General features: G+C 53.5%; 55 protein-coding genes, 1 pseudogene and 1 other annotated feature (1 of these 57 running past the window's edge). Of the genes and pseudogenes, 21 read left to right on the top strand and 35 right to left on the bottom strand.

Features of this window, described 5'->3' with window-relative positions; all coding sequences use genetic code 11:
- The 3 genes from V6E55_RS14920 to ibpA form a co-directional block, all read right to left on the bottom strand.
- On the bottom strand, positions 1-726 hold the beginning of the coding sequence (locus V6E55_RS14920) for a putative transporter (protein ID WP_129997023.1). 936 nt of this gene lie to the left of the window's left edge; 726 of the gene's 1,662 nt are visible here — the first part of the coding sequence; it begins with the start codon at positions 724-726; the stop codon falls past the left edge of the window.
- Between the two features lie 172 nt (positions 727-898).
- On the bottom strand, positions 899-1,327 hold the full coding sequence (gene ibpB / locus V6E55_RS14915; RefSeq protein WP_049007071.1) for a small heat shock chaperone IbpB: 429 nt from the start codon (positions 1,325-1,327) through the stop codon (positions 899-901).
- 136 nt (positions 1,328-1,463) lie between these two features.
- Positions 1,464-1,874 (bottom strand): small heat shock chaperone IbpA, encoded by a 411-nt coding sequence (gene ibpA, locus V6E55_RS14910; protein ID WP_008500162.1) that lies wholly within the window; start codon positions 1,872-1,874, stop codon positions 1,464-1,466.
- Positions 1,868-1,940 (bottom strand) — a sequence feature (ROSE (Repression Of Heat Shock gene Expression) occurs in the 5'-region of heat shock genes and acts as an RNA thermometer to modulate expression.). Its footprint overlaps the gene before it by 7 nt.
- A 247-nt stretch (positions 1,941-2,187) precedes the next feature.
- On the opposite strand from ibpA, the gene V6E55_RS14905 reads away from it, so the two are divergent.
- Complete coding sequence (locus V6E55_RS14905; RefSeq protein ID WP_114979032.1) at positions 2,188-2,520, top strand: YceK/YidQ family lipoprotein; 333 nt, start codon at positions 2,188-2,190, stop codon at positions 2,518-2,520.
- On the opposite strand, the gene V6E55_RS14900 is transcribed toward V6E55_RS14905, so the two are convergent.
- The 3 genes from V6E55_RS14900 to V6E55_RS14890 all read right to left on the bottom strand — a co-directional run bounded on the left by V6E55_RS14900 (position 2,517) and on the right by V6E55_RS14890 (position 5,750).
- Positions 2,517-3,746, bottom strand: a complete 1,230-nt coding sequence (locus V6E55_RS14900) for a DUF3748 domain-containing protein (protein ID WP_316943202.1) — start codon at positions 3,744-3,746, stop codon at positions 2,517-2,519. The two genes, V6E55_RS14905 and V6E55_RS14900, sit on opposite strands and share 4 nt — an antisense overlap.
- A 50-nt stretch (positions 3,747-3,796) precedes the next feature.
- Positions 3,797-4,609, bottom strand: coding sequence for a sugar-phosphatase (gene yidA, locus V6E55_RS14895; RefSeq protein ID WP_114979034.1), 813 nt, complete (start codon positions 4,607-4,609; stop codon positions 3,797-3,799).
- Between the two features lie 115 nt (positions 4,610-4,724).
- Entirely contained in the window at positions 4,725-5,750 is a 1,026-nt protein-coding gene (locus tag V6E55_RS14890; RefSeq protein WP_114979035.1) for a zinc-dependent alcohol dehydrogenase family protein, read from the bottom strand.
- A 110-nt stretch (positions 5,751-5,860) separates the two neighbouring features.
- Between V6E55_RS14890 and V6E55_RS14885 the strand changes: the two genes are divergently transcribed.
- Positions 5,861-6,796, top strand: a complete 936-nt coding sequence (locus V6E55_RS14885) for a LysR family transcriptional regulator (protein WP_316943200.1) — start codon at positions 5,861-5,863, stop codon at positions 6,794-6,796.
- Positions 6,797-6,828: 32 nt separating this feature from the next.
- Here V6E55_RS14885 and gyrB read toward each other — a convergent pair whose 3' ends face one another.
- The 4 genes from gyrB to dnaA are packed head-to-tail and all read right to left on the bottom strand — an operon-like array spanning position 6,829 to position 12,841.
- Positions 6,829-9,240: a DNA topoisomerase (ATP-hydrolyzing) subunit B gene (gyrB, locus tag V6E55_RS14880; RefSeq protein ID WP_114979037.1), complete on the bottom strand. Its 2,412-nt coding sequence runs from the start codon at positions 9,238-9,240 to the stop codon at positions 6,829-6,831.
- 28 nt (positions 9,241-9,268) lie between these two features.
- Positions 9,269-10,342 (bottom strand): DNA replication/repair protein RecF, encoded by a 1,074-nt coding sequence (gene recF, locus V6E55_RS14875; RefSeq protein WP_013094779.1) that lies wholly within the window; start codon positions 10,340-10,342, stop codon positions 9,269-9,271.
- Complete coding sequence (gene dnaN / locus V6E55_RS14870) at positions 10,342-11,442, bottom strand: DNA polymerase III subunit beta (RefSeq protein WP_008500170.1); 1,101 nt, start codon at positions 11,440-11,442, stop codon at positions 10,342-10,344. Before dnaN ends, recF begins: the two co-directional genes overlap by 1 nt.
- Positions 11,443-11,446: 4 nt before the next feature.
- Positions 11,447-12,841 carry a chromosomal replication initiator protein DnaA gene (gene dnaA, locus V6E55_RS14865; RefSeq protein ID WP_010426558.1) on the bottom strand — a complete coding sequence of 465 codons (1,395 nt, stop codon included), beginning with the start codon at positions 12,839-12,841 and terminating at the stop codon, positions 11,447-11,449.
- 321 nt (positions 12,842-13,162) lie between these two features.
- On the opposite strand from dnaA, the pseudogene V6E55_RS25850 reads away from it, so the two are divergent.
- From V6E55_RS25850 to V6E55_RS14820, 10 genes and pseudogenes are all read left to right on the top strand, one after another.
- Positions 13,163-13,213 (top strand): annotated as a pseudogene (locus tag V6E55_RS25850) (hypothetical protein); the annotation flags it as partial.
- 228 nt (positions 13,214-13,441) lie between these two features.
- Positions 13,442-13,582: a 50S ribosomal protein L34 gene (gene rpmH, locus V6E55_RS14860; protein ID WP_000831330.1), complete on the top strand. Its 141-nt coding sequence runs from the start codon at positions 13,442-13,444 to the stop codon at positions 13,580-13,582.
- Positions 13,583-13,598: 16 nt separating this feature from the next.
- Positions 13,599-13,958, top strand: coding sequence for a ribonuclease P protein component (gene rnpA / locus V6E55_RS14855; RefSeq protein WP_024907873.1), 360 nt, complete (start codon positions 13,599-13,601; stop codon positions 13,956-13,958).
- Positions 13,922-14,179, top strand: coding sequence for a membrane protein insertion efficiency factor YidD (gene yidD, locus V6E55_RS14850; protein WP_001307474.1), 258 nt, complete (start codon positions 13,922-13,924; stop codon positions 14,177-14,179). The genes rnpA and yidD overlap by 37 nt, the downstream gene beginning before the upstream one ends.
- 2 nt (positions 14,180-14,181) lie before the next feature.
- Entirely contained in the window at positions 14,182-15,825 is a 1,644-nt protein-coding gene (gene yidC / locus V6E55_RS14845; protein ID WP_114979038.1) for a membrane protein insertase YidC, read from the top strand.
- A 72-nt stretch (positions 15,826-15,897) separates the two neighbouring features.
- Positions 15,898-17,262 carry a tRNA uridine-5-carboxymethylaminomethyl(34) synthesis GTPase MnmE gene (gene mnmE, locus V6E55_RS14840; RefSeq protein ID WP_316943197.1) on the top strand — a complete coding sequence of 455 codons (1,365 nt, stop codon included), beginning with the start codon at positions 15,898-15,900 and terminating at the stop codon, positions 17,260-17,262.
- 111 nt (positions 17,263-17,373) lie between these two features.
- Positions 17,374-18,549 (top strand): MFS transporter, encoded by a 1,176-nt coding sequence (locus V6E55_RS14835; RefSeq protein WP_316943196.1) that lies wholly within the window; start codon positions 17,374-17,376, stop codon positions 18,547-18,549.
- Positions 18,518-19,489 (top strand): HTH-type transcriptional regulator YidZ, encoded by a 972-nt coding sequence (gene yidZ / locus V6E55_RS14830; protein ID WP_028017775.1) that lies wholly within the window; start codon positions 18,518-18,520, stop codon positions 19,487-19,489. Before V6E55_RS14835 ends, yidZ begins: the two co-directional genes overlap by 32 nt.
- Before the next feature lie 122 nt (positions 19,490-19,611).
- Positions 19,612-20,358 (top strand): 4'-phosphopantetheinyl transferase family protein, encoded by a 747-nt coding sequence (locus V6E55_RS14825; protein ID WP_114979041.1) that lies wholly within the window; start codon positions 19,612-19,614, stop codon positions 20,356-20,358.
- 36 nt (positions 20,359-20,394) lie between these two features.
- Positions 20,395-20,961, top strand: coding sequence for an NADPH-dependent FMN reductase (locus V6E55_RS14820; RefSeq protein ID WP_114979042.1), 567 nt, complete (start codon positions 20,395-20,397; stop codon positions 20,959-20,961).
- A gap of 61 nt (positions 20,962-21,022) precedes the next feature.
- On the opposite strand, the gene adeP is transcribed toward V6E55_RS14820, so the two are convergent.
- The gene (gene adeP / locus V6E55_RS14815) at positions 21,023-22,360 is read right to left on the bottom strand and encodes an adenine permease AdeP (protein WP_028017772.1); all 1,338 of its coding nucleotides are present in this window, start codon (positions 22,358-22,360) and stop codon (positions 21,023-21,025) included.
- A 166-nt stretch (positions 22,361-22,526) separates the two neighbouring features.
- Between adeP and yieH the strand changes: the two genes are divergently transcribed.
- The gene (gene yieH, locus V6E55_RS14810) at positions 22,527-23,192 is read left to right on the top strand and encodes a 6-phosphogluconate phosphatase (RefSeq protein WP_129994685.1); all 666 of its coding nucleotides are present in this window, start codon (positions 22,527-22,529) and stop codon (positions 23,190-23,192) included.
- Between the two features lie 44 nt (positions 23,193-23,236).
- Here yieH and phoU read toward each other — a convergent pair whose 3' ends face one another.
- The 20 genes from phoU to asnC all read right to left on the bottom strand — a co-directional run bounded on the left by phoU (position 23,237) and on the right by asnC (position 43,100).
- The gene (phoU, locus tag V6E55_RS14805; protein WP_008500182.1) at positions 23,237-23,962 is read right to left on the bottom strand and encodes a phosphate signaling complex protein PhoU; all 726 of its coding nucleotides are present in this window, start codon (positions 23,960-23,962) and stop codon (positions 23,237-23,239) included.
- Between the two features lie 13 nt (positions 23,963-23,975).
- Positions 23,976-24,749, bottom strand: coding sequence for a phosphate ABC transporter ATP-binding protein PstB (pstB, locus tag V6E55_RS14800; protein ID WP_049007093.1), 774 nt, complete (start codon positions 24,747-24,749; stop codon positions 23,976-23,978).
- A 47-nt stretch (positions 24,750-24,796) separates the two neighbouring features.
- Positions 24,797-25,687: a phosphate ABC transporter permease PstA gene (gene pstA, locus V6E55_RS14795; RefSeq protein WP_028017769.1), complete on the bottom strand. Its 891-nt coding sequence runs from the start codon at positions 25,685-25,687 to the stop codon at positions 24,797-24,799.
- Entirely contained in the window at positions 25,687-26,646 is a 960-nt protein-coding gene (pstC, locus tag V6E55_RS14790) for a phosphate ABC transporter permease PstC (protein WP_028017768.1), read from the bottom strand. The genes pstA and pstC overlap by 1 nt, the downstream gene beginning before the upstream one ends.
- A gap of 81 nt (positions 26,647-26,727) precedes the next feature.
- Positions 26,728-27,768, bottom strand: coding sequence for a phosphate ABC transporter substrate-binding protein PstS (pstS, locus tag V6E55_RS14785; protein WP_028017767.1), 1,041 nt, complete (start codon positions 27,766-27,768; stop codon positions 26,728-26,730).
- 321 nt (positions 27,769-28,089) lie between these two features.
- Positions 28,090-29,919 carry a glutamine--fructose-6-phosphate transaminase (isomerizing) gene (glmS, locus tag V6E55_RS14780; RefSeq protein ID WP_048990817.1) on the bottom strand — a complete coding sequence of 610 codons (1,830 nt, stop codon included), beginning with the start codon at positions 29,917-29,919 and terminating at the stop codon, positions 28,090-28,092.
- A gap of 178 nt (positions 29,920-30,097) precedes the next feature.
- Complete coding sequence (glmU, locus tag V6E55_RS14775; RefSeq protein ID WP_316943194.1) at positions 30,098-31,468, bottom strand: bifunctional UDP-N-acetylglucosamine diphosphorylase/glucosamine-1-phosphate N-acetyltransferase GlmU; 1,371 nt, start codon at positions 31,466-31,468, stop codon at positions 30,098-30,100.
- Positions 31,469-31,606: 138 nt separating this feature from the next.
- Complete coding sequence (locus V6E55_RS14770; protein ID WP_006177560.1) at positions 31,607-32,026, bottom strand: F0F1 ATP synthase subunit epsilon; 420 nt, start codon at positions 32,024-32,026, stop codon at positions 31,607-31,609.
- Positions 32,027-32,046: 20 nt separating this feature from the next.
- A complete protein-coding gene (gene atpD, locus V6E55_RS14765; RefSeq protein ID WP_003862362.1) occupies positions 32,047-33,429 on the bottom strand; it encodes a F0F1 ATP synthase subunit beta in 1,383 nt (460 codons plus the stop codon).
- 31 nt (positions 33,430-33,460) lie between these two features.
- Positions 33,461-34,324 carry a F0F1 ATP synthase subunit gamma gene (gene atpG / locus V6E55_RS14760; RefSeq protein ID WP_023333921.1) on the bottom strand — a complete coding sequence of 288 codons (864 nt, stop codon included), beginning with the start codon at positions 34,322-34,324 and terminating at the stop codon, positions 33,461-33,463.
- A 51-nt stretch (positions 34,325-34,375) separates the two neighbouring features.
- Positions 34,376-35,917, bottom strand: a complete 1,542-nt coding sequence (atpA, locus tag V6E55_RS14755) for a F0F1 ATP synthase subunit alpha (protein WP_028017764.1) — start codon at positions 35,915-35,917, stop codon at positions 34,376-34,378.
- 12 nt (positions 35,918-35,929) lie between these two features.
- On the bottom strand, positions 35,930-36,463 hold the full coding sequence (gene atpH, locus V6E55_RS14750) for a F0F1 ATP synthase subunit delta (protein ID WP_028017763.1): 534 nt from the start codon (positions 36,461-36,463) through the stop codon (positions 35,930-35,932).
- A gap of 14 nt (positions 36,464-36,477) precedes the next feature.
- Complete coding sequence (gene atpF / locus V6E55_RS14745; RefSeq protein WP_003862370.1) at positions 36,478-36,948, bottom strand: F0F1 ATP synthase subunit B; 471 nt, start codon at positions 36,946-36,948, stop codon at positions 36,478-36,480.
- A 48-nt stretch (positions 36,949-36,996) separates the two neighbouring features.
- Positions 36,997-37,236 (bottom strand): F0F1 ATP synthase subunit C, encoded by a 240-nt coding sequence (atpE, locus tag V6E55_RS14740; RefSeq protein ID WP_000429386.1) that lies wholly within the window; start codon positions 37,234-37,236, stop codon positions 36,997-36,999.
- Positions 37,237-37,285: 49 nt separating this feature from the next.
- A complete protein-coding gene (gene atpB, locus V6E55_RS14735; protein ID WP_129994687.1) occupies positions 37,286-38,101 on the bottom strand; it encodes a F0F1 ATP synthase subunit A in 816 nt (271 codons plus the stop codon).
- 8 nt (positions 38,102-38,109) lie between these two features.
- Positions 38,110-38,490 carry a F0F1 ATP synthase subunit I gene (atpI, locus tag V6E55_RS14730; protein ID WP_023333920.1) on the bottom strand — a complete coding sequence of 127 codons (381 nt, stop codon included), beginning with the start codon at positions 38,488-38,490 and terminating at the stop codon, positions 38,110-38,112.
- A 616-nt stretch (positions 38,491-39,106) separates the two neighbouring features.
- Entirely contained in the window at positions 39,107-39,730 is a 624-nt protein-coding gene (gene rsmG, locus V6E55_RS14725; protein ID WP_316943192.1) for a 16S rRNA (guanine(527)-N(7))-methyltransferase RsmG, read from the bottom strand.
- A 107-nt stretch (positions 39,731-39,837) separates the two neighbouring features.
- Entirely contained in the window at positions 39,838-41,727 is a 1,890-nt protein-coding gene (gene mnmG / locus V6E55_RS14720) for a tRNA uridine-5-carboxymethylaminomethyl(34) synthesis enzyme MnmG (protein ID WP_014072433.1), read from the bottom strand.
- A 383-nt stretch (positions 41,728-42,110) separates the two neighbouring features.
- On the bottom strand, positions 42,111-42,551 hold the full coding sequence (gene mioC, locus V6E55_RS14715) for an FMN-binding protein MioC (protein WP_114979047.1): 441 nt from the start codon (positions 42,549-42,551) through the stop codon (positions 42,111-42,113).
- Positions 42,552-42,641: 90 nt separating this feature from the next.
- Positions 42,642-43,100 carry a transcriptional regulator AsnC gene (gene asnC / locus V6E55_RS14710; protein ID WP_008500198.1) on the bottom strand — a complete coding sequence of 153 codons (459 nt, stop codon included), beginning with the start codon at positions 43,098-43,100 and terminating at the stop codon, positions 42,642-42,644.
- A 151-nt stretch (positions 43,101-43,251) separates the two neighbouring features.
- Here asnC and asnA point away from each other — a divergent pair, with 151 nt between their 5' ends.
- Entirely contained in the window at positions 43,252-44,244 is a 993-nt protein-coding gene (gene asnA, locus V6E55_RS14705) for an aspartate--ammonia ligase (RefSeq protein WP_129994690.1), read from the top strand.
- Here asnA and viaA read toward each other — a convergent pair whose 3' ends face one another.
- Together viaA and ravA are read right to left on the bottom strand one after the other, a co-directional pair.
- Positions 44,245-45,696 (bottom strand): ATPase RavA stimulator ViaA, encoded by a 1,452-nt coding sequence (viaA, locus tag V6E55_RS14700; protein WP_114979048.1) that lies wholly within the window; start codon positions 45,694-45,696, stop codon positions 44,245-44,247.
- Positions 45,690-47,186, bottom strand: a complete 1,497-nt coding sequence (gene ravA / locus V6E55_RS14695; protein WP_316943190.1) for an ATPase RavA — start codon at positions 47,184-47,186, stop codon at positions 45,690-45,692. Before ravA ends, viaA begins: the two co-directional genes overlap by 7 nt.
- 223 nt (positions 47,187-47,409) lie before the next feature.
- Here ravA and kup point away from each other — a divergent pair, with 223 nt between their 5' ends.
- From kup to rbsR, 7 genes are all read left to right on the top strand, one after another.
- Complete coding sequence (gene kup / locus V6E55_RS14690; protein ID WP_114979050.1) at positions 47,410-49,278, top strand: low affinity potassium transporter Kup; 1,869 nt, start codon at positions 47,410-47,412, stop codon at positions 49,276-49,278.
- Positions 49,279-49,474: 196 nt separating this feature from the next.
- A complete protein-coding gene (rbsD, locus tag V6E55_RS14685; RefSeq protein WP_114979051.1) occupies positions 49,475-49,894 on the top strand; it encodes a D-ribose pyranase in 420 nt (139 codons plus the stop codon).
- A gap of 7 nt (positions 49,895-49,901) precedes the next feature.
- Complete coding sequence (gene rbsA / locus V6E55_RS14680) at positions 49,902-51,407, top strand: ribose ABC transporter ATP-binding protein RbsA (protein WP_114979052.1); 1,506 nt, start codon at positions 49,902-49,904, stop codon at positions 51,405-51,407.
- Between the two features lie 4 nt (positions 51,408-51,411).
- Positions 51,412-52,377: a ribose ABC transporter permease gene (rbsC, locus tag V6E55_RS14675; protein WP_028017754.1), complete on the top strand. Its 966-nt coding sequence runs from the start codon at positions 51,412-51,414 to the stop codon at positions 52,375-52,377.
- A 27-nt stretch (positions 52,378-52,404) separates the two neighbouring features.
- The gene (rbsB, locus tag V6E55_RS14670; RefSeq protein WP_028017753.1) at positions 52,405-53,295 is read left to right on the top strand and encodes a ribose ABC transporter substrate-binding protein RbsB; all 891 of its coding nucleotides are present in this window, start codon (positions 52,405-52,407) and stop codon (positions 53,293-53,295) included.
- A 106-nt stretch (positions 53,296-53,401) separates the two neighbouring features.
- Complete coding sequence (gene rbsK / locus V6E55_RS14665; RefSeq protein WP_028017752.1) at positions 53,402-54,331, top strand: ribokinase; 930 nt, start codon at positions 53,402-53,404, stop codon at positions 54,329-54,331.
- Between the two features lie 3 nt (positions 54,332-54,334).
- A complete protein-coding gene (gene rbsR, locus V6E55_RS14660) occupies positions 54,335-55,327 on the top strand; it encodes a ribose operon transcriptional repressor RbsR (protein WP_114979053.1) in 993 nt (330 codons plus the stop codon).
- Here rbsR and mdtD read toward each other — a convergent pair.
- Positions 55,293-56,726, bottom strand: coding sequence for a multidrug transporter subunit MdtD (gene mdtD, locus V6E55_RS14655; protein ID WP_316943188.1), 1,434 nt, complete (start codon positions 56,724-56,726; stop codon positions 55,293-55,295). The two genes, rbsR and mdtD, sit on opposite strands and share 35 nt — an antisense overlap.
- Entirely contained in the window at positions 56,723-57,430 is a 708-nt protein-coding gene (locus V6E55_RS14650) for a FadR/GntR family transcriptional regulator (RefSeq protein ID WP_028017749.1), read from the bottom strand. The genes mdtD and V6E55_RS14650 overlap by 4 nt, the downstream gene beginning before the upstream one ends.
- Between the last annotated feature and the right edge of the window lie 241 nt (positions 57,431-57,671).

The raw sequence follows: 57,671 nt of genomic DNA, 5'->3' as shown, positions 1-57,671 counted from the left end.
CATATCGTCACGCTTAAGGCGGGAGCAGATAATATTGGCGCTATTCAGGATCGGTACATCCTGAATCGCCATATTGTTCAGATTGGGGTTATCAACCCGAATATTGATGGTTTTGATCGGCATATGGCCGTTAGTGAGGGTGGTTTCGTGGTCCTTCGCCTCTTTGTCGACATTAATCCGGAACAGGACGCGTACCAGCCACATGGAGAGCAGAATGCCGCAAATCCCAAACGGATAGGCCATGGCATAGCTCATCCCCATCTGGTCGACAATGCCGGGTTCGATACCCAAATCGCGCAGAATTTGCTGCCCCGCACCGAGTGCCGGTGTGTTGGTCACCGCCCCGGAGAAAATACCCAACACCACAGGCAGCGGGATATCAAAGACTTTATGCAGAATAGCGGTGACCAGCCCACCCATCACCACAATGCCAAGAGCAAACAGGTTGAGCCGTAATCCGGAGACCCGAAGAGAGGCGAAAAAGCCCGGCCCCACCTGAATACCGATGGTATAAACGAAGAGGATCAGACCGAATTCCTGAATAAAGTGGAGCATTTCGGCACTGAGGACCAGCCCGAGTTTGTCGGCAAAGTGCCCGACAAAAATTCCGCCAAACAGAACCCCGCCAATCCCAAACCCGACGCCACGGATTTTGATATTACCTATCCACAGTCCAACTACAGCGACCAGGGCCAACACGCTAACCGTTAACGCGATATCACTCATGATCCACTTCCTGTGCATAACCTTAGTTATGACGAGGATTCTCTCAGAGCCAAAGGCGGTTGTATGGGCGATGGCGCACAAAAAAGCCCTGCCGTGGCAGGGCTTTGTGCTGTCTGTGAGTATTGTCGGGTGGCGGCTACGCCTTACCCGACCTACAGGATCGGCGGGATTGTTAACTGTTTAACGCAGGCCGCTCGCTAATGGCGATACGCTGTGGCGCAATGGATTCCGGCACATTACGGGTCAGGTCGATATGCAACAGCCCGTTGGTAAACGTGGCGCCAGAAACTTCCATATGATCGGCCAGGGTAAAGCTCAGGCTAAACGGCTGAGTGACCAACCCCTGATGTAACCATTTGGTCTCGGTTTCTGGTTTTTCCGGCGTACCCTTCACGGTCAGACGCGTGCCTTCAAGCTGGATATCCAGATCGTCCTGACGGAAACCGGCCAGCGCCAGGGTGATGCGATAGTGGTTATCATCGCTTTTTTCGATGTTGTACGGCGGAAATGTCTGTTGCTCGGTGGTGCTTTGCAGGGCGTTAGCCAGTTTGTCAAAACCAATCCACTGACGCAGCAGGGGGGATAAATCGTAGTTACGCATACTAAATCTCCTTCTGAGAAGCGAGTTCGGCACAGTTTAATTTTGTGCGCAGTTATTCCTGCAAATCCCGATGGATTCGCATATGCTCCCATTACGGCAAGCAATTCTGGATGGGCCGCTTAGGCGACCCGCATAATTAGTTAATTTCGATACGACGCGGCTTTTTCTCTTCCGGGATCACGCGTTCCAGTTCGATAAACAGCAGGCCGTTAACCAGGTTCGCGCCTTTAACGTGAATGTTCTCAGCTAACTGGAACTTACGTTCAAAGTTGCGCTCGGCAATGCCCTGGTAAAGGTAGGTACGTTCTTTCTGCTCGGCCGTATGGGAACCTTTCACCACCAGCAGGTTGTCCTGGGCGGTGATCTCCAGTTCGTTTTCTGCAAAACCTGCGACGGCAATCGCGATGCGGTAGTGGTTTTCATCAACCAGCTCAACATTGTATGGAGGGTAGCCGTTGCTCTGGCTTTGGTTATTTTCTAAATGGTTAAACAGGCGGTCAAAACCAATTGCAGAACGGTATAGCGGAGAAAGATCGAAGTTACGCATAAATAAAACTCCTGAAATCAGCGAGAAAATGTAGCCTTCCACCATGGACAGGCCTTAGTACCCCGAACACCCATCAGGCGTGTTCGTTTTCGTGGTTACATTCTTAAAATGGGTCTGGAACCGGGCTTTTCAAGCACGACAGCTGCACTTTTTTTTGCACTTTCGTGCATCTCGCTTAGACTGGGACAACAGCACAAAGGGTTAAATTGCGATGGCTGCCACAGTGCGGGGTTATCGGGCTATCCATTTTGGTTAAGGCTCGCTATAAACCTGAGTTGCAGGTCTTTGCAGTGCCATTAATGATGACTGAGTGATGATGAAAAATGTTCTGATAAAGCTGACGACGTTCAGCGGGGTAGTTTTACTTTGCGGGTGTTCGAGCGTGATGTCTCACACCGGCGGTAAAGAAGGAACATATCCGGGGACGCGTGCCAGCGCGGCGATGATCTCCGATGACGATACAAACTGGGGCACCAAATCCCTGGTTATCCTGGATATGCCGTTTACGGCTGTGGCGGATACGCTTTTGCTGCCGTGGGATATGTTTCGTAAGGACAATTCCGTGCGCTCACGGGTAGAAAAAAGCGAGCAGGAGAATCTGGCGACAAACTCCGTCATTCCGCCCGCTGAATTGCCTCCACGCTAGTGTTGCGCGGTTTCTGTTAACCAAAGCTGACGGAAACCGCCTGTCTCTTCCATCCACGCAATAAAACGTCCGTCCGGGGAAAATACGACAGCATCTGCTGAAGGTGGGTTGCCGTGATCGGACGTCAAAAACGTCACCGCACCAGTCTGCGCATCGCAACAGGCGATCCGATTTTCAAGCACGAATCCCAGCATGTTCCCGGAAGGGTGCCAGTTAAACGCTGACTGGATACCACTCGCCGAATGGGTTAACTGGCGCGTCTCGCCACCCTCAGGTGAGATCAGCCACAACTGCACAATACCGTTATCATCGCGCATCAGAAACGCGACCTGCGTCCCTTGCGGATTACAGCGCACCCAGTGACGCGGCACGTTCACAAGCCCCGGATACGCCCTTTGATGCGTAAAGGTCAGACGACGCTGCTTAACCCCTGCTGGCGGGGCAGGCAGGGTTTCAGTCGTACCCTGCAGAGGCTCATCGCCCGAACGCTTCCAGCCCTGTTCGTCTTCAGGCAACTCAACAATAAACAGTTCTGGCACTTTCTCGCCCTGCACTGACAGGGTATCGCCAATAAACGCCAGTCGGTCATTACCCACCCAGCCCTCTTCATAGGCGCGGTTGATGTCATCGCTGCCAGGCTGAGGTGTTGGCGTCGTGCGGCTCACCAGCACGCTCCAGTATGCACCGGCATATTCTCGCGGATGGTTCCCCTGTGGGTTCACCGGGCCAAATGGTGCAGCAACCCCCACGTTACGTAAATCGAGTTTCGGATCGCGCTCGTGCAGGACGTGGTCGTTATAGGTAAAGCTAACGAGCTGCCCGTTCGGGCTGAAGACGTGTACGTGGCTGCCGCCGCGCAACGCGCCTGCGGTGTAAGGCGCGGTGATATCCATCGCATCCAGGTTGCTCGCCTGACCATGATGCGCAATCACTCCCTGGCGATGGTGAAAATCATAGTGCCAGTCTGCATCCGGGTTTTTCGGGCCATGGATAAACACATACTTATCTTCAGCGGGATGAACGGTCACCACGCCGACATGCGCGCCGTCAGTAGCACGATAAATCACCTCAACCTCGCCCGTACTGACATTGACTCGCTCAATGGTTTCACCAGTGAACGATGCGCCCGACGGGCGTACATCAAAGACGAGCCACTGACTGTCCGGCGTCCAGGTATTGGTATTGGTTAGCTGGTGATGGCGGGAAGCGAAGGTGATTTGTTTCATGAGGATACCCTGATGCGCAGTTGTCGCATCAGGGTATCGCAAGCAGGTTTTTAGTTCAGCACAAACTTCTCAATGGCATACGCCACGCCGTCTTCCAGGTTGGATTTAGTGACAAAATTGGCCACTTCTTTTACCGATGGGATCGCGTTGTCCATTGCCACCCCCATACCTGCGTATTCAAGCATCGCGATGTCGTTTTCCTGATCGCCCAGGGCCATAATCTCCTCAGGTTTGATTCCCAGTGCATCGGCCAGTGATTTAACACCGGTACCTTTATTCACGCGTTTATCGAGAATTTCGAGGAAGTACGGCGCACTTTTTAGCACGGTGTATTTCTCTTTCACTTCCGCCGGGATGCGCGCAATCGCTTTGTCCAGGATCTCAGGCTCGTCAATCATCATCACTTTCAGGAATTGTGTCGCCGGGTCCATTTTCTCGGCTTCACAGAACACCAGCGGAATGGTCGCAACGAAGGACTCATGTACGGTGTAGTAGCTGATATCGCGGTTGGCGGTATAGAGCGTATTGCGATCGAGCGCGTGGAAGTGAGAACCCACTTCACGGGACAGTTTTTCCAGGAACAGGTAATCATCATAGCTCAGCGCGGTTTGCGCAACCGCGCTGCCATCCGCAGCTTTTTGCACCAGCGCACCGTTATAAGTAATGCAGTAATCACCCGGCTGATTCATGTGCAGCTCTTTCAGGTAGCTGTGCACACCGGCATACGGACGACCTGTGGTCAGTACCACATTCACGCCCTTTGCGCGTGCCGCGGCAATTGCGTTTTTAACGGCTGGAGAGATGGTGTGGTCTGGCAGCAGCAGTGTGCCGTCCATATCGATTGCAATGAGTTTGATAGCCATGAGGTCCCCGGAATAAATGAGTGCAACCCATGCTAACGCGATTAAGCACACAAAAATAGAGCTAGATTGCGCAACCAGATCACCCCTTTTCAGGCTTATCCCGGGGAACGACAATTTACTCGCGGGTGAGGACTATTTTGCCAAACGCACCGCGATCGAGGTGTTCAAGTGCCTGTTCAAGCTCATCAAAACGGTAGCGATGCTCAATTACAGGTTTTAATCCGGTTACATCGACAGCATGAACAAAATCCTCCAGCGCCCGACGGTGCCCAACGCCAATCCCCTGAATAACCGGAGATTTCAGCAACAGCTCGCCAGCTGGGAGTGAAATTTCGGTCCCGGCCAGAACACCGATAACCGAGATACGTCCATGAACGGCAACGGCGCGCATGGAATGCTTCAGGTTTTCACCCCCTACGGTTTCGATAATATGGTCGATACCGCGATCCTGAGTCAGCGCCAGAATGGCTTCAGCCCAGTCACCTTTCAGCCTGTTGATCCCCTGGTCAGCCCCGAGTTTTTTGGCCAGTGTCAGTTTTTCATCACTACCGGAGGTGACAAAAACCTCTGCTCCGTGTGCTTTTGCAATTTGCAGGGCGAATATCGCTACGCCGCCCGTCCCCTGTACCAGCACCGATTGCCCGGCGCGTAACAGGCCGCGCTCCACCAGCGCAAACCATGCGGTAAGCCCTGCGCAGGGTAAGGTGCTGGCCTCTGCGTCATCCAGTGTTTCCGGAGCGGCCACCAGCCAGTCTGCATTCACAATCACATATTCAGCCAGCATCCCCTGGAAGTATCCACCGGACGTTTTATAGGGCAAATTGCGCGCATCCGCCTGCGGCTTGCCGTCGATCCACTCAGGGAAGAAGGTTGAGATGACACGAGCGCCGGGTTTGAAACGTGTTACCCCTTCACCAATGCTGTCCACCACACCCGCCATGTCAGACGCCGGCGTAAACGGGAAGGAACGTGAAATCGGCATGTTGCCTTCAATCACCATTTTATCGCGGTAGTTGAGCGCAACGGCATTCACCCGCACACGCACTTCACCCGGACCAGGCTGTGGAACAGGTTCCTGAATGAGTCTGAGGTTCTCGCGCCCGAGGGCGTTCATCGACCAGCGTTGCATTGTCTCTGTCATTGTATTTCTCCAGCCATCAAATGAGTTTCAGGACTCACAGTCTAGCGTTGACTCATCATCACCAGTGGCGATAAGTTTTCTCTTTATTGTCGCCATAATGGATACAATCCATGACCGATACACTGAAGGATATTCCTGTTTTTGTGGCCGCCGTTGAGGCGGGGAGTTTTGCTCAGGCCGCAACTCGCCTGCATTTATCGCGCTCGGCAGTTGGGAAAAGCATCGCTCGCCTCGAAGAGCGACTGGGCGTTCGTCTTTTCCAGCGCACCACCCGTAGCCAGAGCCTGACCGATAACGGCGCGCTTTTTTATGAGCGCTGTCTGCGCGCTCTGGAGGAAATTCGTGGTGCAGAATCACTGCTTGAAACAGGGAAACAGCAGGTCAGTGGCCGCCTGCGTGTTGCCATGCCGGTGCTGTTTGGTCGCCAGTGCGTCGCCCCGCTGTTGATTGAACTGGCGCAAGAACACCCCGGACTTGAACTGGAAATGTCATTCAGTGACCGCGTGGTGGATCTTGTCGAGGAAGGGTTTGATATGGCGGTGCGTAACGGCGTGCTTCAGGACAGTAGCGTTCTGGTTGCCAGAAGGCTGGGGGAACATCGCATGGTGCTGTGCGCCGCGCCGGATTATCTGCGGAAGAAAAACATGCCAGAAACCGTGGATGATTTACACCAGCATACGGCCATTAACTATCTGCGGACAGGCAGAGTGCTCCCCTGGCAACTCATGGACAACGACGGAACGCCGCGCACATTTATTCCCCGGTCATCACTCAATATGGATGATTTGCAGGCGATCTGCGACGCTGCGCTGGCCGGACACGGCATTGCATGGCTGCCCTGCTGGATGGTCGTCAAAGATATTCACCAGGGTAAGCTCGTCCCGCTCCTGAAGCAGGCACCGGATGTGCATTTCGACGTTCATGCGGTCTGGCAGCAGACACCGCATCTGCCGTTGAGGGTAAGAATTGCCATCGACATGCTGGTCAGTCGTTTACCGTCAGTGATGTCGCTGGATATGCCCACACCTACAAAAAAGCCGCGCTAAAAGCGCGGCCTGTGTTTTGCAGTGTTACGGCATTAAATATCGATATTAGCCGCTTTCAGGGCGTTCTCTTCGATGAAGGCACGACGTGGTTCAACCGCATCGCCCATCAGGGTAGTGAACAGCTGGTCAGCAGCAATCGCGTCTTTAACGGTCACGCGCAGCATGCGGCGGCTTTCCGGATCCATAGTGGTTTCCCACAGCTGATCCGGGTTCATTTCACCCAGACCTTTATAACGCTGGATAGACAGACCACGACGGGACTCTTTCACCAGCCAATCCAGCGCCTGTTCGAAGCTGGCTACCGGCTGACGACGGTCGCCACGTTCGATAAACGCATCGTCCTCGATCAGACCGCGCAGCTTCTCGCCGAGCGTGCAGATGCGGCGGTATTCCGGGCCGGTAACAAATTCGTGCTCCAGCGGATAGTCGGTGTCGACACCATGGGTACGCACGCGAACAATCGGCTCGAATTGCTGAGCAGCGTTCTGCTGAACATCGAATTTCCACTGGCTACCGTGCTGCTCTTTCTCATTCAGCTCGCTCACCAGAGCGTTCACCCAGCGGGTCACTGTTTGTTCATCGCTCAGGTCAGCTTCGGTCAGCGTTGGCTGATAAACCAGCTCCTTCAGCAGCGCTTTCGGATAACGACGCTCCATACGCCCGATCATTTTCTGCGTGGCGTTGAACTCGGACACCAGGCGTTCCAGCGGCTCACCTGCCAGTGCTGGGGCGCTGGAGTTCGCGTGCAGAGTCGCGCCATCAAGGGCGATGGCGATTTGATACTGATCCATCGCGTCATCATCTTTGATGTACTGTTCCTGTTTGCCTTTCTTCACTTTGTACAGCGGTGGCTGTGCAATGTAGACGTGGCCACGTTCAACAATTTCCGGCATCTGACGATAGAAGAAGGTCAACAGCAGCGTACGGATGTGCGAGCCGTCGACGTCCGCATCGGTCATGATGATAATGCTGTGATAGCGCAGTTTATCCGGGTTGTACTCGTCACGACCGATACCGCAGCCCAGCGCGGTGATAAGCGTCGCCACTTCCTGAGAAGAGAGCATCTTGTCGAAACGCGCTTTCTCAACGTTGAGGATTTTACCCTTCAACGGCAGAATAGCCTGGTTCTTACGGTTACGGCCCTGCTTCGCAGAACCGCCCGCGGAGTCCCCTTCCACAAGGTACAGTTCAGACAGCGCCGGGTCACGTTCCTGACAGTCAGCCAGTTTGCCTGGCAGGCCTGCTAAGTCCAGCGCGCCTTTACGACGGGTCATTTCACGGGCTTTACGCGCCGCTTCACGGGCACGCGCCGCATCAATAATTTTGCCGACAACGATTTTCGCGTCAGACGGGTTTTCCTGCAGATAGTCGCTCAGCAGTTCGTTCATCTGCTGTTCAACCGCCGATTTCACCTCAGAAGAGACCAGTTTGTCTTTGGTCTGTGAGGAGAACTTCGGATCCGGCACCTTCACGGAAACCACAGCAATCAGGCCTTCACGGGCATCGTCACCGGTGGCGCTGACTTTCGCTTTTTTGCTGTAGCCTTCTTTGTCCATGTAGGCGTTCAGGGTACGGGTCATCGCCGCACGGAAGCCTGCGAGGTGAGTACCACCGTCACGCTGTGGAATGTTGTTGGTGAAGCAGTAGATGTTTTCCTGGAAACCATCGTTCCACTGCAACGCCACTTCTACGCCGATACCGTCTTTTTCGGTGGAGAAATAGAAGATATTCGGGTGAATTGGCGTTTTGTTCTTGTTCAGGTACTCAACGAATGCCTTGATACCACCTTCGTAATGGAAGTGGTCTTCTTTGTTGTCGCGTTTATCACGCAGACGAATAGAGACGCCAGAGTTCAGGAACGACAGTTCACGCAGGCGTTTCGCCAGGATGTCGTACTCGAATTCGGTGACGTTAGTGAAGGTTTCCAGGCTCGGCCAGAAACGCACCATGGTACCGGTTTTGTCGGTATCGCCAGTGACAGCCAGCGGTGCCTGCGGCACGCCGTGGGTATACAGCTGGCGGTGAATTTTACCTTCACGCTGAATAACCAGTTCCAGTTTCTGTGACAGGGCGTTAACCACGGAGACACCTACGCCGTGCAGACCGCCGGAAACTTTATAGGAGTTATCATCGAACTTACCGCCTGCGTGCAGCACAGTCATGATAACTTCCGCAGCGGACACGCCTTCCTCCGGGTGGATACCGGTTGGGATGCCACGACCATCATCGGTGACGGATACGGAGTTATCCGCATGGATGGTGACCACGATGTCTTTACAGTGACCCGCGAGCGCTTCGTCGATAGCGTTATCTACCACCTCGAATACCATGTGGTGCAGACCGGTGCCGTCATCCGTGTCGCCGATATACATACCCGGGCGCTTACGCACCGCATCCAGCCCTTTCAGGACTTTGATACTGGAGGAGTCATAAGAATTCGACATCAACGTTTCTCGCTCATTTCAACTTGGGTTAATCCGTTATTTTACCCTTTTCCACGGTAAACATCTTCGAATTTTCGTCCGACATGTCCATAACGTGTTCAGCGCTAATGGCGCTGACGAAAACCTGCGACTGCGTGGCTTTTAAGCGGCTGGCAAGCAGCCCACGCCGCGCATCGTCAAGTTCCGAGGCAAAATCATCTATCAGGTACAGGCAGCGTCGCCCGCTTTCGCGGGTGAGGAACTCCCCCTGCGCCAGGCGTAGCGCGCACATCAGGAGCTTGAGCTGCCCGCGCGACAGCGTGTCTTCCACCGGCGCACCGTCGGCACGAATGCGGAAATCCGCCTTGTGCGGGCCGTGTGCGGTGTAGGTCAACATGCGGTCACGCTCGAAGTTTCTCTCTAACACCTCGGCATAATCCGTCTCTTTCTCCCAGCCGCGCTGGAAGGAGAAGGTGAGAGAGAACTCAGGTAAAAACTGTTTGCAGGTATCCGCCATGTCTTCGGCGATACCTGCGCTGTATTCGGCACGCCAGCGGCTGATTTGTTCCGCGAGAGGGATGAGTTCCATGTCCCACGGACGCAGCTGGGCGTAACGGGTGACCTGGCGCAGTGCAGCGTTACGCTGCTTTAGCAGGCGCTTCAGGTTGCTCCAGGCGTTAAAGAAACCGGCTTCGTTGTGAAAGCATCCCCAGTCGAGGAACGCTCTTCTGTATTTGGGGCCGCCGTTGAGTAAAGTAAACCCCTCAGGCGTAATCAGCTGCATTGGCATCAGCAGCGCCAGCTCCGCCACCTTGTGGCCGTCGGTACCGTCGATGCGCACCTTGCTGTCGCCCTGCTTGTCTTTGGTCAGGCCGATGGCGGTTTCCCGCTCTTCACCCTGTAAACGTCCGTGCAGAACAAAGGACTCCTGCTCGTGACGAATAACGCGACCTATCTGTAAACTGCGAAACGCCCGGCCATGGCCGAGCGTATAGATGGCTTCCAGCACGCTGGTTTTGCCGCTGCCATTCGCGCCAACCAGGAAGTTAAAGCCAGGGGATAAAGCGAGATCCGCGCTTTCAATATTGCGAAAGTCGCGGATCAACAGACGGGTGAGCGACATTACAGTCTCATTGGCATGACAACATAGGCAGCCGACTGTGATGCGGCATCTTCAATCTGTACGCTTGAAACGGAGTCGGTCAGCAGAATGCGCACGTTCTCGCATTTCAGCGCATTCAGCACATCCAGCACGTAGCTGACGTTAAAGCCGATTTCCATCTCAGCCCCGGCGTAGGTGACGTCCAGAATCTCTTCTGCTTCTTCCTGTTCCGGGTTGTTAGCGGTGATTTTGATCTGGTTTTCGCTCACATACAGGCGCACACCGCGGAATTTCTCGTTGGAGAGAATGGCGGCACGGGCAAACGCCTGCTTGAGGCTATCGCAACCCGCTTCCAGCGTTTTGTCCGGGTTCTTCGGCAATACGCGGCGATAATCCGGGAAACGACCGTCAACCAGCTTCGAGGTGAAGACAAAATCGCCTACATGAGCGCGAATGTTATTGCTGCCGATCTGCACGCGCAGCGGAGTATCGCCGCCGTCGAGCATACGCATCAGCTCAATCACGCCTTTACGCGGCACGATCACCGAATGGTTTGGCAGCGAGTCGCCAATTGGCATGGAACAGACCGCCAGACGGTGGCCGTCGGTGGCTACGGTACGCAGCTCTTCACCTTCGGTTTCGAACAGCATGCCGTTTAAGTAGTAACGAACGTCCTGATGCGCCATGGAGAACTGAGTGGCTTCAATCAGACGCTTCATCGTCGCCTGTGGCAGCGTAAATTCAACTTCGCTCTGCCAGTCGTCCAGGTTCGGGAAGTCCGCAGCAGGCAGCGTGGAAAGCGAGAAACGGCTGCGGCCAGAACGCACCAGCATGCGGTCGCCCTCCAGCTGTACGGCGATTTCAGCCCCTTCCGGCAGCCCGCGGCAGATATCAAAGAATTTACGTGCCGGAACCGTGGTCGCGCCCGCGTCGTGCGGCTGAGTCAGCGTAACGCGCGCGATCATTTCCATTTCCAGGTCTGTGCCGGTCAGCGACAGCGTACCGTCCGCGACCTGAAGCAGCAGGTTTCCGAGAATAGGCAGCGTTGGGCGGCCACCTAATGGGCCACTCACCTGTTGCAGCGGTTTTAATAAATGTTCACGTTCAACAGTAAATTTCATAGCGTCACGATGATAATGTTCTGATTAAATTGGAAAAATCTTCTTTTATGTCGTGGCTTTCTTCACGTAACTGCTCAATCTTGCGACAAGCGTGCAGCACGGTCGTATGGTCACGGCCACCAAACGCATCCCCGATTTCCGGCAGACTGTGGTTGGTTAACTCCTTTGCCAGCGCCATCGCCATCTGACGCGGACGCGCCACCGAGCGGGAACGACGTTTAGACAGTAAATCTGCCACTTTGATCTTGTAGTACTCAGCCACCGTCTTTTGAATATTGTCGATGGTGACTAATTTTTCCTGCAATGCCAGCAAATCGCGCAGCGCTTCACGCACAAAATCGATCGTGATCGCACGGCCGGTAAAGTTGGCATTGGCAATAACACGGTTCAGTGCCCCTTCCAGCTCACGCACGTTGGATCGCAGACGCTTGGCAATGAAAAACGCAACTTCACCCGGCAAGCGAATGTCGTTTTCATCGGCTTTCTTCATCAGGATCGCAACGCGGGTTTCCAGCTCCGGTGGCTCGATCGCCACAGTCAGACCCCAGCCGAAGCGGGATTTCAGACGATCTTCAACACCGTTGATCTCTTTTGGATAACGATCCGAGGTCAGAATGATCTGCTGATTACCTTCCAGCAGGGCATTGAAGGTATGGAAAAACTCTTCCTGCGATCGTTCTTTATTGGCAAAGAACTGAATGTCATCGATGAGCAGCGCGTCAACGGAACGATAGTAGCGTTTAAACTCTTCGATCGCGTTGTTTTGCAGGGCTTTTACCATGTCCTGAACGAAGCGCTCGGAGTGCATATACACCACTTTGGCATTCGGCTTGCGCGCCATAATGCCGTTACCCACTGCATGCAGAAGGTGCGTTTTACCTAAACCTGTGCCGCCATAAAGGAACAGTGGGTTGTAGGCACCACCGGGGTTATCCGCAACCTGACGAGCCGCCGCGCGCGCCAGCTGGTTCGACTTACCTTCAACGAAGTTATCGAACGTGTGTTTAACGTTAACGTTAGAACGGTAGGTTGGCTCTGCCGGAGCAGGAACGTTGTCCCAGCCCTGACGAGCGGGTGCAACGCGAGGTGCCGGAGCAGGAGCAGCCTGAGCAGGCGCTGCTACGTTCACGGTTTCACGAACGGTTTGGGTGACCGGCTTTGTACCCACTTCAAAGCGCAATTGAGGGGCATCTGACCCGCAGAAATCGTTCAGCAGTCCATTGATGTTATTGAGGTACTTGTCCCTTACCCAATCGAGCACAAAACGGTTTGGCGCATACAAAGCCAGCGTGTTATCGCTCAGTTCCGCCTGCAACGGGCGGATCCACATACTGAATTCTGTGGCTGGTAACTCATCCTGCAATCGGGCAAGACACTGCTGCCAAAGCGAAAGTGACACGGCGGACTCCACTCGAACAATAAAAGAAAACTATTGAATATTCATGATTGTTGGCGCACATCGACATGACCCTGTGCATAGGGGGATGTGCGAATTGCTATCTGCAATTTAATCCTGACCAGGATCCTGGGATCCCGATCGGGACCGCGGATCATAGCCTAAACTGAGCCAGAGATCTTCTGTTTCTCACAGATTCTTCCCGATTTATCCACAGGAAGATCCGAAACCGGGTAAGTGTAAACGATCCTGGCGCAAGTGCCCCACGATTTAGCCCGCATATTGGAAAAATTAATGAGCACAGACAATTTATTGCTTAAATGATCTAACGAAGATCCGGGACGATCCTTGCGCTTTGTCGACGAGCCCGTATAATCCTCGACCCGGCGCGTGATGCTCATCTTCCTGCGTCGTCCGTTGCTCATTTTCCACGCGAAAACGTGCGGAAATACGCGGGAAATAAGGAAAGAGAATTGACTCCGGAGTGTACAATTATTACAATCCGGCCTCTTTAATCACCCACGCTGAGGCGTTAGTCGTTCGAAATTCGTTCGGGTATACGCAAAAGTCAGTGAATTTATTCAAGTTTAGGTAGAAATCGCCATGAAACGCACTTTTCAACCGTCTGTACTGAAGCGCAACCGTTCTCACGGCTTCCGTGCTCGTATGGCTACTAAAAATGGTCGTCAGGTTCTGGCACGTCGTCGTGCTAAAGGCCGCGCTCGTCTGACCGTTTCCAAGTAATAAAGCTAACCCCTGAGTGGTTAAGCTAGCATTTCCCAGGGAGTTACGTTTGTTAACTCCCGCTCATTTCACTTTCGTCTTCCAGCAGCCACAACGGGCTGGCACGCCGCAAATCACCATCCTCGGCCGCCAAAATTCGCTGGGGCATCCCCGCATCGGTCTCACAGTCGCCAAGAAAAATGTTAAGCGAGCGCATGAACGCAATCGGATTAAACGTCTGACGCGTGAAAGCTTCCGTTTACGTCAGCACGAACTGCCTTCGATGGATTTCGTGGTGGTGGCTAAAAAGGGGGTTGCCGACCTCGATAACCGTGCTCTCTCGGAAGCGTTGGAAAAATTATGGCGCCGCCACTGTCGCCTGGCTCACGGGTCCTGATAGCCCTCATTCGGGTCTATCAACGCCTGATTAGTCCGCTACTCGGGCCACATTGCCGTTTCACACCAACGTGCTCAAGCTACGGAATTGAGGCATTGCGCAGGTTTGGAGTGATAAAAGGCAGTTGGTTGACGGTGAAACGCGTATTAAAATGCCACCCTTTACACCCCGGTGGAGACGACCCCGTCCCTCCAGGACCCTTTGATACCAGAGAACACTAACGATGGATTCGCAACGCAATCTTCTTATCATCGCTTTGTTGTTCGTGTCTTTCATGATCTGGCAGGCATGGGAGCAGGATAAAAATCCTCAACCCCAGCAGCAGACCACGCAGACCACGACCACCGCAGCGGGTAGCGCCGCCGACCAGGGCGTACCGGCCAGTGGCCAGGGGAAACAGATTACGGTTAAGACCGATGTGCTTGAGCTGACTATTAACACCCGTGGTGGTGATGTTGAGCAGGCGCTGCTGTTGACCTACCCGAAAGAGCTGAAGTCTAACGAACCGTTCCAGTTACTGGAAACCACGCCTGAGTTTATCTACCAGGCGCAGAGCGGCCTGACCGGTCGTGATGGCCCGGATAACCCGGCTAACGGTGCGCGTCCACTGTATAACGTCGAGAACAACACCTTTGTGCTGGCTGATGGTCAGAACGAACTCGTTATCCCGATGACTTACACCGACGCCGCAGGCAACACCTTCACTAAAACCTTCACCCTGAAACGCGGTGAGTATGCGGTGAACGTGGGCTACACCGTACAGAACGCCAGTGCGAAACCACTGGAACTGTCGACCTTTGGCCAGCTGAAGCAGTCCATCAATCTGCCGTCTCACCGTGACACCGGAAGCAGCAACTTTGCGCTGCATACCTTCCGTGGCGCGGCGTACTCAACGCCTGACGCGAAGTATGAGAAATACAAATTCGACACCATTGCCGATAACGAAAACCTGAACGTCAGCGCTAAAGGCGGTTGGGTGGCAATGCTGCAGCAGTATTTCGCCACTGCATGGGTGCCTAATAACGACGGTACCAACAACTTCTACACCGCGAATCTGGGTAACGGTCTTGCAGCTATCGGCTACAAATCTCAGCCTGTTCTGGTTCAGCCGGGTCAAACCGGTAAAATGGCAAGCACCCTGTGGGTCGGCCCGGAAATCCAGGACAAAATGGCTGCCGTTGCGCCACACCTGGATCTGACCGTAGATTACGGTTGGTTGTGGTTCATCTCTCAGCCGCTGTTTAAGCTGCTGAAGTTCATCCACAGCTTCCTGGGTAACTGGGGCTTCTCCATCATCGTTATCACCTTCATCGTTCGTGGCATCATGTACCCGCTGACTAAAGCGCAGTACACCTCCATGGCGAAGATGCGCATGCTGCAGCCGAAGATTCAGGCCATGCGTGAGCGTCTGGGCGATGACAAGCAGCGTCAGAGCCAGGAGATGATGGCCCTGTATAAAGCAGAGAAAGTAAACCCACTGGGTGGTTGCTTCCCACTGCTGATTCAGATGCCAATCTTCCTTGCGCTGTACTACATGCTGATGGGTTCCGTTGAGCTGCGCCATGCGCCGTTCGCGCTGTGGATCCATGACCTGTCTGCACAGGACCCGTACTACATCCTGCCGATCCTGATGGGCGTGACGATGTTCTTCATCCAGAAGATGTCTCCGACCACGGTGACCGACCCGATGCAGCAGAAGATCATGACCTTTATGCCGGTCATCTTCACCGTGTTCTTCCTGTGGTTCCCGTCAGGTCTGGTGCTGTACTATATCGTCAGCAACCTGGTGACCATCATCCAGCAGCAGCTGATTTACCGTGGTCTGGAAAAACGTGGCCTGCATAGCCGCGAAAAGAAAAAGTCCTGATTCGGTAAGTTAACGCTAAAATAAGGGCGGTCGATTGACCGCCTTTTTTATTTGTATTGAACGAGACCAACCATGAGCCATAACGACACTATCGTCGCCCAGGCAACCCCACCGGGACGCGGTGGTGTAGGCATTCTGCGTATCTCCGGCCTGAAGGCGCGCGAGGTCGCCGAAGCGGTACTGGGTAAACTGCCAAAGCCACGCTACGCTGATTACCTGCCGTTTAAAGATACTGACGGCACCCCGCTGGACCAGGGCATTGCGCTGTGGTTCCCGGGCCCAAACTCCTTTACCGGTGAAGATGTGCTGGAGCTGCAGGGCCATGGCGGCCCGGTTATCCTCGACCTGCTATTAAAACGCATTCTGACCTTGCCAGGCCTGCGCATTGCGAAGCCAGGTGAGTTCTCGGAACGTGCTTTCCTGAACGATAAGCTCGACCTGGCGCAAGCCGAGGCGATTGCTGACCTGATCGACGCCAGTTCTGAACAGGCGGCCCGCTCCGCCCTGAACTCGTTGCAGGGGGCATTCTCCGCGCGCGTGAATCATCTTGTGGAAGCACTTACTCACCTCAGGATCTACGTGGAAGCGGCTATCGATTTCCCGGATGAGGAGATCGACTTCCTCTCTGACGGTAAAATTGAAGCCCAGCTCAACCAGGTGATGAACGATCTCGACGCGGTGCGTGCCGAAGCACGTCAGGGCAGCCTGCTGCGAGAAGGGATGAAGGTGGTGATCGCCGGTCGTCCTAACGCCGGGAAATCGAGCCTTTTGAACGCCCTGGCGGGCCGTGAAGCGGCGATCGTGACCGACATTGCCGGCACCACCCGCGACGTACTGCGCGAGCATATTCATATCGACGGGATGCCGCTGCACATCATCGACACTGCCGGTCTGCGCGATGCCAGCGACGAAGTTGAGCGTATCGGTATCGAACGCGCCTGGCAGGAGATCGAGCAAGCGGACCGCGTGCTGTTTATGGTGGACGGCACCACGACCGACGCTGTGGACCCGGCAGAGATCTGGCCAGACTTTATCGCCCGTTTGCCAGCCAAACTGCCTATCACCGTGGTGCGTAACAAAGCGGACGTCACCGGCGAAACGCTGGGCATCAGCGATGTGAATGGTCACTCACTAATCCGTCTGTCGGCGCGTACCAGTGAAGGCGTTGACGACCTGCGTAACCATCTCAAGCAGAGCATGGGCTTTGACACCAGCATGGAAGGTGGCTTCCTGGCGCGTCGTCGTCACCTGCAGGCGCTGGAAGAGGCAGCACGCCATCTTGACCAGGGCAAAGCGCAGCTGATCGGTGCGTGGGCGGGTGAACTGCTGGCGGAAGAGCTGCGTCTGGCGCAGCAGAATCTGAGCGAGATCACCGGGGAGTTTACGTCGGACGATCTGCTGGGAAGGATCTTCTCAAGCTTCTGTATTGGCAAATAATTTCCGCTAACCAATGGTGTTTTCCTGTCAGGAAATCACCATTGTCCAAATGGCAACTCGCTTAATCCCTTTTCACCCCCTATTCTGCTTGCCTGCATTTATGGGGGGTTTATGGCTCGTTTTCTGTTTTGTAGTTTTGCGCTGGTTCTGCTTTATCCGTCTGGCATTGATATGTATCTGGTGGGATTACCGCACATCGCCCGCGATCTGGGTGCCAGTGAAGCTCAGCTGCACATCGCGTTTTCGGCCTACCTCGCGGGAATGGCGTCGTCGATGTTGTTTGCCGGGAAGGTCGCAGATAAGGCAGGTCGTCAGCCCGTCGCCATAACGGGTGCCATCATCTTTGCCCTGGCCTCTCTTCTCTGCTCACAGGCGCAGAACAGTACCTTGTTCCTGGCTGGACGGTTTATCCAGGGCATTGGAGCCGGTGGCTGTTATGTCGTTGCCTTTGCGATTTTGCGCGATACCTTAAGTGCCCAGCGTCGCGCCAAAGTGCTTTCGATGCTGAACGGTATTACCTGTATCATCCCGGTGCTGGCCCCGGTCGTGGGATATCTGATCATGCTGAAATTCCCGTGGCAGAGCCTGTTCTGGACCATGGCGGCCATGGGCGCGCTGGTATTTATCCTGTCCATCGCTGTGCTGAAAGAGACCCACCCTGGCTCGCAGAATACCGGTCATACCCCAACGATTCATCCAGCCGAGAAGCTGCTTAATCGCTTTTTCCTCAGTCGTCTGGCCGTAACCACATTAAGCGTGGCGGTGATCCTGACCTATGTAAACGTTTCCCCGGTTTTACTGATGGAGACCATGGGCTTTGATCGGGGTGAGTATTCAACGGTGATGGCATTAACCGCGATGGTCAGTATGGCCGTCTCGTTCTCCACCCCCTTTGCGCTAAATGTTTTCAGCCAGCGCACGTTGATGCTGACCTCACAGGTGTTATTTCTCGCAGCAGGCGTGATCCTGGCGACCACCAGCTCACATGTGGTGATGCTGGTAGGCATTACCCTCATTTGCGCCGGGTTCTCGGTTGGCTTTGGCGTGGCGATGAGCCAGGCGCTCGGCCCGTTCTCACTTCGGGCAGGTGTGGCAAGCTCCGTGCTGGGTATTGCTCAGGTTTGTGGCTCTTCCCTGTGGATTTGGCTGGCAGCGGTAATCGGACTTAACGCGCTCAATATGCTGATCGGGATTCTGATTGGCTGTAGCATGGTCTGTATTACCTTACTTATGGTCATCCAGCCCGCGGCAAATTATGAAGAAGCCCATCAGCAGTCTCGATCTTAACCTGTTGCTGTGCCTGCAGCTTTTGCTGCAGGAGCGTAGCGTCACCAAAGCGGCGAAGCGAATGAACGTGACGCCGTCCGCGGTGAGTAAATCACTGGCCAAGCTGCGCGACTGGTTCGACGACCCGCTGTTTGTCAAAACACCGTTAGGGTTACTGCCGACTCCACTGACGGTAAGCCTAGAGCAGGATCTGGCTGACTGGATGCAAATCGGCAACCAGATCCTCGATAAATTCCACCATGACGCGCCAGGCGGGCTGACGTTCGTGCTGGCCGCCGAAACGCCGTTGATGCTGATCCGCTTTAACGCCCTGCTGGAGCAGGTGAACCAGCGCTATCCGCAGGCTACGGTGAAGATGCGTCACTGGGATTACGACTCTCTGGACGCCATTACGCGTGGGGAAGTGGATCTTGGCTTCACCGGTCGTGAAACTCATCCACGTTCCCGCGAACTGCTGAAGTTGTTGCCGTGGTTTATCGACTACGAAATCCTGTTTAGTGACCGTCCGTGTGTTTATCTGCGCGAGGATCACCCGGCACTGCAGGAAGAGTGGAACCTGGAGACCTTCCTGCGCTATCCACATATCAGTATCTTCTGGGAACGTAGCGACACCTGGGCGCTTGATGAGGTGCTAAAGGAGATGGGACGTGAGCGCAATATCGCCATGTGCCTGCCGGGTTTCGAACAGGCGATGTTTATGGCGGCGCAGCCCGGCCATAATTATATCGCTACGGCTCCCCACTACTGCCACCACTACAATGAACTCCACCAGCGGAAGCTGATCGCGCTTCCTATTCCCATTGACGAAGCGCAAGCTGAAAAACTGACCGTCCCCTTCACGCTGATTTGGCATAAACGGAACAGCCATAATCCGAAAATTCTCTGGTTGAGAGAGACTATCAAGGCGTTGTACGGTGGCAGCGATCCAATTTTTACCTAAGAAAATGTAAAGTTCGGTCCTCAGGCTTCTCTTACTCCCATTTACTGATTAAAACAGGAGTGAAGTTAAGCGATAATCATGTAACCGTTTAACCGATTACGACCATTATCAAGGAGCGAAAAATGGCAACGCACTTTGCAAGAGGGATACTTACAGAAGGACGCCTCGTATCGGCCAGAATTTCTTCAGCCTGTCACAATGAAGCACGCAAACTACCGGAACACCGCAGGACGCGTTTTTTAGCGTCCAGAGCGCTTCTCGCAGAGCTGTTGTTTATGTTGTACGGCACCAGTGAACTGCCGGATATCATCATCCAACCTGAAGGCCGTCCGGTTTTTGCTAACCCGGATCTCCCCCGTTTTTCCATTGCCTATACGGGCAATATCATTGGGGTAGCACTCACCACCGAAGGGGATTGTGGGCTGGATATGGAACTACAGCGCGCAACCCGGGGCATTCACGGCGCGAACCCACACGATGATTACCCACTCTCCAGCAATGAAAAGCTGTGGGTGCGTAACCAGAACGATCCCATCGAGGCCAGAGCCCAGCTCATCACCCTGCGCCAGAGCATTCGAAAGCTCTGTGGATGCGCCTCAGACGACGCCAGTATGCTGCAGCTGCTGCCAGGTTCCGGACGACTTCGTGCCACCCAAGCCACGCTGGTAGAAGCGCTCAGTGACGCAGAGGATGTCCTAATTTGGTCCATTGCGGTTACCCCCGCTATCGAACGCATGAAAATCTGGGAATTTGACAGTCAACAGGGATGGCGTAGCCTTCCTGATGTGCCCGAGCGCGCCAACGAGCCCGCCGCACGCCTGATGCGTTTAACCAGTTTACCGGCAGAAAAAGCATACACCCTTAGCTGATCCATTCAGGGTCATCATGATGAAACAGGAGTAATCATGTCTGATACGTTGAAAGTAGTTACGTTACTGGGAAGCCTGCGCAAAGGTTCATTTAACGGGATGGTTGCCCGCACGTTGCCACAGCTGGCACCGGCAGGTATGGAGATTAGTGCCCTGCCATCTATTGGTGACATTCCGCTCTATGATGCAGATGTCCAGCAGGAAGAAGGATTCCCACACAGCGTTGAGGCACTGGCGGCGCAAATCCGTCAGGCCGATGGTGTGGTTATTGTCACACCAGAGTATAACTACTCCGTTCCTGGCGGTCTGAAAAATGCCATTGACTGGTTATCCCGCATCCCTGAGCAGCCTCTTTCAGGTAAACCCGTGCTGATCCAGACCAGTTCTATGGGTGCCATTGGCGGTGCGCGCTGCCAGTATCACCTGCGCCAGATTCTGGTGTTCCTGGATGCGATGGTAATGAACAAGCCGGAGTTTATGGGCGGTGTGATTCAGAACAAGGTCGACCCGCAGACGGGTGAGGTGGTGGATCAAAGCACGCGTGACCATCTGTCTGGCCAGCTGACTGCGTTTGGCGATTATATTAAGCGGGTGAAGGCGTAAGCTTATTGCGGCCTGATGCCCTCACCCTGGCCCTCTCCCACGGGAGAGGGTGCAAACATGTTTATTTCGCGTCAATAAACACAATCTTCAGCACAAACAGCAGCGCGACAACGATGACGCACGGGCTGAGATCACGGAAGCGACCGGTACCAATTTTCATTACGCAGTAAGAGATAAAGCCCAGCGCGATACCTTCGGTAATCGAGAAGCTGAACGGCATCATCACGGCGGTAATAAACGCCGGCACCGCTTCGGTTAAATCATCCCACTTCACGCGTGACAGGCTGGAGGTCATCAGCACACCTACGTAGATCAGCGCACCGGCTGCTGCATACGGAGGAACCATTCCCGCCAGCGGCGAAAGGAAGATCACCAGCAGGAACAGGATACCTACCACGACCGCCGTCAGACCAGTACGGCCGCCCACTGAAACACCGGAAGAGGATTCAATATAAGCAGTAACAGAAGAGGTACCGATAAAGGAGCCAGCAACAGACGAGATGCTGTCAACAAACAGTGCCTGCTTCATGCGCGGGAATTTGCCTTTCTCATCGGCCAGACCTGCTTTGTCGGTCACGCCAATCAGGGTGCCGGAGGAGTCGAACAGGTTTACCAGCATAAAGGAGAAAATCACGCCCGCCAGGCCCAGGTTCAGGGAACCAGCCAGATCAACGTGACCAATAACGGTGGAAACACTCGGTGGCGCAGAAACGATACCGTTGTAGTGAACGTCACCCAGCAGCCAGCCCAGCAGCGTGGTCACCACGATGGATACCAGCACCGCCGCATGAATATTGCGGGAAGCCAGGATCGCGATAATGAAAAAGCCCAACACGCCCAGCAGCACGTTGTGAGAGGTCAGGTGACCGATGCTCACCAGCGTATCCGGGTTAGCCACAATAACGCCGGCGTTTTTCAGCCCCATCATACCGATGAACAGACCGATACCACTGGTAATGCCCACGCGCAGGCTCACAGGAATGTTGGCAATCATCCAGTAACGTACGCGGAAAATAGTCAGCAACAGCAGACCAATAGCGCCCCAGAAGATAGCGCCCATGCCAACTTGCCACGGCAGGCCCATCGCCTGAACGACCACGAACGCAAAGAATGCGTTCAGACCCATCGCCGGTGCCAGTGCAACCGGCAGGTTAGCGAACACGCCCATCAGGATGCTGCCAAGAGCCGCGATCAGACAGGTAGTCACGAAGACGGCGCTGGTATCCATGCCAGCAACGCCCAGAATTTGTGGGTTAACAAAAACGATATAGACCATCGTCAGGAAGGTGGTGAAACCGGCGATCACTTCGGTGCGTGCCGTTGTGCCGTGCTCGCGCAGTTTAAACACGCGCTCAAGCAGACCCTGACCAGATGCCTGGGTAGTGTGTTGTTGACTCATCATCAATTTCCGAACAAGGAGGGAAAATTCGTCGCTATCCTATACCAAAATGCGACAATAAGGGCGGTTGTAGGGTACTTTTTTTCATTGAATTTGCTTATACGGCAACGATTGCGTGTCGTAAAACCACACCACGTAAACGTTAAACTTGTTAAAAGGGAAAGACATGTCCGGAATTGAGGCGGTATTTTTCGACTGCGACGGTACGCTTGTCGACAGTGAGGTCATTTGTTCCCGTGCGTATGTCGCCATGTTCCAGGAATTTGGTATTACGCTCGATCTCGAAGAGGTGTTCAAACGCTTTAAGGGCGTGAAACTGTACGAGATCATCGACATCATTAACGACGAGCACGGTGTGGATCTGCCGAAAGGAGATCTCGAGCCGGTTTACCGCGCTGAGGTTGCACGCCTGTTCGATTCCGAGCTGGAGGTCATCGCCGGGGCGAATGCGCTTCTGGATGCGATGACGGTGCCAATCTGCGTGGTATCCAATGGTCCGGTCAGCAAAATGCAGCACTCACTGGGGAAACTGGAAATGTTGCATCATTTCCCGGAAAAACTGTTCAGCGGCTACGATATTCAACGCTGGAAGCCCGATCCGGCGCTGATGTTCCATGCGGCAAACGCGATGAACGTTAATGTAGAAAATTGCATTCTGGTGGATGACTCGTCGGCGGGCGCGCAGTCAGGAATTGATGCGGGAATGGAAGTGTTTTACTTCTGCGCCGATCCGCACAACAAACCGATCGATCATCCAAAAGTGACGACCTTTACCGATCTGGCGCAGTTGCCAGCATTGTGGAAGGCGCGCGGGTGGGATATTACGCGTTAAGTTAACGTAGGGCGGGTAAGCGCTAGCGCCACCCGCCACAAACATCACTCTTTCGGATCTTTACCCGCCAGCAGCTTGTCCAGCTCGTCGCCGCCCACGTGACGGAAGTCCTGACCTTTCACGAAGTAGAAAATGTATTCGCAAATGTTCTGGCAGCGGTCACCGATACGCTCAATGGAGCGCGCGCAGAACAGGGCAGTCAGTACGCTTGGGATCGTACGTGAATCTTCCATCATGTAGGTCATCAACTGACGCACGATGCCTTCGTATTCCTGGTCGACTTTCTTGTCTTCACGGTAAATACGTACCGCTTCGTCCAGATCCATACGCGCAAAGGCATCCAGCACGTCATGCAGCATCTGCACGGTGTGGCGACCCAGCGACTCCAGGCTCACCAGCAGTGGCTGGTGCTGCTGAGAGAACTTCTCCAGCGCGGTGCGGCAGATTTTATCCGCAACGTCACCAATACGTTCCAGCTCGGCGATGGTTTTGATAATCGCCATCACCAGGCGCAGGTCACTCGCTGTTGGCTGACGCTTGGCGATGATACGAACGCAGGCCTCGTCGATAGCGACTTCCATCATGTTGACGTTTTTGTCACCTTCAATGACGCGCTTCGCCAGCTCGCTGTCCTGGTTGTGCATTGCCGTGATCGCATCGGAAAGCTGCTGCTCAACCATGCCACCCATGGTCATGACCTGCGTGCGAATGCTTTCCAGCTCTGCGTTGAACTGGCCTGAAATGTGTTTATTAAGATTAAGGTTGTCCATGGTTCACTCCAAATCAACCGTAGCGGCCAGTAATATAATCTTCAGTTTGCTTTTTAGCGGGTCTGGTGAACAGCGCATCCGTATCGCTGAACTCAATCAACTCGCCCAGGTACATAAACGCCGTGTAATCGGAACAACGCGCAGCCTGCTGCATGTTGTGGGTCACGATAACCACGGTGTAATCCTGCTTCAGCTCGGTGATCAACTCTTCAATACGACCGGTTGAGATTGGGTCCAGCGCAGAACACGGCTCATCCAACAGCAACACTTCCGGGCGAATGGCGATACCACGCGCAATGCACAGACGCTGCTGCTGACCACCGGAAAGAGAGTACCCGCTCTGGTGCAACTTATCTTTGGTTTCGTTCCATAATGCGGCCTTGGTCAAAGCCCATTGCACACGCTCGTCCATATCGGCACGTGAGAGCTTTTCAAACAGACGGACACCAAACGCAATATTGTCATAAATGGACATCGGGAACGGCGTGGGTTTCTGGAACACCATCCCCACTTTTGCGCGCAGCAGGGCAATATCCTGAGCCTGGGTCAGAATGTTTTCGCCGTCCAGGATAATTTCACCTTCAGCGCGCTGCTCCGGATAGAGCGAATACATTTTATTAAAGGTACGCAGCAGCGTGGATTTACCACAGCCAGACGGACCGATGAATGCCGTAACCTGGTTCTTCGCAATATCCAGGTTGATATTCTTCAGGGCATGGAATTTGCCGTAGTAGAAGTTCAAATCACGAACCTGAATCTTACCCGGGGCAGTATCAACCATACTCATTGACTCATTTCCTCATTCGGCGCCGCGAGCTGCCGCGCCGTAAAAAATTAACCGTGTTTCTTCTTCGCGAAAATGACGCGCGCCAGAATGTTCAGCAACAGTACGCAAAGGGTAATGATCAGCACCCCGGCCCAGGCCAGTTGCTGCCATTCCGCGAATGGGCTCATCGCAAATTTAAAGATCGTCACCGGCAGGTTAGCGATCGGCTGCATCATGTCCGTGCTCCAGAACTGGTTGGAGAGGGAGGTAAACAGCAGCGGAGCCGTTTCACCCGCGATACGCGCAACCGCCAGCAAAATACCGGTCATGATCCCGGAGACTGACGCTTTCAGCGTAATCGCAGAGATCATTTTCCATTTCGGCGTTCCCAGTGCATAAGCCGCTTCACGCAGGCTGTCCGGCACCAGTTTCAGCATGTTCTCGGTAGTACGAATGACGATAGGTACCTGCAACAGCGCCAGCGCAATCACACCCGCCCAGCCGGAGAAGTGTTCCATCTGCGCCACCACGACGGTGTAAACAAACAGACCCACCACGATAGACGGGGCTGAAAGCAGGATGTCATTGATGAAACGAATGACTTCCGCCAGCCAGGATTTACGTCCGTACTCCGCAAGATAGATGCCTGCCATTATACCCAGCGGCGTACCAAATACTGTTGCCCACAGGATCAGCAATCCGCTACCTGCCAGGGCATTCGCCAGACCACCACCCGCCGTATTTGGCGGTGGCGTCATTTCGGTAAACAGCGCCAGCGACATCCCGTCAATCCCGCGCACGACCGTCGAGAAGAGGATCCAGACCAGCCAGAACAGGCCAAATGCCATGGTTCCCATTGAGAGTGTCAGCGCGATACGGTTTTTAAAACGGCGTCGGGCCTGCATTTTGCGGCGGGATTCCGCCAGTTCAGCGGTAGCTTGCATTTCGAGAGTTGCCATTAGCGTGCCCCCTCATTTTTAGCGAGGCGCATAATCATCAGCTTGGAGATCGCCAGAACAATAAAGGTGATCACGAACAGAATCAGACCCAACTCCATCAACGCCGCGACGTGCAGACCGGATTCCGCCTCAGCAAATTCATTCGCCAGTGCAGAGGTAATACTGTTACCCGGCATGAAGAGCGATGCGCTGTCGAGCTGGTAGGTGTTACCGATGATAAAGGTCACCGCCATGGTTTCACCCAGCGCACGTCCCAGACCCAGCATCACGCCACCAATCACCCCATTTTTGGTGAACGGAAGGACAATGCGCCAGATAACTTCCCAGGTGGTACAGCCGATACCGTAGGCCGACTCTTTCATCATCACCGGCGTTTGTTCGAAGACATCGCGCATGACCGCCGCAATGTACGGAATAATCATAATGGCGAGGATCACACCTGCAGCCAGAATACCGATACCGAAAGCCGGGCCAGAGAACAAGGCACCCACAAACGGGATGGCAGAAAGTACATTACCCACGGGTTCCTGGAAGTACGTTGCGAACAGCGGCGCAAAGATAAACAGGCCCCACATGCCGTAAACGATACTCGGAATGGCCGCCAACAGTTCGATGGCAATACCCAGTGGGCGACGCAGCCAGCCCGGTGCCAGTTCCGTCAGAAACAGGGCAATACCAAAACTGACGGGAACCGCGATCAGCAGGGCGATGAACGAGGTCACCAGCGTGCCGTAAATCGGCACCAGCGCACCGTATATATCGTTCGGCGCGTCCCACTCTTTGGTCCACAGGAAGGAGAAACCGAATTTCTGGATGCTCGGCCAGGAGGAGAAAATCAGAGACACGATAATGCCGCCCAGCAGCAATAGCACAATCAGCGCAGCCAGTTTTACCAGCGCGCTGAAAATCATGTCACCTTTTTTACCCGGAGGGTTAAATGCAGGCTTGGTTGCAGCCATAAATCACTCTTCTGTTAAACGCGTTTACGAAATCGGCGGGTAAGCGCAAGCGCCACCCGCCATTTTCGTCAGAATGCTAAATTAATACAATGCTTTACCGCTGCTGTCTTTTACGTTGGTTTTCCATGCAGCACGAATCTGCTCAACCACGTTTTCTGGCAGGGTAGCGTAATCCAGGGCATTAGCCTGTTTGCCGCCGTTTTTGTACGCCCAGTCGAAGAACTTCAGCACTTCGGCGCCCTGCTCAGGTTTCTTCTGCTCTTTGTGAACCAGGATGAAGGTGGTAGAGGTGATTGGCCATGCACCTTCGCCTTTCTGGTTAGTCAGGTCCTGAGCGAAAGATTTGCTCCAGTCAGCGCCTTTTGCAGCGTTGGCAAAGTTCTCTTCGGTCGGGCTGACAGGTTTGCCATCAGCAGAAACCAGTTTGGTGTAGGACAGGTTGTTCTGTTTAGCGTAGGCGTATTCTACGTAACCGATAGAGCCTGGCAGACGCTGTACGAACGCGGCGATGCCATCGTTGCCTTTACCACCCAGACCGGTTGGCCAGTTAACGGTAGAGCCAGAACCGACTTTAGATTTCCACTCTTCGTTCACTTTCGCCAGATAGCTGGTGAACACGAAAGAGGTACCAGAACCATCAGCGCGGCGAACCACAGCGATGTTCTGAGAAGGCAGTTTCAGGCCTGGGTTGAGTTTGGCAATCGCCTCGTCATCCCATTTTTTGATTTTACCCAGGTAGATGTCACCCAGGGTTTTGCCGTCCAGCACCAGTTCACCAGACTTCACGCCCGGCAAGTTGATGGCCAGAACCACACCGCCGATCACGGTCGGGAACTGGAACAGACCTTCCTGTGCCAGTTTGTCATCAGACAACGGAGCGTCTGATGCACCGAAATCAACGGTATTAGCGGTAATTTGTTTAACGCCACCGGAGGAGCCGATACCCTGATAGTTAACCTTGTTACCGGTTTCTTTCTGGTAGGTATCCGCCCATTTGGCATACACCGGCGCAGGGAAGGTTGCACCAGCGCCAGTCAGGCTTGCTTCTGCAAATACAGAGAACGCGCTCAGAGATAAGGTCGCGGCGACAACAGTTGCGACAGTGGTACGCATAACTTTCATAATGTCTCCTGCAAGATTTTCGTAAATCGTTGTTTAGTGGCTACGATGAGCAAAATAGGACAAACAGGTGACAGATAAATGTACGAATTATGACAGTTTTATGACAATGAAAATTTCACTTAAAAACCAGCAAAAGAAAGCTTAATTTTCATCGTGTTAGCCACTTTTATGACAAGACGTTTTCAGAAATATTTTCTTTATGTGACACTGAAAAAAGTAGCTGAAGATGACAGATTGTCATAAATAAAAACGCAAAAGAGTTGATTAAAAACAAACCAGGCGGGATAGAAAAGCTCCACCCGAAGGTGGAGCCTGAAGGGATTATTCTACGGTGACAGACTTCGCCAGGTTACGCGGCTGGTCAACGTCGGTGCCTTTGATCAGCGCAACGTGATAAGCCAGCAACTGCAGCGGAACGGTGTAGAAGATCGGTGCAATCACCTCTTCCACATGCGGCATCTCGATGATGTGCATGTTGTCATTGCTGACAAAACCGGCATCTTTGTCGGCGAAGACGTACAGAACACCACCGCGGGCGCGCACTTCTTCAATGTTAGATTTCAGTTTTTCCAGCAGTTCGTTGTTAGGTGCCACAACGATGACCGGCATATCGGCGTCAATCAGCGCCAGTGGGCCGTGTTTCAGCTCGCCTGCCGCATAGGCTTCTGCGTGAATGTAGGAGATCTCTTTCAGCTTCAGCGCGCCTTCCAGCGCGATTGGATACTGATCGCCACGGCCAAGGAACAGCGCGTGGTGTTTGTCAGAGAAATCTTCCGCCAGTGCTTCAATGCGTTTGTCCTGGGACAGCATCTGCTCAATACGGCTCGGCAGTGCCTGCAGGCCATGAACGATGTCATGCTCAACAGACGCATCTTCGCCTTTCAGACGTGCCAGTTTCGCCACCAGCATTAACAGAACGGTCAGCTGAGTGGTAAACGCTTTAGTGGAAGCCACGCCAATTTCGGTACCCGCTTTGGTCATCAGCGCCAGATCGGATTCACGCACCAGCGATGAGCCCGGGACGTTACAGATGGCCAGAGAGCCAAGGTAGCCCAACTCTTTAGACAGACGCAGCGCCGCCAGCGTATCCGCCGTTTCACCAGACTGGGAAAGGGTGATCATCAGGCTGTTACGACGTACAGCGGATTTGCGGTAGCGGAATTCAGACGCGATTTCCACATCACACGGCACGCCCGCCAGGGATTCAAACCAGTAACGAGAAACCATACCGGAGTTGTAGGAGGTACCGCAGGCCACGATCTGAATATGCTCAACCTTGCTGAGCAGTTCGTTCGCGTTTGCACCCAACTCGCTCAGATCCACCTCACCGTGGCTGATGCGCCCGGTAAGAGTGTTTTTGATGGCGTTTGGCTGCTCGTAAATCTCTTTCTGCATGTAGTGACGGTAAGCGCCTTTGTCGCCCGCGTCGTACTGCAGGTTAGATTCGATCTCCTGGCGTTTCACCTGCTCGCCTTTGGTATCGAATACGGTCACGCTGCGGCGAGTCACTTCCGCAATATCACCCTCTTCCAGGAAGATAAAGCGACGGGTAACTGGCAGGAGCGCAAGCTGGTCAGAGGCGATAAAGTTTTCACCCATGCCCAGACCGATAACCATCGGGCTACCGGAACGTGCGGCCAGCAACGTGGATGGATCGCGTGAGTCCATGATCACCGTGCCGTACGCACCGCGCAGCTGAGGGATAGCACGCAGTACTGCGTCACGCAGTGTACCGCCCTGCTCCAGCTCCCAGTGCACCAGGTGAGCAATCACTTCGGTGTCGGTTTCAGAGACGAAGGTATAGCCGCGCGCTTTCAGCTCTTCGCGCAGCGGTTCGTGGTTTTCGATAATGCCGTTGTGCACGACCACGATGTGTTCAGACACATGCGGGTGCGCGTTGCCTTCAGACGGTTCGCCGTGTGTCGCCCAGCGGGTGTGAGCAATACCGGTACCACCATGCAGCGGGTGTTCTTCCGCGGCCTGGGCCAGCATCTGCACTTTACCGAGACGACGCAGACGGGTCATATGACCTTCTGCATCGACCACGGCCAGACCAGCAGAGTCATAGCCACGGTATTCCAGACGACGTAAACCTTCGAGAAGGATTTCAGCAATATCACGCTGCGCAACTGCGCCAACAATTCCACACATAGTTTTAGATTCCGAATTTAGGCATAACGCCTGCGTTGTCGCTGACCTGTATTTGCCCTTTCCGGGCGCCCCGAGCCTTGTAGAGAGTGGGGTTATTTTTATGGGTACTGCTTGTGGGGGGAGGATTATGTTATCCCCTCACCCCGGCCCTCTCCCCAAAGGGGCGAGGGTAAATCCGTTACTTTTTCTTCACCGGGCGTTTCCAGCCCTGCTTGTGCACCTGTGGCACACGGCTTAATACCAGCTCGTTATCGGCGATATCGCGCGTAACGGTTGTCCCGGCGGCAATCGTTACCCCGTTGCCCACGGTAACCGGAGCCACCAGTTGTGTATCGGAACCGACAAACACATCATCACCGATAATGGTTTTAAACTTGTTGGCACCGTCATAGTTGCAGGTGATTGTGCCTGCACCAATATTGACGTTATCACCAATTTCCGCATCGCCCAGATAGGTCAAATGACCGGCTTTAGAGCCTTTACCCAGACGCGCTTTTTTCATCTCAACGAAGTTGCCCACGTGAGCCCCTTCCATCAACTCAGCGCCCGGGCGCAGACGCGCAAACGGCCCAATGGTGCATGCCGCTTCCAGATGCGCATCTTCCACCACGCTGTAAGGGCTGATTTCGCAATCGTCACCGATGACGCTGTTTTTGATCACGCAGCCAGCGCCAATTTTGACGCGATTGCCCAGAGTGACTTTGCCTTCAAAGATAACGTTAGTATCAATTTCAACGTCACGACCGTGAGATAGAGTGCCACGTAGATCGAAACGCGCCGGGTCACGCAGCATCACGCCTGCCAGCAGCAGTTTTTCGGCCTGTTTAGACTGATATACGCGCTCCAGACGGGAAAGCTGAAGGCGGTTATTCACCCCTTCGGTTTCGCTAATGCGTGCCGGATGTACCGCCGCAATCTCACGTCCTTCCTGATATGCCATCGCAATGATGTCGGTGATGTAGTATTCACCTTGCGCATTGTTGTTATTGAGCTTCGACAACCAGCGCTTCATATCCGCGCCATTGGCAATCAGGATACCGGTGTTGATCTCCTGAATCTGGCGTTGTTCGTCGCTGGCATCTTTGTGTTCAACAATCCCCGTTACGTTGCCGTTTTCACGGGTGATGCGGCCATAACCGGTTGGATCATCCAGCACGACGGTTAACAAACCGATGCCGCCCTGCGGTTTGGCTTCACGCAGGCGAGTTAGTGTTTCAACGGAGATCAGCGGAACATCGCCGTAGAGCATCAGAATGTCTTCGTCATCGGCAAAAAACGGGGCAGCCTGCTGCATTGCATGGCCAGTACCCAACTGTTCTGCCTGAAGCACCCAGTTGAGCTTATCATCGCTCAGCGTCTTTTTAAGCAGATCGCCGCCGTGGCCGTAGACCAGGTGAACCTGACGGGCACCCAGTTCATTTGCTGCATCAATGACATGCTGCACCATTGGCTTTCCTGCCAGCGTGTGAAGCACTTTAGGCAGATCGGAATACATGCGGGTACCTTTGCCAGCAGCAAGGATCACCACGCTCATCGCACTGTTTGACATACGCATCCTGACAGTAGTTTGAGTGAGAAGTAAAAACGTTTGGTGCTTAAAATTCTACATCTTTTTAATCATGAATTAAGGCCGAAAAAAAAAGCCAGCCTGGATCCCAGACTGGCTTTTGTGCTTTTCAAGCCGGTGTTACATCGCTTTTTTGGTCAACTCGATAACGCGCAGTTTCGCGATCGCTTTGGCCAGCTCCGCAGACGCCTGAGCGTAATCCACGTCACCATGAGAGCTGCTAATGTGCTCTTCAGCCTTACGCTTCGATTCCAGGGCTCGCGCTTCGTCGAGATCCTGGCCACGAATAGCGGTATCGGCCAGAACGGTCACACTGCCAGGCTGCACTTCAAGAATGCCGCCGGACAGATAGATAAACTCTTCGTGACCGAACTGTTTAACGATGCGGATCATACCAGGCTTAATGGCGGTGAGCAGCGGTGCGTGACCCGGGAAAATACCCAGCTCACCTTCACTACCCGTTACCTGGATTTTCTCGACCAGACCAGAGAACATTTGTTGCTCTGCACTGACGACGTCCAGGTGGTAAGTCATTGCCATATCACCCTCCGATTAAGGCGTTAAAGTTTTTTGGCTTTTTCCACTGCTTCTTCGATGGAACCAACCATGTAGAACGCCTGCTCTGGCAGGTGATCGTATTCGCCTTCCATGATGCCTTTAAAGCCACGGATGGTGTCTTTCAGGGAAACGTATTTACCTGGAGAACCGGTGAATACTTCCGCAACGAAGAATGGCTGGGACAGGAAGCGCTGGATCTTACGCGCACGTGCTACCACCAGTTTGTCTTCTTCAGACAATTCATCCATACCCAGGATGGCGATGATGTCTTTCAGTTCCTGGTAACGTTGCAGCAGGGACTGTACGCCACGCGCGGTGTCGTAGTGTTCCTGACCAACAACCAGTGGATCCAGCTGACGGCTGGTGGAGTCCAGCGGGTCAACGGCTGGGTAGATACCCAGAGACGCGATCTGACGGCTCAGTACCACGGTTGCATCAAGGTGCGCAAAGGTGGTTGCTGGTGATGGGTCAGTCAAGTCATCCGCAGGTACGTATACCGCCTGAACGGAGGTGATAGAACCGGTTTTGGTAGAGGTGATACGTTCCTGAAGAACACCCATCTCTTCCGCCAGAGTCGGCTGATAACCTACCGCTGAAGGCATACGACCCAGAAGTGCAGATACTTCTGTACCGGCCAGGGTGTAACGGTAGATGTTATCGACGAACAGCAGAACGTCACGGCCTTCGTCACGGAACTTCTCAGCCATAGTCAGACCAGTCAGCGCAACGCGCAGACGGTTTCCTGGTGGCTCGTTCATCTGGCCGTAAACCAGGGATACTTTGTCCAGAACGTTGGAGTCGGTCATTTCGTGGTAGAAGTCGTTACCCTCACGAGTACGTTCACCTACGCCCGCAAATACGGAGTAACCGGAGTGCTCGATCGCGATGTTACGGATCAGCTCCATCATGTTTACGGTTTTACCTACACCCGCACCACCGAACAGACCAACTTTACCGCCCTTCGCAAACGGACACATCAGGTCGATAACTTTGATGCCGGTTTCCAGCAGTTCCTGAGAGCTGGACAGCTCTTCGTAGGAAGGTGCCGCGCGGTGGATAGCCCAACGCTCTTCTTCACCGATGTCGCCTTTCATGTCGATTGGTTGACCCAATACGTTCATGATACGACCCAGAGTTGCTTTACCTACCGGGACTTCGATCGGGTGCTCAAGGTCTTTAACTTCCAGACCACGACGCAGACCGTCGGAAGAACCCATCGCGATGGTACGCACGATACCGCCGCCGAGCTGCTGCTGAACTTCCAGCACCAGGCTCTCGTTACCATTCTGTACCTCAAGCGCGTCGTACACGCGTGGTACGGCGTCCTGAGGGAACTCGACGTCCACCACGGCGCCGATTACCTGGACAATCTTTCCAGTAGCCATCTTGAATCCTCTACGTAATTCGTAAACCTGGTTAAACCGCGGCGGCCCCCGAGACGATCTCGGTGAGTTCCTGAGTAATGCTGGCCTGACGAGCTTTGTTGTAAACCAACTGCAGCTCTTTAATCAGGCTGCCGCCATTATCGGTCGCGGCTTTCATCGCCACCATTCGTGCGGCCTGCTCGCTGGCCAGGTTTTCTACAACGCCCTGATAAACCTGAGATTCAACGTAACGACGCAGCAGGGTATCCAGCAGCGGTTTCGGATCGGGTTCATACAGGTAATCCCAGGCTTTGTGCTTCAGCTCATCATCTTCTGATGCCGGTAAAGGCAGCATCTGAGTGAGCGTTGGAACCTGAGACATGGTGTTAATGAATTTGTTGCTGACAACGTACAGTCTGTCCAGACGGCCTTCATCATAAGCCTGCAACATCACTTTAACCGGGCCGATCAGTTCTGACAGGGACGGGTTATCACCCATACCGGTCACCTGAGCGACAATGTTGCCACCAACGGAGTTAAAGAAAGAGACGCCTTTAGAGCCGATCATTGCGATATCGCACTGAACGCCTTTTTCAGACCATGCTTTCATATCCGCCAGCAGTTTTTTGAACAGATTAATGTTCAAGCCGCCACACAGACCACGGTCGGTCGACACCACCAGGTAGCCCACGCGTTTAACGTCGCGTTCTTCCAGGTAAGGGTGCTTATATTCCAGATTACCGTTTGCAAGGTGACCAATCACTTTGCGCATGGTTTCTGCATAAGGACGGCTGGCCGCCATGCGATCCTGCGATTTACGCATTTTGGAAGCGGCGACCATCTCCATCGCTTTAGTGATCTTTTGCGTGTTCTGGACGCTTGCGATCTTACTACGTATCTCTTTTGCGCCGGCCATGAGCTTCTCCTCAATGCCAGGCGGCTTGTCCTGAGACAAGCCGCCGGACGATTACCAGGATTGGGTTGCTTTGAAGGAATCGAGGATAGCTTTCAGCTTGCCTTCGATTTCGTCGTTATAGCCACCGGTCTGGTTGATCTCTTGCATCAGCGGAGCGTGATCACGGTCGACGTAAGCCAGCAGAGCGGCTTCGAAGCTACCGATTTTCGCCAGTTCCACATCTTCGAGGTAACCGCGTTCAGCCGCGAACAGTACCAGGCCCTGCTGAGCAACAGACATTGGTGCGTACTGTTTCTGCTTCAGCAGCTCGGTCACTTTCTGACCGTGGCTCAGCTGTTTACGGGTTGCTTCGTCCAGATCAGATGCGAACTGAGAGAACGCAGCCAGTTCACGATACTGTGCCAGCGCGGTACGGATACCACCGGACAGTTTCTTGATGATCTTGGTCTGAGCAGCACCACCAACACGGGATACGGAGATACCCGGGTTAACCGCCGGACGAATACCGGAGTTAAACAGGTTGGTTTCCAGGAAGATCTGACCATCGGTAATGGAAATTACGTTGGTCGGAACGAACGCAGAAACGTCACCCGCCTGGGTTTCAATGATCGGCAGTGCGGTCAGAGAGCCCGTTTTACCCTTCACTTCACCTTTGGTGAAGTTCTCGACGTATTCCGCGTTAACGCGGGAAGCACGCTCCAGCAGACGAGAGTGGAGGTAGAATACGTCGCCAGGGAACGCTTCACGTCCAGGTGGACGACGGAGCAGCAGGGAAACCTGACGATAAGCAACAGCCTGTTTAGACAGGTCATCGTATACGATCAGTGCATCTTCACCGCGGTCACGGAAGTATTCGCCCATTGCGCAACCCGCGTATGGCGCCAGGTATTGCAGTGCAGCAGATTCGGAAGCAGTTGCAACAACAACAATGGTGTTAGCCAGTGCGCCGTGCTCTTCCAGTTTACGAACCACGTTAGAAATGGTGGACGCTTTCTGGCCAATAGCCACGTACACACATTTGATGCCGGAATCACGCTGGTTGATGATGGCGTCGATAGCCATCGCGGTTTTACCGGTCTGACGGTCACCGATGATCAGTTCACGCTGACCACGACCGATTGGGATCATGGCATCAACGGACTTATAACCTGTCTGAACAGGCTGATCTACGGACTGACGATCGATAACACCTGGTGCGATAACTTCGATTGGGGAGAAGCCATCGTGCTCAACCGGACCTTTACCGTCGATTGGCGCACCCAGGGTGTTAACAACGCGACCCAGCAGGCCACGGCCAACCGGAACTTCCAGAATACGGCCAGTACACTTAACCTTCATGCCTTCGGCGAGGTCAGCGTATGGACCCATCACAACTGCACCTACGGAGTCGCGCTCCAGGTTCAGTGCGATAGCGTAACGGTTACCCGGGAGGGAAATCATCTCACCCTGCATACAATCGGCCAGGCCGTGAATGCGGATAACACCGTCACTTACAGAAACAATAGTACCTTCATTGTGAGCTTCGCTCACAACATTGAACTGAGCAATGCGCTGCTTGATCAGTTCGCTGATTTCGGTGGAATTCAGTTGCATGCTCCAGTCCCCTTAAGACTGCAAGACGTCTGCAAGGCGCTCAAGACGGCCGCGTACGCTGCCATCAATGACCATATCACCCGAACGGATGATTACGCCTGCCATTACAGACTTATCGATTTTGCAATTCAGCTTAACTTTGCGTGACAGACGTTTTTCCATCGCGGCGGTAATTTTCGCAAGCTGTTCATTACTCAGTTCAGTTGCAGAAGTGACTTCAACTTCTGCAGTAGCTTCACTAAGGGCACGTAAGTGCTCAAACTGCTCGAGAACATCCGGGAGCACACGGAGACGACCATTTTCTGCCATAACCTTAATCAGGTTCTGGCCGTTGGCATCCAGTTGCTCTCCGCACACGGCGATAAACGACGCGGCGAGAGTTTCAGGTGCTAACGCACCGGAAAGCAACTCGGCCATTTGTTCGTTTTTCGTCACCTCAGCGGCAAACGCCAGCATATTCTGCCAGCGATCGACATTTTGGTGTTCGATAGCAAAGTCAAAAGCTGCTTTGGCGTAGGGGCGAGCTACCGTAACAAATTCAGACATCAGCCCCTCCCTCCTTACAGTTCAGCGACAAGTTTGTCCACGATGTCGCTGTTAGCAGCTTCATCCACGGAACGTTCGATGATCTTCTCGGCGCCAGCAACAGCCAGAATCGCAACCTGCTTACGCAGTTCTTCACGAGCACGTTTACGCTCAGCTTCAATTTCAGCCTGAGCCTGTGTCACGATCTTAGTACGTTCCTGTTCTGCTTCAGCTTTGGCTTCGTCCAGGATCTGCGAACGGCGTTTGTTAGCCTGTTCGATGATGACCTGAGCTTCCGCTTTCGCTTTTTTCAGCTGGTCTGTCGCGTTGGCCTGTGCAAGGTCCAAATCTTTCTTAGCGCGTTCTGCAGAAGCCAGACCGTCAGCAATTTCTTTCTGACGTTTTTCGATGGCAGCCATTAAAGGCGGCCATACATACTTCATGCAGAACCAGACAAAGAGAATAAACGCGATGGCCTGGCCGAGGATTGTTGCGTTCATGTTCACAGCACAATACCTCTTTAATTTCTGTGGCTTAGGGTTTTAAAACAACTACTACGCGACAGCAAACATCACGTACAGACCCAGACCTACAGCGATCATTGGGATAGCATCCACCAGACCCATAACGATAAAGAACTGAGTACGCAGCAGAGGAATCAGATCAGGTTGACGCGCAGCGCCTTCCAGGAATTTGCCCCCGAGGATGCCGATACCGATCGCAGCACCGATAGCCGCCAGACCCATCATCACAGCGGCAGCCATGTACAGCAGATCCATATTCAGGTTTTCCATGACAGTCTCCAGTTTGTTTCAATTAAAACGTAGTAGTGTTGGTAAAAAATCAGTGCTCTTCAGACGCCATCGACAGATAGACAATCGTCAGAACCATGAAGATAAAGGCTTGCAGCGTAATGATCAGGATGTGGAAAATGGCCCAAGGCACATTAAGAATCCACTGTGACCACCACGGCAGAAGACCCGCGATCAGAATGAAAATCAGCTCACCCGCATACATGTTGCCGAACAGTCGCAGACCCAGTGAAACAGGTTTGGACAGCAGGCTAACGCCTTCCAGGATCAGGTTGACCGGAATAAACGCCCAGTGGTTGAACGGCTGCAAGGTAAGCTCTTTCACAAAGCCGCTTACGCCTTTCATTTTGATGCTGTAGAAAAGAATCAGGATAAACACGCCCAGCGCCATCGACAGGGTGATATTCACGTCAGCAGACGGTACAACACGCAGTGCAGGCAGACCGAGGACGTGTTCGCCAATCCACGGAATGAAATCGATAGGCAGAAGGTCCATCAGGTTCATCAGGAAGACCCAAACGAACACGGTCAGGGCCAGCGGAGCAATCAGCTTGCTCTTGCCATGGTACATGTCTTTGACGCTGCCATGGACGAAGCCGATGATCATTTCGATGAACGTCTGGAATTTCCCTGGAACACCGCTGGTCGCTCTTTTAGCAACACCGCGGAACATGGCCAGGAACAGAAGACCCAAAACCACCGAGAAGAACATGGAGTCGATGTTGATCGTCCAGAAGGTGGCCGGGGGGTTATGTGGATCCACCAGCGAGAATGTACGCAGGTCCAGCTGAAGGTTATTCAGATGGTGACCTATGTAATCCTGCGGCGTCATATTTTCTGAAGCCATGATGCCTTTTACCCTTTGTTATTGATTACAGCTGGAGCCAGAACTTGTACCACCAGCACCAAAACCCACGTAGCTATCAGCGGCATGAAGACCACTTTCAAAACCGCCAGCGCCATCACCAGTAGAGCAAAGGTCAGCAACACCTTACACACTTCGCCGAGAGCGAAGGACCAGGCCACGCGGCCTTTGGCGGGTGTATGCGCCTGATGACGCCAGGCAAAAATCATAAACAACACGTTTGGCAGCACAACCGCCAAACCCCCGCACACGGCGGAGATGCCCCAGAAGGGGTCTTTGAGGCTAAACAGCAGTCCACTTGCTATCACAGCCAGAAACTGAACGAACAGAAGCTTACGAGCAACGTTTCTACTCAAGAGCGACACAGACATCACGTTTTTACTCCTGCTCCCTTCGAGGTATGCCGCGTGTCGTATAAAACGTCCTTTAAGGCTCAGAGTCAAGCATCAAAAAGCGGTCAAATTATACGGTGCGCACCCGTGATTTCAAACATTAAGTAGCGAAAAGGTGAATAAATGTTTAAATATTTTTCCCCACCGCTATTTTTTAACTTTCTCAGAAAGCATCGACCTTCGACCAAAAGTGCAAACAGCGCGAAAACGTTGTCAATAAAGCGTGCACAAGATCACAAAACACACATTTGCGATAAGGTTGTATTAATCAAAGACGCAAATCGCTTAAATTTATCTTTATGAAATCAAACACAAAATGTCGTAACTATTTTCAAAACAGCCCAGTACACAATAAAAACCTTTCATTGACATTCTTAATAAATAATTAACATTGCGTTCTGGTTACGGCCCCCCACTTTTAGCAGACTTATATTTTCACAGATGACTATCTTCTCGATGAATAACATTCGCTACGTTAACTGGAAGATAAACCTTAGTGAAAAAGCGGTTAAAAGGTCACCGATAAAACCCTGGTAGTTGTGCTGTTTTTTAACATGGTAAGAACAGCACAAATTCCACATTTTTTATTAATCTTTTAAAAATTGTTTGGTTTAATTATCACCAGGTGACGTTCCCCATCGAGCTGAGGAACATTTAATTTCTCGATGGATTCAACAGCAAAGCCGTCCGAAAGCTGTTCAATCTCATCACCAGGTAACTGACCTTTCAGCGCATAAAAACGGCCACTCTCTGCCGGCAAGTGCTTACACCAGCTAACCATATCATTGAGCGAAGCAAACGCGCGGCTGATAACACCATCAAACGGTGGCTCCGCCGGGAACTCCTCAACCCTACTCTGTACGGGCGTGATGTTCTCAAGCTTCAGCTCATGCTGTACCTGACGTAAAAAGCGTACGCGCTTGCCAAGGCTGTCCAGCAGCGTGAACTGGCTCTCAGGACGGACAATCGACAGCGGAACCCCAGGCAGGCCAGGGCCTGTGCCCACATCGATAAAGCGTTCACCTTTCAGATACGGCGCAACCACAATGCTATCGAGAATATGGCGAATCAGCATCTCGTTGGGGTCGCGAACAGAGGTCAGGTTGTACGCTTTGTTCCATTTGTTCAGCATATCGACATAGGCCACCAGCTGATTTTTCTGGTGATCGGTGAGCGAAATACCTGCCTGATCCAGCAGACGAGAGAGTTTGTTGAGCACAGTGAATACCTGTTGAGAGACTTAAGTGGCGGGTGGCGCTTCGCTTACCCGCCCTACGGAGTTCTGTAGGCCCGGTAAGCGCAGCGCCACCGGGCGAATTAAACATGTTACGCGCTACGGCGCAGCATACCTTGCTTTTTGAGCCATACCAGCAGGATCGAAATCGCCGCAGGTGTCACACCGGAGATACGAGACGCCTGACCAATTGACACGGGTTTATGATCGTTCAGCTTGGCGATCACTTCGTTGGAAAGGCCAGTAACCTGACGATAGTCCAGCATTTCTGGCAGCAGCGTGTTTTCATTGCGCTGCTGTTTCTCAATCTCATCCTGCTGACGTGCGATATAACCTTCGTATTTAACCTGGATCTCAACCTGCTCTGCCGCTTCAGCGTCTTCCAGGCCAGGTGCGAACGCGGTCAGTTTCACCAGATTTTCGTAGGTTACTTCAGGGCGACGCAGCAAATCTTCACCGCTGGCTTCGCGTGACAGTGGTGCAGTCAAGTGAGCGTTCACTTCAGCTGCAGTTTCCGCCTGCGGATTCACCCAGGTGGTTTTCAGGCGCTGACGTTCCTGTTCAATACGCTCCAGCTTCTCGTTGAAACGCGCCCAGCGCTCGTCATCCACCAGACCCAGTTCACGGCCCATTTCGGTCAGACGCAGGTCGGCGTTATCTTCGCGCAGCATCAGACGATATTCCGCACGAGAGGTAAACATACGGTACGGTTCTTTTGTGCCCAAAGTGCAGAGATCATCAACCAGCACACCCAGATACGCCTGAGAACGGCCTGGTGCCCAGCCTTCTTTCTCAGCAGAGAAGCGCGCAGCGTTCAGACCGGCAAGCAGACCCTGTGCAGCCGCTTCTTCGTAGCCGGTTGTGCCGTTAATCTGCCCCGCGAAGAACAGACCGTGGATGAATTTGCTCTCCAGGGTTGGTTTGAGATCACGCGGGTCGAAGAAATCGTACTCAATAGCGTAGCCAGGGCGAACAATTTTCGCATTCTCCATCCCCTGCATTGAGCGAACAATTTGCATCTGCACATCGAACGGCAGGCTGGTGGAGATGCCGTTCGGATAAATTTCGTTCGAGGTCAGCCCTTCCGGTTCCAGGAAGATCTGGTGCTGATTACGATCGGCAAAGCGCATCACTTTGTCTTCGATCGACGGACAGTAGCGTGGGCCGATGCCTTCAATCACGCCTGCGTACATTGGGCTGCGATCGAGGTTATTACGGATCACGTCATGGGTTTTCTCGTTGGTATGCGTGATGTAGCACGGTACCTGCTGCGGATGTTGCGCCGCATTGCCCATGAACGAAAATACGGGCATTGGATTATCACCATGCTGTTGCGCCAGCACACTGAAATCAATGGTGCGCGCATCAATACGTGGTGGTGTGCCCGTTTTCAGGCGGCTGACGCGTAGCGGCAGTTCACGCAGACGGCGAGACAGTGGAATAGACGGCGGATCGCCAGCACGGCCACCGCTGTAGTTATCCAGACCGATGTGAATTTTACCGTCCAGGAATGTGCCCACGGTCAGCACCACGGCTTTCGCGCGGAACTTGAGGCCCATCTGGGTTACGGCACCCACGACACGATCGTTCTCAACAATAAGATCTTCAACCGCCTGCTGGAAGATCATCAGGTTTGGCTGATTCTCCAGTGCAGTACGTACCGCCTGACGGTAAAGCACGCGGTCAGCCTGGGCACGGGTCGCTCGTACCGCAGGACCTTTACTTGCGTTTAGTATCCTAAACTGAATGCCAGCGTGATCGATCGCTTTCGCCATCAGGCCGCCAAGTGCATCCACTTCTTTTACCAGGTGTCCTTTCCCAATGCCGCCAATCGCCGGGTTACAGGACATTTGTCCAAGCGTGTCGATATTGTGTGTCAAAAGCAGGGTCTGCTGACCCATTCGCGCTGCGGCCATTGCGGCCTCAGTGCCTGCATGACCCCCGCCAATGATAATGACGTCAAAAGGATCCTGATAAAACATGGTGGTCTGCCTCGCGTAAAGCGGTATGAAAATGGATTGAAACCCGGGCCGTGGATTCTACTCAACTTTAGTCTTTCGAGAAAGCATTGGGATCCTGGGCTATTAAAAAGAAGATCTTTTTATTTAGAGATCTGTTCTATTGTGATCTCTTATTAGGATCGCGGGCCTTTGTGGATAAGTCCGATCCCGCAAATAAGATCATGCAGTTAGGGAGGATCGTTTGCTGTGAATGATCGGTGATCCTGGACCGTATAAGCTGGGATCAGATCGCCACTTTATGCACAGGTCAAAAACTAAACCAGAGTTGTTATTTGGATAACTACGGCTTAATACGAGCTTTTAACCAGAGTTATCCACATCTGTTCGCGCGATCTTTAATCGTTTTAGAGTAAATTTTTCCATTCTGCCAGCCAGATCTCGGCTGGATCTTCCGGAATATCATGATCGAGGATGTTGATCTTCAGCGTTTCACCCAACTGTTTTGCGCCACAGGCTGTCACAGCGGCTTCAACTTTCTCTATTGCGCCACAGAAGGTGTCATATTCACGACTGCCGATACCGACCGCACCAAAACGGATGCTGGACAGGTCAGGTTGTTGTTCCTGCAGTTCGTCATATAAAGGTTGCAGGTTATCCGGTAGATCGCCTGCGCCATGTGTGGAGGTGATCAGCAGCCAGATCCCATCAGTCGGAAGATCTTCAAGCAACGGTCCATGCAGTGTTTCTGTGGAAAAACCTGCTTCTTCCAGCTTCTCAGCCAGATGTTCCGCAACGTATTCCGCACCGCCCAGGGTGCTGCCACTGATAAGAGTAATGTCAGCCATTGATCGCTCGCTCAGATAAAGAGGCGGCCATTGTACGCTGTGAACGAGCTGGGATCTACCTGTGGAAAATGTGGGAATGAATTTGCCCGATCACGGGCGGATGGTACGCATGATCGGGTTTTGCAGGGAGATCAGGGTCTCGGTGGATTGAATTTCATCGATTGTTTGGATCTTGTTGATAAGTACCTGCTGAAGGGCGTCGATGGATCGACACATGACTTTTATAAAGATGCTGTAGTGACCGGTGGTGTAATACGCCTCTGTGACTTCATCGAGTGCGTTCAGCTTCGCCAGGGCGGAAGGGTAGTCTTTGGCGCTTTTAAGAATAATGCCGATGAAGCAGCAAACGTCATAACCCAGTTGCTTGGGGCTGACGTCAATGCGTGCGCCGGTAATGATCCCCGCCTGTTTCATCTTCTCTACGCGAACATGGATTGTTCCCGGGCTGACACCAAACTGTTTTGCCAGTTCGGCGTAGGCGGTACGGGCATTAGCCATTAAGGCCTCCAGGATGCCGCGGTCGAGATTGTCGATCTGATAATTTTCCATAGCTTTTTCTTATGAAGATTAATGAATCACTCTATTCTAGCGGTTTATTTTATCGAATCAAAAGTGAAGGTGGCTTTTTGTTGATGGGTTATTGAATAAGGTGCCGTTTCTGTTGCTTAATCAATAGCAACAGGACGCAGGAGTATAAATAATGAAAACCGCTTATATCGCAAAACAACGCCAGATCAGTTTCGTTAAATCCCATTTTTCACGCCAGCTGGAAGATAAACTTGGACTGATTGAAGTCCAGGCTCCCATTCTGAGCCGTGTAGGTGACGGGACGCAGGATAACTTGTCTGGAAGCGAAAAAGCGGTGCAGGTGAAAGTGAAAACACTGCCAGATGCCCAGTTCGAAGTGGTTCATTCCCTGGCGAAGTGGAAGCGTCAAACTCTGGGGCAACACGACTTCAGCGCGGGCGAAGGGCTCTACACGCACATGAAAGCCCTTCGCCCCGATGAAGACCGCCTCACCCCAATTCACTCTGTCTATGTTGACCAGTGGGACTGGGAGCGGGTAATGGGTGACGGCGAGCGTCACGTCGGTACGCTGAAATCCACCGTTGAAGCGATCTACGCCGGGATCAAAGCAACCGAAGCGGCCGTGAGCAAAGAGTTTGGTCTGGCGCCGTTCCTGCCGGATACGATCCACTTTGTGCACAGCCAGGAGCTGCTGAGCCGTTTCCCGGATCTGGATGCTAAAGGCCGTGAACGCGCAATCGCCAAAGAATTAGGTGCTGTGTTTCTGATGGGGATTGGCGGCAAACTGTCTGACGGCAAACGCCACGACGTTCGTGCGCCGGATTATGATGACTGGAGCACCTGCGGTGAGAGCGAATACGCGGGTCTGAACGGCGATATCCTGGTCTGGAACCCGGTGCTGGAAGATGCGTTTGAGCTCTCTTCTATGGGGATCCGCGTGGATGCCGATGCACTCAAACGTCAGCTGGCGGTTACTGGTGACGAAGATCGTCTTAAATTAGAGTGGCACCAGTCGCTGCTACGCGGAGAAATGCCGCAGACCATTGGTGGCGGTATCGGCCAGTCCCGTCTGACCATGTTGCTGCTGCAACTGCCACATATCGGTCAGGTTCAGTGTGGCGTCTGGCCGCAGCAGGTACGCGAAAGCGTCGGCTCCCTTCTGTAATTAACGCCGCCAGCGTCTGAGCAGGCGGCTACGCAACCCGGTATCGAAGCGCCAGATATGATCGAAGATGCGCATGATGCCGGGTTTTCCATGAGCGGACATCGCCACCGCATGGAAACGGTGCTGATGCACCCGCTGTAACTCTTTCACTTTATTGACTACATCGTCCGGCAGCCGCTGGGCAATAAAATCGGAAATCACCACCGCGTCAGCGTCGTACCAGTCGCCTCCCTGCATACGCTCCACAATGCTACGAAAACAGCTGGCTAAATCCGTGCCGCCGCGAAAACGCTGGCTTAAAAAGCGGATCGCCTGTTCGATACCTTGCTGGTTCGTTAGCTCATAACCCACCACCTCGCTGGAGAAGAGCATGATGAAGCAGCGACGACGATCGGCGAGCGCCACGCGCATCAGAGCCAGACAGAACGCTTTCGCACATTGCTCATTAAACCCGCCCATCGATCCGGACGTATCCACACAAACAATAAAAGGTCCGCGCGGCTGCTCATCAAAATCCTGGTGGACAACTGGCCGCTGGCTGAGCTTCTCGCGCCAGGCTTCGCCGTGTAGCCGGTAGGTAAGAAGCTGCTTTTCCACCAGCCGACGGTAAAACTCATACTCCAGTTCAGTCATTCCCAGCGTGCTGAGTTCGGTGGGCAGCAGGCGCAAAATATCATCGCTTTGCTGAAGCCCGTCGACCTGCTCGGGAACGGTTGCCGGTTCGCGTACCAGGGTGCGGAAAGTTTCCATCGGGGCATCTTTCTTTGGAACTGACTTTGCCTCCCTTGAACGACCCAGCTGTTCTGCAAGTTTCATCAGTTCGGGCTGCTGGGCCAGAAAATCGCCGTACTTGACGATCAGCTGATAATCCCCGCGCCGAAGCTGACCGGCGCTCATATCCCAGAGACGCCCGGCGGCATTTTCATTTTCCACCAGCACCTGCTCGAGCTGACCGCTTAAGGTCATGCGTTCCTGAACTTCACTGAGCAGTTGTTCACGCTCCTCATCCAGCAGTTGCTGGTTCAATGTCGTGGCCTGAACGACAAGGCTGAGGCGCCAGCGCTGTAAAAAGAGAGTGTGCAACGCGGGGGTGAAGGTGGCGTTATCCGTGACCAGTGCCCGAGCCTGGCTGGCAAACGGGGAGTGGACGTTGTCGAGCAATGTCAGGGTTTGCGGAAGCTGAACGATAAACTGTGGCGTTGAGAGCCGCTGGCACTGCTGATAACAGGCCACCTCTTCCGTTAGCTCAGGAGGTACCTCGGTCTCTTTGAACCGCTGACGCAAGTTTTCTCGCCAGCGTGGGAGATCGTCCGTCATCGCTTTTTTAAGCTTCGGAAATTTTTCAAAGAATGCGGCCAGTTGCGGCGACGCCAGAAGGGTGATGACCACTTCTTCGATCAACCCTTCTTCGCTGACGGCCAGCATGACGTTAAGCGTATCCAGCGTTAGCATTGACGCGCCTGTTTAATCTGTGTGCTCACATCCTGCAGGCTGGCTTCAATGCGACCTAACCAGTCGCTATGTATAAAGAGGCATTTTTGCTGCTCGCTAAAGCGGGTGTGTTGCTGGTGCCATTCTGTATCCAGCGCTTCCAGTTGCAGCTTAATCTCTTCAGGAACGCTGTCAGAGGCGGTGCCTGGCAGTGCAAGACGCGATCCCTGCAGGCTCACATCGCGGATCACCAGATGCTGGCTACTGTCCACTTCCATATTTAGCGGCTGCGCGAAACCGATGCCGTTGAGTTTTCCACGGATCTCTCCACCTTTATCCAGCCATTGCGAGAGCGACTCGCGATCAATCGTAACGTGCACGACCTGCATATCATGGAGTTTAAGCGGTTGCTGGAGCAGCAGGGTAAGCGTCGGGCTGGTCAGCTCGGCGGGTAATTCGTAGTGAGGTTTGCGGGCGAACATTCCACCCAGCCGGTTCACTTTCAGCGCCGTTTTATCACTTTGTTGCTGCTGTAACTGGATGCGTCGTTGGGCAATCGCCCCAAGCTGGTTCAGCATCGCCTGCTGTCCCCAGGCGTGTCCGGTCATCAATATTTCAAGCTGTTGCTGCATCAGGTTCATGCCTTCTGCGTCGTGCCAGAGGCAATCTTTCAGCAGGATCAGATCGATTGGCGCAACGGCATCACGGCCGCTGAACAGGGCGCTGGCCTGCAGCAGGCGGATCGCTTTTTTCCAGCGACGATCGGAGACATAGGGCGCTGAAGGCAGTAAATCGAGCTGCTGGCGCAGCATGAAGATCAGCTCGAAGACGGCATCTGGCAGTTTGATTTTGCCGATCTCCTGCTGCCACTGTTGATATTCCTCATCGGTAACCTGAAGCGAAGCGGAGACCGGGTTTTCATTCTCATCCTGCTGGCTCACCAACATAGAGCGGAAGTTGGATTTATCCTGCACTTTGTCCAGCCACAGGCGGATCAGCATGCGGTCATACAGCGCTTCCAGACTGCTGTCGGCTTCAGGCAGTTCGTTGGAGGCCGCCACCAGCAGGCGCATCGGGATTTTCTCTTCGCTGGCGCCGTTGCGGAACCGACGTTCGTTAATCGCCGTCAGCAGGGTATTCAGAATCGCCGGGCCGGCTTTCCAGATCTCATCAAGAAAGACAATTTCAGCCTCAGGCAGATAACCCGCCGTCAAACGCTCATAGCGCCCCTCATCTTTCAGCGCCTGAATGGAAAGCGGGCCGAAAACTTCTTCAGGGGTGGAAAAGCGGGTCATCAGGTATTCGAAGGCGCGGGCGTTCTGAAAAGCAAATTTCAGCCGGCGGGCAATCAGGCTTTTGGCGATCCCCGGTGGACCCAGCAGAAATACGCTTTCACCGCTCAACGCCGCCAGTAAACAGAGGCGGATGGCGTGGCTACGCTCGAAAAGGCCTTTCTCCAGCGCGCTGCTGAGGCGGGAAATTCTTTCTGCTAATAAATGTGAGTGAGCCATAATAGTTTTTGCATCCTTTCGCCGTCGTGGCGGCCAATTGAAGCGAGTATAGACGTTTCAGCCAGGGCTGGTAATAGACTGAAGTGCGGCGCAATTTTCTTTGCGCTACATTAATGCGGTTGCATTTAGGGGTACGATTTTGCAACGAATCAGGCATACTGTGCGCTTTTTGTGGACCAAGGGACCAGGAACACATTTGTTATTTAAACGAAAAGACTAGTCTATGAGCACTGATAATAAGCAATCATTACCCGCAATTACGCTTGCGGCGATCGGGGTTGTCTACGGTGATATCGGCACCAGCCCGCTTTATACGCTTCGTGAATGTCTGTCCGGCCAGTTTGGCTTTGGTGTTGAACGCGATGCCGTATTTGGCTTCCTGTCCCTCATCTTCTGGCTGCTGATCCTGGTGGTTTCTGTTAAATACCTCTCCTTTGTCATGCGTGCAGATAACGCAGGTGAAGGTGGGATCCTGACCCTGATGTCCCTTGCCGGGCGTAATACGTCAGCCAGAATGACGTCGGTGCTGGTCATCATCGGCCTGATTGGCGGCAGTTTCTTCTATGGGGAAGTTGTCATCACGCCTGCTATCTCAGTGCTTTCGGCGATAGAAGGGCTTGAGATTATCGCGCCGCAACTTGATACGTGGGTTGTCCCGCTGGCGATAATTGTTCTGACGCTACTGTTTGTGATCCAGAAGCACGGTACCGGGCTGGTGGGGAAACTGTTCGCGCCAATTATGCTGGCCTGGTTCCTGATCCTGGCGGCGCTTGGCTTGCGCGGTATCATTGATAACCCGGATGTGCTGCAGGCGCTGAACCCTTACTGGGCTGTCCATTTCTTCCTCGAATACAAAGTGGTTTCCTTCGTGGCGCTCGGCGCCGTTGTGCTCTCTATCACCGGTGTTGAGGCGCTGTATGCGGATATGGGGCACTTCGGCAAACTGCCTATCCGCGTGGCGTGGTTTATCGTGGTGCTGCCATCTCTGGCACTGAACTACTTCGGCCAGGGTGCGCTGCTGCTGAAAAACCCGGAGGCGATTAAGAACCCGTTCTTCCTGCTGGCGCCAGAGTGGGCGCTGGTGCCGATGCTGATCCTTGCCACGCTGGCGACGGTTATTGCTTCTCAGGCGGTGATTTCCGGGGTGTTCTCTTTGACGCGCCAGGCTGTGCGTTTGGGGTATCTCTCACCAATGCGCATCATCCATACCTCAGAGATGGAGTCGGGCCAGATCTACATCCCGTTCGTTAACTGGCTCCTCTATTTCGCTGTGGTGATTGTGATCGTCAGCTTTGAGCACTCCAGCAATCTCGCTGCAGCATACGGTATTGCGGTAACGGGTACGATGGTGCTGACATCACTTCTTTCTACCACGGTGGCATACCGAAACTGGCACTGGAACAAATTCCTCGTGGCGATGATTCTGGCGGGCTTCCTGTGTATTGACGTACCGCTGTTCTCTGCCAACCTCGACAAGATTGTCTCCGGTGGCTGGCTACCGCTGACGCTGGGTCTGGTGATGTTTATTGTCATGACCACATGGAAAAGCGAGCGCTTCCGTCTGCTGCGTCGTATGCATGAGCACGGTAATTCTCTGGAGGCGATGATTGCTTCGCTGGAGAAATCCCCGCCAGTGCGTGTACCGGGAACGGCGGTGTACATGTCTCGTGCCTTGAACGTGATCCCGTTTGCGTTGATGCATAATCTTAAGCACAACAAGGTATTGCACGAGCGTGTGATTCTACTGACGTTGCGCACCGAAGATGCGCCGTATGTTCACAATGTACGTCGTGTTCAGATTGAGCAACTCTCGCCAACCTTCTGGCGCGTGGTGGCAAGCTACGGCTGGCGTGAAACGCCGAACGTGGAAGAGGTCTTCCACCGCTGCGGTCTTGAAGGGCTGAGCTGCCGGATGATGGAGACATCATTCTTCATGTCACACGAGTCACTGATTATTGGCAAGCGTCCGTGGTATCTGCGCCTGCGCGGCAAGTTGTACCTTATCCTGCAACGTAACGCCCTGCGTGCGCCAGACCAGTTTGAGATCCCGCCTAACCGTGTGATTGAGCTGGGTACACAGGTCGAGATTTAAGCCTGCATTAAATGCCGGGTGGCGTTGCGCTTACCCGGCTTACAAAACCCCCTGCCTACCCTCCATAATTGTCTCTACATTTCACTTAGCGAAACGTTTCGACGTCGATCACAAATCTGTTACGTCACGGTGGTTTTCTGAACACTGTTGAGACTAAACTGATTTTAGCGAAACGTTTCGCTAGTGGAGCAAGAAAATGAAGAAAGGCACTGTACTCAACTCAGAAATCTCGTCGGTTATTTCCCGTCTTGGGCATACCGATACGCTGGTGGTTTGCGATGCAGGCTTACCGGTTCCGCGCAGCACAACCCGTATTGATATGGCGTTAACGCAGGGCGTGCCCTCGTTTATGCAGGTACTGGATGTGGTGACTGCGGAGATGCAGGTTGAGGCGGCCATTCTCGCGACGGAGATCAAACAACATAATCCGCAACTCCACGAAACGTTGCTCAGCCACATTGAGCAACTGCAACAACACCAGGGAAACACCATAGAAATTCGTTACACAACGCACGAACAGTTCAAACAACAAACCGCAGACAGTCAGGCGGTGATTCGCAGCGGGGAGTGTTCCCCGTATGCGAATATCATTCTCTGTGCTGGCGTCACGTTCTGAGGCCATCATGGACGCATTACTGCAACTTAAAGGGATCGATAAGTCGTTCCCGGGCGTAAAAGCCCTCTCCGGTGCGGCGCTGAACGTCTACCCCGGTCGCGTGATGGCGCTGGTGGGCGAAAACGGCGCTGGCAAATCCACCATGATGAAAGTGCTGACGGGTATCTATCAACGCGATGCCGGTTCGCTCGTCTGGCTGGGTAAAGAGACCACCTTCAATGGCCCAAAATCCTCTCAGGAAGCGGGTATCGGTATTATCCACCAGGAGCTGAACCTGATCCCGCAGTTGACCATTGCGGAGAACATCTTCCTGGGCCGCGAGTTCGTAAACCGGTTCGGCAAAATCGACTGGAAAACCATGTATGCCGAAGCGGATAAACTGCTGGCGAAGCTGAACCTGCGCTTTAAGAGCGACCGACTGGTAGGTGAACTCTCCATTGGCGATCAGCAGATGGTGGAAATCGCCAAGGTGCTGAGTTTTGAGTCGAAGGTCATCATTATGGATGAACCGACTGACGCCCTGACCGATACTGAAACCGAATCCCTGTTCCGCGTTATCCGCGAGTTGAAGTCGCAGGGGCGCGGGATTGTCTATATTTCTCACCGTATGAAAGAGATCTTCGAGATTTGCGATGACGTGACCGTCTTTCGCGACGGGCAGTTTATTGCCGAGCGCGAAGTAGCCACGCTGACCGAAGATACCCTTATCGAAATGATGGTGGGGCGTAAGCTTGAAGATCAATACCCGCATCTGGATAAAGCGCCGGGTGACATCCGCCTGAAGGTAGACAACCTCTGCGGTCCAGGTGTGAACGATGTGACCTTTACCCTGCGTCAGGGGGAAATCCTCGGTGTGGCGGGCCTGATGGGGGCTGGGCGTACCGAGCTGATGAAAGTGCTCTACGGCGCACTGCCGCGCACCAGCGGTTATGTCACTCTTGATGGCCATGAAGTTGTCACTCGCTCTCCGCAAGATGGTCTGGCGAATGGCATTGTCTATATTTCTGAAGACCGTAAGCGCGATGGCTTAGTGCTGGGCATGTCGGTAAAAGAGAACATGTCGCTTACTGCACTGCGCTATTTCAGTCACAGCGGCGGTAGGCTGAAACACAAAGATGAACAGCAGGCGGTGAGCGATTTTATCCGTCTGTTTAACGTCAAAACACCGTCGATGGAGCAGGCAATTGGCCTGTTGTCCGGCGGTAATCAGCAGAAGGTGGCCATCGCGCGTGGTCTGATGACGCGCCCGAAAGTGCTGATCCTCGATGAACCCACCCGCGGTGTGGACGTCGGCGCGAAGAAAGAGATCTATCAGCTAATTAACCAGTTCAAGGCCGACGGTCTGAGCATCATTCTGGTCTCTTCCGAGATGCCAGAAGTATTAGGCATGAGCGATCGCATTATCGTCATGCATGAAGGGCATCTCGGCGGTGAATTCACTCGCGAGCAGGCCACCCAGGAAGTTCTGATGGCTGCCGCTGTGGGCAAGCTTAATCGCGTGAATCAGGAGTAAGAAGATGACTACCCAGGCTGTTTCTGGTCGCCGTTATTTCACAAAGGCATGGCTGATGGAACAAAAATCGCTGATTGCCCTGCTGGTGCTGATCGCGATTGTGTCGACCATGAGTCCAAACTTTTTCACCGTTAATAACCTGTTCAACATTCTGCAGCAGACTTCTGTCAACGCCATTATGGCGGTCGGGATGACGCTGGTGATTTTGACCTCAGGGATCGATCTGTCCGTTGGTTCCTTGCTGGCGCTCACTGGTGCGATCGCCGCTTCCCTTGTCGGTGTTGAAGTTAACGCATTAGTGGCCGTGGCAGCTGCGCTGGCCGCTGGGGCGGCAATCGGTGCCGTGACCGGCGTGATTGTGGCGAAAGGCCGTGTTCAGGCGTTCATCGCGACGCTGGTGATGATGCTGCTGCTGCGCGGTGTGACCATGGTTTACACCAACGGCAGCCCGGTGAACACCGGCTTTACCGATAACGCTGATCTGTTTGGCTGGTTCGGTATCGGTCGCCCGCTGGGTATCCCGACGCCGGTCTGGATCATGGCTATCGTCTTCCTGGCGGCGTGGTACATGCTGCATCACACCCGTCTGGGTCGTTATATCTATGCGCTGGGCGGTAACGAAGCGGCAACGCGTTTGTCCGGGATTAGCGTCAATAAAGTTAAAATTATCGTTTATTCCCTGTGCGGCTTGCTGGCTTCTCTGGCAGGCATCATCGAAGTGGCGCGTCTTTCCTCCGCGCAGCCAACGGCGGGCACGGGTTATGAGCTGGATGCCATTGCGGCAGTGGTTCTGGGCGGTACGAGTCTTGCGGGTGGTAAAGGTCGCATTGTTGGGACATTGATCGGCGCACTGATTCTCGGTTTCCTGAATAATGGTTTGAATTTGTTAGGTGTTTCCTCCTATTACCAGATGATCGTTAAGGCAGTGGTGATTTTGCTGGCGGTACTGGTAGACAACAAAAAACAGTAACTGACGACACTACAGGACATCTTAGATATGAACATGAAAAAACTGGCTACCCTGGTTTCTGCTGTCGCGCTGAGCGCAACCGTAAGTGCTAACGCCATGGCGAAAGACACCATCGCGCTGGTTATCTCCACGCTGAACAACCCGTTCTTCGTCTCTCTGAAGGATGGCGCGCAGAAAGAAGCGGACAAACTGGGCTACAACCTGGTGGTGCTGGATTCCCAGAACAACCCGGCGAAAGAGCTGGCTAACGTTCAGGACTTAACCGTTCGTGGTACCAAAATTCTGCTGATCAATCCAACTGATTCTGATGCCGTAGGTAACGCCGTTAAAATGGCAAACCAGGCGAAGATCCCGGTAATCACCCTGGACCGTCAGGCCTCTAAAGGTGACGTGGTCAGCCACATTGCGTCTGATAACGTGCTGGGCGGTAAAATCGCGGGTGATTACATCGCGAAGAAAGCAGGTGAAGGTGCGAAAGTTATCGAATTGCAGGGTATCGCGGGTACCTCTGCTGCCCGTGAACGTGGCGAAGGCTTCCAGCAGGCCGTTGCTGCACACAAATTTAACGTCCTGGCCAGCCAGCCTGCCGACTTCGACCGTACTAAAGGTCTGAACGTGATGCAGAACCTGCTGACCGCACATCCTGACGTGCAGGCGGTATTCGCGCAGAACGACGAAATGGCACTGGGTGCGCTGCGTGCCCTGCAGACCGCAGGTAAATCTGATGTGATGGTTGTCGGATTTGACGGCACGCCGGATGGTGAAAAAGCAGTAAACGATGGCAAACTGGCTGCGACCATCGCTCAGCTGCCGGAGCAGATTGGCGCGACTGGCGTTGAAACTGCCGACAAAGTGCTGAAGGGCGAAAAAGTTCAGGCCAAATACCCTGTTGACCTGAAACTGGTCATCAAGCAGTAAAAGGCGAATCAGGCAGCCGCTGGCTGCCTGAGGGACACCAATAAAGAAAAGTGTGGCATACGCCACCGGGTAACACCGGTGGCGCTCTCAGATGGACAACCCAACCATGAAAACCGCAGGCAACCTCGTCGTCCTTGGCAGTATCAATGCCGATCACATTCTTAACCTTGAATCATTCCCAACACCGGGCGAAACCGTCACGGGTAACCAGTATCAGGTGGCATTTGGCGGTAAAGGTGCAAACCAGGCCGTCGCCGCCGGTCGCAGTGGGGCGAATATTGCGTTTATCGCCTGCACGGGTGATGACGATACCGGTGAGCGCGTACGCAAACAGCTGGCGAGCGACAACATTGATATCGCACCGGTCAGCGTGGTTGCAGGGGAATCTACTGGCGTGGCGCTGATTTTCGTCAACGCAGAAGGTGAGAATGTCATCGGTATTCATGCTGGCGCCAACGCTGCACTGACAACGGAGCGCGTAGAAGCGCAACGTGAGATCATTGCGAATGCCGAAGCGTTGCTGATGCAACTGGAGTCGCCGGTTGAAAGCGTGCTGGCCGCCGCCAAAATTGCGCATGAAAATCATACCACTGTCGTACTAAATCCAGCTCCTGCCCGTGTATTATCAGACGAGCTGCTGGCGCTGGTGGACATCATTACGCCAAACGAAACCGAAGCGGAAAAGCTGACGGGCATTCGTGTCGAAAATGATGACGATGCCGCGCGAGCTGCACGTGCATTGCATGATAAAGGCATCGGTACCGTGATTATCACCCTTGGTAGCCGTGGGGTGTGGGCAAGCGTCAATGGCGAAGGCCGTCGAGTGCCGGGCTTTAAGGTGAAAGCGATTGACACCATCGCCGCGGGAGACACCTTTAATGGTGCCCTGGTGACCGCGCTACTGGAAGGCAAGCGAATGGATGATGCGATCCGTTTTGCACATGCTGCTGCCGCGATTGCCGTGACGCGCAAAGGGGCCCAACCCTCCGTTCCGTGGCGTAAAGAGATCGATGAATTCTTAAGTCAGCAGGGGTAACGCTTGGCAACAATGAAAGATGTCGCCCGCATGGCGGGCGTTTCTACCTCGACGGTCTCTCATGTAATAAACAACGATCGCTTCGTCAGCGAGGCGATTCGGGAGAAAGTCGAAGCTGCGGTTAAAGAACTCAACTATGCGCCATCTGCGCTGGCGCGTAGTCTTAAGCTCAACCAGACGCGCACTATTGGTATGCTGATTACGGCCAGTACCAACCCTTTCTATTCTGAGCTTGTGCGAGGTGTGGAGCGTAGTTGCTTCGAGCGTGGCTACAGCCTGGTGCTGTGCAATACCGAAGGTGACGAGCAGAGAATGAACCGCAACCTGGAGACGCTGATGCAAAAACGCGTCGACGGGCTACTGCTGCTCTGTACCGAAACACACCAGCCCTCGAAAGAGATTATCCAGCGTTATCCCTCTATTCCTACGGTAATGATGGACTGGGCACCGTTCGATGGTACCAGCGATCTGATTCAGGATAACTCCCTGCTGGGGGGCGACATGGCCACCCAGTATCTGATCGATAAAGGTTATACCCGCATTGCCTGTATTACCGGTCCACTGGATAAAACACCGGCGCGCCTGCGTCTGGAAGGGTATCTCTCTGCGATGGCCCGGGCGGGCCTTTCTGTTCCCGAAGGCTACCGTATTACTGGTGATTTTGAGTTTCACGGTGGTTTTGACGCGATGCAGACCTTACTGGCGCAGCCGCAGCGTCCGCAGGCCGTCTTTATTGGCAACGATGCCATGGCATTTGGCGCCTATCAGGCTTTATATCAGGCAGGTTTGCGCGTTCCGGATGATATGGCGGTAATTGGCTACGATGATATTGAACTGGCCAGCTACATGACCCCACCGCTGACCACGATCCATCAGCCGAAGGATGAACTGGGTGAGCTGGCCATTGATGTGCTGATCCATCGAATGGCGCAGCCCACGCTGCAACAGCAACGTCTGCAGCTTACTCCTGTTCTGATGGAACGGGGTTCGGTTTAGACTTTGCTTTGTGGCGTTCTTTGATCAGGTTACGGCCGTCTTTCGGTTTTAACAGCATAAAGACCAGCGCTGAAACGACGGTAAGAATGCCCATTGTGATAAACGTATAGTGGAACTGCTCGACGGTATTCGCGCTGTCAAAACCTTCATAAAACCGTAGTACCGCCGCACTTACGGCCACCCCAAGACTGATCGACAGCTGTTGTGTCACCGCCAGCACGCTGTTACCGCTACTGGCATTCTCATCTGTCAGGTCTGCCAGCGTGATGGTATTCATCGACGTAAACTGCGTTGACATCGCCATGCCCAGTACAAATAACGGCAGTATCAACATCCATACGGGAAGGGCGGCGGATTGCAGAGAGAACTGCGCAATCATCAGACCGATAAAGACCGCTACGCCAACCAGCGTCTTACGATAGCCAAACCAGCGCAGCACTTGTGTAACCGTTGATTTTGCCAGAATCGAGCCCATCGCCGTGGGCGCCATCATGCAGCCAGCAATCAGTGCCGGGTAGCCGAAACCTACCTGCAGCATCAATGGCATCAGAAACGGTACGCAACCTGTCCCCAGACGTGACGCAATGTTGCCTGCGATCCCTACGGAAAAGGTTCGGGTGTTAAAGAGTCCGAGTGAGATTAACGGTGTCGGGTGACGGCGCGCGTGACGTATATAAAGAAGGAACAACAGAATACCGCCGAGGATAACGGAGAGCGCAATCCATGTTGCTACAATCTTCTCACCAAACAGTTCCATCCCGCTTGAGAAGAGCACCAGGCTCAGGCCAAACAGGAAAAAGCCGCCCATATCGAAGCTGCGCCTTGGCGTGGTGAAGTTCGGCATATATTTGCGGGCATACAGCAGCCCCGCAACGCCAATAGGAATATTAATCAGGAAGATCCAGTGCCAGCTTGCCCAGGTGACAAACACGCCGCCGAGTACCGGGCCAAGTATCGGACCAACCAGGCCTGGCATGGTGACGAAGTTGAGCACGGGAAGCAGTTCGCTTCGAGGATAGGCTCGCAGCAAGGCAAGGCGTGCTACGGGCATCATCATCGCTCCGCCAATACCTTGTAATACGCGGAAGATAACCAGTTCTGTTAAGGATGAGGAGAGCGCACAGGCCAGCGAACCGAGCGTAAAGAGTGTCACGGCCAACATGAAAACTCTGCGGGTGCCGAAGCGGTCGGCCAGCCAGCCACTGACAGGGATTAACATTGCGACCGTCAGAGTGTAGCTGATGATGGCGGACTGCATTGCCAGCGGGGAGCGGTTGAGGCTTTGCGCAATAGCGGGAAGCGCAGTGTTGAGGATGGTGGCATCCAGTGCCTGCATAAAGAACGCCATGGCTGCAATCCACGGCAATCCGGCCATGCTGCGCGCTTTTTTCTTTGTCATTTATTTACCTGCTGGTGGGTTGGCGCGGCCAGCAATGCCTGGCACGCACTCAGGGCTCGCTGCCCGTCGCTTTCCTGAATGGCATCCACTATCGCCTGATGCAAATCCAGTTTAACCACTTCGTCTTGTGTAATAGAGGTAAAGTAAGTGTGGTACACCGAATGAAATAAAGAGGCAAAAGAGGTGAGGAACGGATTGGCGCTCATCATATAGATATGTTCATGCCAGGCCATATCGACCTCAACCCAGCGCTCCCGGTTGAAGTGCTTTTTCAGGAACACCATCTCTTCCATTAACGCGTTGAGTTGTGCTTTCTGTTCTGCCGTTCCAAGCGTGGCAGCAAGCAGGCACGCCTGTGGTTCAAGACTGCTGCGCATCACCAGAAAGTGATCGACAACCTGATGAAAGTTATCTTCCGTCATCCACCAGGAGAGCAGCTCCTGATCGAGAAAGTTCCAGTTACTCTGTGGCATGACACGTGTACCAATGCGGGGACGTGGAAGCACCATACCTTTTGCCGTCAGGGTTTTCACCGCTTCACGAACTGCTGTACGACTCACTCCAAACTGCTCACCCAGCTCCATCTCACCCGGCAGGATACTACCCGGGGCATATTTACCCGCTAAAATCCGCTGAGCCAGCTTCTCTGCCAGCACGTACGACAGGTTTTTTTGGGCGGCCAGCTGTTGTGCGCTTAATGGCATCGCTTTTATTCCTTAAATATTCATGCTGATAATTATGCCACCTCGAGTGTGATTGTGGTTGCAGATACATCAAATAGAACAATTTGTAGCTTGATTTCACCTCTGTTGGTGAAAAAAAACGCGGATGAAAACTTTTTTTAAATTTCCTCTTGTCACTTAGGAATAACTCCCTATAATGCGCCTCCACTGACACGGAACAACGGCACACACGCCGCCGGGTCAGCAGAGAAAAGCAAAATAA

The sequence above is a fragment of the Enterobacter sp. 342 genome (assembly GCF_036663495.1).
Taxonomy (GTDB): Bacteria; Pseudomonadota; Gammaproteobacteria; order Enterobacterales; family Enterobacteriaceae; genus Enterobacter.
Note: the sequence above shows the minus strand (reverse complement) of the source record. Positions and strands in the feature narration are given on the sequence as shown.

Bases quoted from the DNA above. Each gene is read 5' to 3' on its own strand.
- viaA (WP_114979048.1), bottom strand. From the start codon at position 45,696: ATGCTAACGCTGGATACGCTTAACGTCATGCTGGCCGTCAGCGAAGAA.
- rbsB (WP_028017753.1), top strand. From the start codon at position 52,405: ATGAACATGAAAAAACTGGCTACCCTGGTTTCTGCTGTCGCGCTGAGC.
- asnA (WP_129994690.1), top strand. From the start codon at position 43,252: ATGAAAACCGCTTATATCGCAAAACAACGCCAGATCAGTTTCGTTAAA.
- V6E55_RS14650 (WP_028017749.1), bottom strand. From the start codon at position 57,430: ATGCCATTAAGCGCACAACAGCTGGCCGCCCAAAAAAACCTGTCGTAC.
- pstB (WP_049007093.1), bottom strand. From the start codon at position 24,749: ATGAGTATGGTTGATACTGCCCCGGGTAAGATTCAGGTTCGTGATTTG.
- atpI (WP_023333920.1), bottom strand. From the start codon at position 38,490: ATGTCTGTGTCGCTCTTGAGTAGAAACGTTGCTCGTAAGCTTCTGTTC.
- V6E55_RS14835 (WP_316943196.1), top strand. From the start codon at position 17,374: ATGGCTCGTTTTCTGTTTTGTAGTTTTGCGCTGGTTCTGCTTTATCCG.
- rpmH (WP_000831330.1), top strand. From the start codon at position 13,442: ATGAAACGCACTTTTCAACCGTCTGTACTGAAGCGCAACCGTTCTCAC.
- asnC (WP_008500198.1), bottom strand. From the start codon at position 43,100: ATGGAAAATTATCAGATCGACAATCTCGACCGCGGCATCCTGGAGGCC.
- pstS (WP_028017767.1), bottom strand. From the start codon at position 27,768: ATGAAAGTTATGCGTACCACTGTCGCAACTGTTGTCGCCGCGACCTTA.
- V6E55_RS14770 (WP_006177560.1), bottom strand. From the start codon at position 32,026: ATGGCAATGACTTACCACCTGGACGTCGTCAGTGCAGAGCAACAAATG.
- ravA (WP_316943190.1), bottom strand. From the start codon at position 47,186: ATGGCTCACTCACATTTATTAGCAGAAAGAATTTCCCGCCTCAGCAGC.
- pstC (WP_028017768.1), bottom strand. From the start codon at position 26,646: ATGGCTGCAACCAAGCCTGCATTTAACCCTCCGGGTAAAAAAGGTGAC.
- mdtD (WP_316943188.1), bottom strand. From the start codon at position 56,726: ATGACAAAGAAAAAAGCGCGCAGCATGGCCGGATTGCCGTGGATTGCA.
- V6E55_RS14905 (WP_114979032.1), top strand. From the start codon at position 2,188: ATGATGAAAAATGTTCTGATAAAGCTGACGACGTTCAGCGGGGTAGTT.
- ibpA (WP_008500162.1), bottom strand. From the start codon at position 1,874: ATGCGTAACTTCGATCTTTCTCCGCTATACCGTTCTGCAATTGGTTTT.
- pstA (WP_028017769.1), bottom strand. From the start codon at position 25,687: ATGGCAACTCTCGAAATGCAAGCTACCGCTGAACTGGCGGAATCCCGC.
- rbsC (WP_028017754.1), top strand. From the start codon at position 51,412: ATGACTACCCAGGCTGTTTCTGGTCGCCGTTATTTCACAAAGGCATGG.
- atpA (WP_028017764.1), bottom strand. From the start codon at position 35,917: ATGCAACTGAATTCCACCGAAATCAGCGAACTGATCAAGCAGCGCATT.
- kup (WP_114979050.1), top strand. From the start codon at position 47,410: ATGAGCACTGATAATAAGCAATCATTACCCGCAATTACGCTTGCGGCG.
- V6E55_RS14885 (WP_316943200.1), top strand. From the start codon at position 5,861: ATGACCGATACACTGAAGGATATTCCTGTTTTTGTGGCCGCCGTTGAG.
- rbsK (WP_028017752.1), top strand. From the start codon at position 53,402: ATGAAAACCGCAGGCAACCTCGTCGTCCTTGGCAGTATCAATGCCGAT.
- yidC (WP_114979038.1), top strand. From the start codon at position 14,182: ATGGATTCGCAACGCAATCTTCTTATCATCGCTTTGTTGTTCGTGTCT.
- yieH (WP_129994685.1), top strand. From the start codon at position 22,527: ATGTCCGGAATTGAGGCGGTATTTTTCGACTGCGACGGTACGCTTGTC.
- yidD (WP_001307474.1), top strand. From the start codon at position 13,922: ATGGCGCCGCCACTGTCGCCTGGCTCACGGGTCCTGATAGCCCTCATT.
- glmS (WP_048990817.1), bottom strand. From the start codon at position 29,919: ATGTGTGGAATTGTTGGCGCAGTTGCGCAGCGTGATATTGCTGAAATC.
- rbsA (WP_114979052.1), top strand. From the start codon at position 49,902: ATGGACGCATTACTGCAACTTAAAGGGATCGATAAGTCGTTCCCGGGC.
- V6E55_RS14825 (WP_114979041.1), top strand. From the start codon at position 19,612: ATGGCAACGCACTTTGCAAGAGGGATACTTACAGAAGGACGCCTCGTA.
- atpH (WP_028017763.1), bottom strand. From the start codon at position 36,463: ATGTCTGAATTTGTTACGGTAGCTCGCCCCTACGCCAAAGCAGCTTTT.
- dnaN (WP_008500170.1), bottom strand. From the start codon at position 11,442: ATGAAATTTACTGTTGAACGTGAACATTTATTAAAACCGCTGCAACAG.
- gyrB (WP_114979037.1), bottom strand. From the start codon at position 9,240: ATGTCGAATTCTTATGACTCCTCCAGTATCAAAGTCCTGAAAGGGCTG.
- rbsD (WP_114979051.1), top strand. From the start codon at position 49,475: ATGAAGAAAGGCACTGTACTCAACTCAGAAATCTCGTCGGTTATTTCC.
- V6E55_RS14820 (WP_114979042.1), top strand. From the start codon at position 20,395: ATGTCTGATACGTTGAAAGTAGTTACGTTACTGGGAAGCCTGCGCAAA.
- V6E55_RS14900 (WP_316943202.1), bottom strand. From the start codon at position 3,746: ATGAAACAAATCACCTTCGCTTCCCGCCATCACCAGCTAACCAATACC.
- mnmG (WP_014072433.1), bottom strand. From the start codon at position 41,727: ATGTTTTATCAGGATCCTTTTGACGTCATTATCATTGGCGGGGGTCAT.
- yidA (WP_114979034.1), bottom strand. From the start codon at position 4,609: ATGGCTATCAAACTCATTGCAATCGATATGGACGGCACACTGCTGCTG.
- yidZ (WP_028017775.1), top strand. From the start codon at position 18,518: ATGAAGAAGCCCATCAGCAGTCTCGATCTTAACCTGTTGCTGTGCCTG.
- atpD (WP_003862362.1), bottom strand. From the start codon at position 33,429: ATGGCTACTGGAAAGATTGTCCAGGTAATCGGCGCCGTGGTGGACGTC.
- glmU (WP_316943194.1), bottom strand. From the start codon at position 31,468: ATGTCAAACAGTGCGATGAGCGTGGTGATCCTTGCTGCTGGCAAAGGT.
- V6E55_RS14890 (WP_114979035.1), bottom strand. From the start codon at position 5,750: ATGACAGAGACAATGCAACGCTGGTCGATGAACGCCCTCGGGCGCGAG.
- atpG (WP_023333921.1), bottom strand. From the start codon at position 34,324: ATGGCCGGCGCAAAAGAGATACGTAGTAAGATCGCAAGCGTCCAGAAC.
- atpB (WP_129994687.1), bottom strand. From the start codon at position 38,101: ATGGCTTCAGAAAATATGACGCCGCAGGATTACATAGGTCACCATCTG.
- recF (WP_013094779.1), bottom strand. From the start codon at position 10,342: ATGTCGCTCACCCGTCTGTTGATCCGCGACTTTCGCAATATTGAAAGC.
- atpE (WP_000429386.1), bottom strand. From the start codon at position 37,236: ATGGAAAACCTGAATATGGATCTGCTGTACATGGCTGCCGCTGTGATG.
- mnmE (WP_316943197.1), top strand. From the start codon at position 15,898: ATGAGCCATAACGACACTATCGTCGCCCAGGCAACCCCACCGGGACGC.
- adeP (WP_028017772.1), bottom strand. From the start codon at position 22,360: ATGAGTCAACAACACACTACCCAGGCATCTGGTCAGGGTCTGCTTGAG.
- ibpB (WP_049007071.1), bottom strand. From the start codon at position 1,327: ATGCGTAACTACGATTTATCCCCCCTGCTGCGTCAGTGGATTGGTTTT.
- mioC (WP_114979047.1), bottom strand. From the start codon at position 42,551: ATGGCTGACATTACTCTTATCAGTGGCAGCACCCTGGGCGGTGCGGAA.
- phoU (WP_008500182.1), bottom strand. From the start codon at position 23,962: ATGGACAACCTTAATCTTAATAAACACATTTCAGGCCAGTTCAACGCA.